Raw genomic sequence first — 47,432 nt, 5'->3', positions numbered from 1 at the left:
AGAGAACTAATCAAAAATAAAGTCTTATGCAGTATGACCCAAAACTCAGACCCGTATGAAAATGCCGTAGCAGAAAGAATTAATGGAATTTTAAAACAAGAATTTATGATCGATAAATATCATCAAAAAATAAAAATTACAAAACAAATTATAAAAGAATCGATCAATATTTACAATGAACAAAGACCACATTATTCTAATCATATGCTAACACCAAATCAAATGCATTGTCAAAATCAAATCCAAATAAGAACCTATAAAAACAAAAACAGTTGCAAGAACGTTCTTGCAACTGTTTAATTAATTATTTTTATCTAATAATCAGTGTCGTTTTTTTAGGACGAGACATATAATAACCAATTACAAAATAGAACTGATTAAAATTCAAAAAACAGGATCGCTACTTTCTACTTTCAATATTAGGCAAAAAACCAGTCAACACACCTATCAAAGGCAAAAAGGCGCAGATTTTAAAAACATAGGCTATACTAGTCAAATCAGCAAGCTTACCTAGAATTGCAGATCCCAATCCTCCCATTCCAAAAGCAAATCCAAAAAACAACCCTGCCACTAAACCAACTTTCCCAGGTAATAATTCTGTAGCATATACTAAAATAGCAGAAAATGCAGAAGAAATTATCACTCCAATTATCACCGATAAAATACCAACCCAAAAGAGTGAAACATAAGGTAATAAAAGAGTGAAAGGAGCCACACCCAAAATAGAAATCCATATCACGTATTTTCTTCCAAACCTATCTCCCAATGGTCCACCTATTAATGTTCCTGCAGCTACTGCCCCTAAAAAAGCAAATAAATAAATCTGAGATTGCTGAATAGAAACATTGAATTTATCGATCAGAAAAAAAGTATAGTAACTCGTAATACTTGCCAGATAAAAATATTTGGAAAAAATCAAGATCAACAATATAACCAATGAAGATATCACCCTTCTTTTTGACAATTTATGAATAACAACTTCTTTTAAAACCTCATTTTTTTGCTTTTTTTCTTCTAAATGCTCACTATACCAAAGTGCTATTTTATATAAGGTAAAAATACCAATCAAAGCAATAAGACAAAACCAAACTATATAGCTCTGTCCATTTGGGACAACAATTAAGGCCGCTAATAAAGGTCCAACCGCACTTCCTGCATTACCACCTAACTGAAAAATTGACTGTGCCAATCCCTTTTTCCCTCCAGAGGCCAAATATGCCACTCGGGATGATTCCGGATGAAAAATAGACGAACCAATTCCAATCAAGCTTACAGCAACTAATAGATAAGTAAAACTAGAAGCAATGGAAACAAAAAATAATCCCAATAAAGTAAAACTCATTCCGATAATTAACGAATAAGGTTTAGATTTCTTATCCGTATACATACCAACAAAAGGCTGTAAAATAGACGCCGTCAATTGATACGTAAAAGTTATCATTCCAATTTGAGCAAAACTTAAATTGAATTTTTCTTTAAATAAAGGATAAACAGAAGGTATTACAGCTTGCAGTAAATCATTTATAAAATGAGAAAAGCTAATTATAAAAAGAATAGAATAAATTGTCTTCTGGACAATTTCAGGGTGTGTTTTATTAGTTGTCATAAATTATTTTTAACATCTTAAGCATAAAGAAATCTTAAGTATTTATTTTTCACAAAGATGATACTAAATTACATTGTCAGAATTACTACATTTGGACAATGAATAAGGAATATCAGACAGACTTAATTGTTGATTATGGATATCAAATAAATCCAGATTTACCAGTTGTAGGCTATACTACAGTAATTACAAATGCAATTTGCTCATCACATTCACATCCACGAGCACAACTTATCTACGCCACGAGTGGTGTTATGAATGTTATTGTAAAAAATCAAATTTGGGTAGTTAATCCATTACAAGGATTGTGGATTCCTGAAGACCTTGAACATCAGGTTACATTTCAGGAGAATGTAAATTTGTATAGTGTCTTTATCGATCCTGCCTTTACCAGCAATCTGCCATCAAATAGTTTCTCTTTTGACATTTCAGCATTTTTAAAACAACTATTATTTAAGATTGTTTCTTTTGAAGATGGTAAAAACATCACACTTCAACAAAGAAAAATTATGGAGGTATTTCTGGATGAATTAACATTAATCAAGCCGAGTTCAACTTTTTTAACCACTAGTAATCACATACAATTAAAAAATGTTATTACTCTTTTGATAGATGACTTATCCAGTAAACACACAATAGACTATTATGCTGATATATCTTGCATGAGCAGCAGAACATTATCAAGATTGTTTATTAAAGAATTAGGAATGAATTTTAGTGATTGGCGAATTAGACTAAAATTACTGGAGGCCATAAAAAGATTAGGAGAAAAACAATCCATAAAAGAAATCGCCTTTGATTTAGGATACGAAACCACAAGTGCATTTATTTTTATGTTTAAAAAAAATCTAGGCAAAACTCCTTCAAATTATATTTTGGAGAATAAAATCAATGAAGACATCTAAAGCTAGATACTCAGAACAACACCAAGATTCATACTATTTTTCTTTGTTTGTAATTTCATTTAAAATCGCAAGCACTTCTTCTTTGGCTATTGCCAGATCTTGTTGAAAAACTGAATTATCCCGAAGTCTATCTACAGTAGCTCTTCCCATAATTCTGCCCATTTCGACATCACTATGCCAATGCGCATTACAAATAATACGGCTTTCGCCAAAATCATATCCGCGTTTTAAAATCATTCGCTCATTATAGGGGAAAATTTCACTAAAAACCAATGCCCATGCCCAACCAACTGCAGCATGTCCTGACGGAAAAGAACCAACCTTGCGTAAAACTTCTTCCTGTTCAGGAGTACATGTTTTTGTATTGGTTACCATAAAAGGCCGTTCTCTATTATAATAATTCTTGGCTGCATAAGTAGACAAACCAGCATCTGTCATTACTCTGCGCATCAACAAATAAAGCTTAGGAGTTTTTATATCACTAATTTCAATACCCAAAGTAGACTCAAAAGACTTTACTGCTGCCGGAAACGATAAATCTGCATCAGTTGCAGCTTGTATAAAGCGGATCTTATCTTTAGACTTTACAGCTTTTTTAGCATACTCCAGATCAAACTCAAAAGCCTTAGATGCATGTTCGGGAGGCGCTTCTAACAATTTTAGACTATCCGGCATTTCATCTTCCTTTAAATACCCATGTAACAAATTAGGCATTATTTCTCTAAGTTGTTCTACGTTTGTAAATGTCCGTACAGCACTTTTAGATTTAAAACCTTTATTTACAAGTTTATTAATAACACTAAATATTGTCGATCTCATAAAAAAATCCCTTCGTTAGTAAAACCCAATTTCCAAACCAAACAAAAGCAGTACAAAGAAACCAATAACCCCTTTATAAAACATAATTAATATCTTACATTTTAGTTTCAAGTTATAAATTGAAACAAATTGACCATTACAAATCAACAGATATTATTCTTTTGAAAAGAAAAAGAAAAAAAATAGCTTAAGCAGCACTTCACTTTTATGATATTCAAAAAGCATAAAACAAAAAAAATCCCGATTGCTCGGGATTTTATATTTGAAAAATATTTCAATTTTATTTCAATTTTTTCTTGATAGCAACTTCATGGTATGCTTCAATAACATCTCTTTCTTCGATGTCGTTGTAACCTTTAATCTGAATACCACAGTCATAACCTTTAGAAACTTCTTTAACATCGTCTTTGAAACGTTTCAAGGCAACAAGTTCTCCTGTATGCACTACTACTCCATCTCTAATAACTCTAATTTTAGAACTTCTCATGATTTTACCATCCATAACCATACATCCTGCAATAGAACCTACTTTAGAAATTTTGAAAATCTCACGGATTTCAGCAGTTCCTAAAATTTCTTCTTTCATCTCAGGAGCTAACATTCCTTCCATCGCATCTTTCAAGTCATCGATCGCTGCGTAGATAATAGAGTAGTAACGGATATCGATTTCTTCTTTATCTGCAAGTTGTCTTGCATTTCCAGCAGGACGAACGTTAAATCCGATAATGATCGCATCAGAAGCAGAAGCCAACATAACGTCAGTTTCAGTAATTGCCCCAACACCTTTATGGATAATATTAATTTGAATTTCTTCTGTAGAAAGTTTAGAGAACGAATCTGATAATGCTTCAACAGATCCATCAACGTCTCCTTTAAGGATTACGTTCAATTCTTTAAACTGACCTAGAGCAATACGACGACCAATTTCATCAAGTGTAATATGTCTTTGTGTACGTACAGATTGTTCACGCATTAATTGAGAACGTTTTGATGCAATTTGTTTTGCCTCTTTTTCATCTTCAAAAACGTTAAACTTGTCACCTGCAGTTGCAGCACCATCAAGACCTAAAACAGATACAGGAGTTGAAGGTCCAGCTTCTTTAACGATATGTCCACGTTCATCATGCATAGCTTTAATTTTACCATGATGTTTTCCTGCCAACATATAATCTCCAACTTTTAAAGTTCCGTGTTGAACTAAAATTGTAGAAACATATCCTTTTCCTTTATCTAAGAAAGCCTCAACTACAGTTCCCTGAGCTGCTTTATTTGGATTTGATTTTAAATCTAAAATCTCTGCCTCTAATAAAACTTTTTCTAATAACTCTTTTACACCTGTTCCAACTTTTGCAGAAATATCATGTGATTGAATTTTTCCACCCCAATCTTCAACAAGTAAATTCATACCAGCCAAACGCTCTTTGATTTTCTCAACATTCGCATTTGGTTTATCAATTTTATTGATTGCAAATATAATTGGCACTCCCGCAGCTTGTGCGTGAGAGATCGCCTCTTTTGTTTGTGGCATGATATCATCATCCGCCGCAACAACAATAATAGCAATATCGGTAACCTGAGCTCCACGTGCACGCATTGCGGTAAACGCCTCGTGACCCGGTGTATCTAAGAATGCGATTTTTTGACCATTATCTAAAGTTACTCCGTATGCTCCAATGTGCTGTGTAATACCTCCAGACTCACCAGCGATAACATTCTCTTTACGAATATAATCCAATAAAGATGTTTTACCGTGATCGACGTGACCCATTACAGTAACAATTGGCGCTCTAACTACTAAGTCTTCTTCTTTATCTTCAACAACCTCAATTGCTTCTTCGATATCAACAGTGATAAACTCAACTTCATAACCAAATTCGTCAGCTACGATAGTTAATGTTTCAGCATCTAAACGCTGGTTCATGGTAACCATGATACCAAGTGACATACAAGTTCCAATTACTTTAGTAATAGGCACATCCATCATGATTGCAATTTCACCTACAGTAACAAACTCAGTAACTTTAATAGTTTTACTTCCTTCGTCAATAGCTCTTTGCTCTTCATCAGATTTCTGACGGTGCGTATCTCTTTTATCTCTTCTGTATTTAGCAGCTTTAGATTTACCACCTTTACCTTGAAGTTTTTCAAGAGTCTCTCTAATTTGGTTTTTTACTTCCTCTTCAGTAGGCTCAACTTTTGCTACAATTGCAGGACGGTTTCCTTTTACAAAACCTGGTCTTGCACTTCTGTTAGCATTAAAACCTCCACCACCGGTATTTGGTGTAATTTTATTAGGGTTTGGTGTTCCCGGTGCATTACCTGTAGCAGGTTTTGGTGCACCCGGAGTCCCAGGCTTAGGAGCAATTCTCTTACGCTTATTTTTGTTCGCGTTGTTATTTGCCCCAGGAGCTCCCGGTTTGTTCGGAGTTATCTTTGGATCTTCTTTCTTTTTCTTAGGCTTGTTAAATTGAGATAAATCAATTGTTTGCCCAGTAAGAGTAGTTCCTGATAATTTTTGATATTGAGTAGTGATAGTCTCCTCAGCAGTTGTAGGATCTGTCGAAACAACAGGTTCCGGTGCTACTTTAGGAGCTTCAGCTTTTACTTCTTTTTTCTCTGTAATAATAGGTTTTTCTACCTTTTTCTCTTCAGAAACCACTGGAGCCACAGGAGCCACTGGCTCAGGCTTAACAATTTCTTTTTGAACAGGCTTTTCTGGTTGAGTCGGAGTAGCAACTACTTTTGGTTCTTCAGCTTTAGCCGGTTCCTCAACAATAGGAGCAGAAACAACTGCAGGTTTCTTCGGATTTAAATCAATTTTACCAACTTGAACAGGTCCGGTTACTACAGCTCTCGCTTTAATAACCTCTTGTTGTTTTTGGCGTTCCTCGTCTTGTCTGCGTTTATCCTCAATTTCTTTCTCACGTTCAACACGTAATGCTTCTTTTTCTTTTCTTTTCTCTTCTCCTACCTCTTTAGAAGCTTCCTTATTCCCCTTATCGCCCGCAAATTGGCTTTGTAGGATATTAAATTCGCTATCAGAAATTTTCGCATTTGGGTTTGCATCAATAGCAATTCCCTTATCTTTTAGATAATCAACAGCTCTTTCTAACGAAATATTTAATTCCCTTAAAACCTTGTTTATTCTTATTACTCTCTCTTCAGACATATAACCTTTTTATTATTACCTTTTTCGTTGTGTTGTTAGAGCAGATAACTAGCTATCAAACTCTTCTTTTAGTATTTTCATAACATCAAGAATTGTTTCCTCTTCTAAATCTGTTCTTCTTACTAAATCTTCTACTTCTTGCTTTAAGATACTTCTAGCTGTATCTAAACCAATTTTTGCAAATTCTTCGATAACCCAGCCTTCAATTTCATCTGAAAACTCAGTTAATTCAACGTCATCATCTTCACCACTAGCAACATCACCTTCTCTGATAACATCCAGCTCATAACCTGTTAGCTGACCCGCTAATTTTATATTATGACCACCTCTACCAATTGCTTTAGAAACTTCTTCTAATTTCAAGAATACTTCCGCTCTTTTGTTTTCTTCATCAATTTTGATTGAAGAAACTTTTGCAGGGCTTAATGCTCTTGTGATAAACAACTGAATATTACTTGTATAGTTGATTACGTCAATATTTTCGTTTCCTAACTCACGAACAATTCCGTGAATACGAGATCCTTTCATACCAACACATGCTCCAACAGGATCAATTCTGTCATCATAAGAATCCACTGCTACTTTTGCTTTTTCACCAGGTATACGAACTACATTTTTAACTGTAATTAGTCCGTCGAAAACTTCAGGAATTTCTTGTTCAAACAATTTCTCCAAAAACTTCTCAGAAGTTCTGGACATAATAATTTGAGGTTTGTTTCCTTTCAATTCAACGCTTTCAATGATTCCACGTACGTTATCTCCTTTACGGAAAAAGTCAGACGGAATTTGTTTTTCTTTCGGAAGTACAATTTCGTTCCCTTCGTCATCTACTAAAATAACAACTCTAGGACGAACGTGGTGCACTTCGGCAGTATAAATATCACCAATAATATCTTTAAATTGCTTGTAAAGATTTGTATTATCGTGTTCGTGAATTTTAGATATTAAGTTTTGTCGTAAAGCTAAAATAGCTCTTCGTCCCAAATCAATTAATTTAACTTCTTCAGAAACTTCTTCACCAATTTCAAAATCCGCTTCGATCATTCTTGCTTCAGTCAAGGTAATTTCTTCGTTTTCAAAATCCAGATCTTCGTCAGCAACGATTACTCTTCTTCTCCAGATCTCCATATCTCCTTTATCAGGATTTATGATGATGTCAAAGTTATCATCAGAACCGTATTTTTTCTTCAATGCATTTCTAAACACGTCCTCTAAAATTGCCATAAGCGTTACACGATCAATAAGTTTATTATCTTTAAACTCTGAGAATGAATCGATTAATGCTAAATTTTCCATGCGAATTCTTTAATTAAAATGTTACTGTAACAATTGCCTCTTTAATTTCTGTATAAGGTATTTGTTGCTCTTTTTGAACTGTTTCTTTTCCTTTTCCTACTTTTTTCGGTTCTCTTGCTTTCCAAGACAAAATTATAAAAACATCGTTAGCTTCCACTAATTCTGCCTCAATTTTTTCAGTATTTGTAGTAACAATCAACGTTCTACCAATATTTTTTATGTATTGTCTTGTCAATTTCAATGGCGATCCTACTCCAACCGATGCTACTTCAAGCGAAAAATCCTGTTCTTCACGATCCAGATTATTCTCGATTGCACGACTTACATCAATACAATCCTGCAGCGCCACTCCATTATCCCCGTCTAAGCCCACACTAATTTTAAAAGAGTCCGAGATAGCCAGATCAATCAAAAAGATTGATGGTTTTTCCAGAAGAGCTTCTGTAATTAATCCGTTTACTTTTTCTTTAAATGTCATAATTTTATAAAAAGAGGGGACACTTAGTCCCCTCATTATTTAGATTTTAATAAATAACGGTGCAAATATAGTGTTTTTTTTATAAATCAAAATAAATAGATTGCTCTAAAAATATTTCTTATCTTTATGAAAGCATTAAAATAACGGAATTTTCACATTATTTAACCCCTAAAATATCATGAAACGAATTCTAGTACCTACCGACTTCTCCGAACACGCAGAAGATGCTTTGAAAGTTGCCGCCAAAATCGCCAAAAAAAACGATTCCGAAATTATCATTTTACACATGCTTGAATTACCACATCAAATGAACGATGCAATTCTAGGCGGAGCAAGCATTCCGGAAACCATGCTCTTTATGAAAAAAGCCAACGAAATGCTGGATCAAATTTCATCAAAACCTTATCTTGACGGAATACAAGTGACCGAAATTGTAAAAATAGACAAACCAATTCACGGAATTACTGAAGTAAGCAAAGATCATGAAATTGATCTGATCGTAATGGGATCACACGGATCTTCTGGAATTGAAGAGCTTTTAATAGGCTCTAATACCGAAAAAGTAGTTCGAAATTCTGAAATCCCCGTTTTAGTAATCAAAAAAGACATCACAGATTTCAAAGTTGGAAACATTGTTTTTGCTTCTGATTTTTCTAAAGAAACCAAAAAACCTTTTGAAAAACTTTTAAATTTCACTAAATTCTTTGAGTCAAAAATTCATTTAGTTACAATCTGCACTCCAAATAGCTTCAAACCAACACACGTTATTCAAAAAGCGATGGACAATTTTATATCTGAATTTAACCTCACCAACTACACTACCCAAATTTATAACGACACCAATATCGAAAAAGGAATCATCAACTTCTCTAACAGTATAAATGCTGATATTATTGGAATGTGCACACACGGAAGAACTGGTTTTGCTCACTTTTTCAACGGAAGTATTAGCGAAGGATTAGTAAATCATACTGTAAAACCTGTTGTCACTTTTAAAATTTAAATAAAACACAAAACAACAATTAACATAGTTTAATTCCACAAAAAACCTCTCAATCGAGAGGCTTTTTTTTTACAGAAAACCTTATCTGCTTGTTTAATTTTAAAAAATCACATGAGCTTTACAACAAAGCATATTTGAGCTTTACAACAAAGTCGAAGCCCTCATTTATATAGAAATTTGTCAAATAAAATTCATAACACACTACAACATGAAAACAATAGACAAAATCTACATCAATGGAGAATTCGTTACTCCGCAAGGACAAGAATATTTTGACCTTATTAGCCCTACAACAAATGAAAAACTTGGAAGAGTTCGTCTAGGAAATACTGAAGACACTCAAAACGCTATAAATGCTGCTAAAAACGCTTTTAAAACTTTTTCCAAAACCACAACCGCAGAAAGAACTCAGTATTTACAGAACATAAAAACTGCAATCGAAAAAAGAAAAACTGAATTTATCGATGTAATGATTGAAGAATACGGAGGAACATTTCAGTTTGCAACCATAAGCTACGACTACATGTTAAAAGGATTTGACTCCGCAATCAACCTATTAAATACCTATGATTTCACCAAAAAAATGGGAGAATCAGAAGTTCAAATGACACCGCTTGGCGTAGTAGGTATTATTATTCCATGGAATTCAAGCAATGGTTTTATCTGCAGCAAATTATCAACTGCAATTGTTGCCGGATGCACAACGGTAATAAAACCAAGCGAAATGAGCGCACAGCAAACACAATTAATCACAGAATGCCTTCATGAAGCTAAATTACCAAACGGCGTTTTTAATATCGTAAACGGACTTGGAGAAGTAGTCGGATCCGAAATAAGCCGAAATCCGGATATCGCAAAAATCTCTTTTACCGGCTCAACCAATGTTGGAAAAATCATCGCAAAAGAAGCTATTAATTCCATGAAACGTGTTACACTTGAACTTGGAGGAAAATCTCCAAATATCATTTTGGATGATGCAAATCTTTCAGAAGCAATTCCGCTTGCCATAATCGCTGCTTACATGAATAATGGACAAGCTTGTATCGCTGGAACACGATTATTAGTTCCTGAAAGCAAACTCAAAGAAGCTAAACTTCTTGTTAAAGAAATAGTTTTCAAAACCATTGTTGGTGATCCCAAAAAAACAACGACAGCAGTCGGGCCAATGGTCAGTACAAAACAATATGACAGGGTTCAGGATTACATACAGACAGGCATAAATGAAGGCGCCGAAATCCTTATTGGCGGCTTAGGAAAACCTGAAGGATTAGAAAAAGGAAACTTTGTAAAACCAACCGTTTTCATCAATGTAAACAATCAAATGCGCATTGCAAGAGAAGAAATATTTGGTCCGGTTTTATCCATTATCACTTACAAAACAGAAGAAGAAGCAATCGAAATAGCCAATGACACTACTTACGGATTACAAGCTTATGTAAGTTCATCAAACAAAGAAAGAGCCTATAAAGTTGCCTCACAAATCAACGCAGGACGCGTTCAAATAAACGGAATCGGACATGATCCAATGGCTCCGTTTGGAGGATTTAAACAATCCGGAATTGGTAGAGAGTTTGGAGTATTAGGACTCGAAGCTTACCTTGAACCAAGAGCATTAATTCAATAAAAAGCAATTCTTACAGATCCGGAATCTTTACACAAAAGATCTTCCGGATCTTTTAGTAACTTTACAATATGGGCACAAAAACAAACACAAAACCTCAAATCCTATACTCCTGCTACTACGCAAGGAGTCGAGAAGGAGAGCATTTTATTCCAGAACACGTTTTCAGCTATCAGATTTCAGGCGAAATGACAGCTTCAGACAGCAAAAACACGTACCATACAACAGCAGGAGATTTTCGCTTTAGCAAAAGAAATCATTTAGCAAAATTTACCAAAATTCCACCCGAAGGAGGAGAATTCAAAACCATATCTCTTTTTCTCGATCAGGAAATTCTGCGTGAAATAAGCAAAGAATACAACTTCAAAATCAACAAAAGAACAGATTCTGAAGCTATGATTACACTAGCACCAAATCCACTTTATAAATCTTTCATGGAATCACTTATATCTTACCTGGAAGTTGAACAGGAAAACAATGAAGCTTTATTTAATTTAAAAATAAAAGAAGCCGCTCACCTCTTACTCAAAATAAATCCGGAATTAAAAGATATCTTATTTGATTTTACCGAACCCGGAAAATTGGACCTTGAAGCGTTTATGAATAAAAACTTCCACTTTAACGTACACCTTAATCGTTTCGCTTATTTAACCGGAAGAAGTCTGGCAACTTTTAAAAGAGATTTTCAAAAAGTTTTTCAGGAAACACCCGGAAAATGGTTATTAAACAAAAGACTTCAGGAATCATATTATCTCATTAGTCAAGGAAACCCACCATCAGAAGTTTACATTGGTGTTGGTTTTGAAGATTTGTCGCATTTTTCATTTTCCTTTAAAAAGAAATTTGGCGTAGTACCATCTTCTTTACTTTCTAAATAGCACCATCCTTTCGTACTAAATCAGAAATTTAATCGCAAAGAACGCAATAAACAAATTTATTCCATAAAAAAAGCCTCTCAATTGAGAGGCTTTTATGTTGGTCTACAAGGACTCGAACCTTGAAAGACTGCACCAAAAACAGTTGTGTTACCATTACACCATAGACCAGCAGTGCTGTTAAGCGAGTGCAAATTTAAAACTTTTTTTAGTTTACACAAATTTTTTATTTCATCCCATACAACAAAACCTTTTTACAAAAAAGTCCAAATCAAAAAAAGTTTTAAAATTGATCCCTTTTTTTAAAAATTCTGCAAAGACCATTTAAATTTATTCCATAAAAAAAGCCTCTCGATTGAGAGGCTTTATGTTGGTCTACTAGGACTCGAACCTAGAAAGACTGCACCAAAAACAGTTGTGTTACCATTACACCATAGACCAGCAATGCTGTTAAGCGAGTGCAAATTTAAAGCTTTTTTTAGTTTGCGCAAACTTTTTAATAAAAAAAATTCGTTTTTTTTCATTTTTTATTCTTCAAAATCCGCAATACCCACACAAGTATTTCACAAACAACACATTACTCCAATCAAATAGTTTTATAGAATTTTATGTTAATGCTCTCTTCTTTAAACAAAAAAACATTTTCTTTGTAGGATAGAAAACATACAAAATTTTAACACCTAAATATGGCACAATTCAATTTCAATAAATGGAATACAATTATTGGTTGGTTTGCATTTGCAATCGCTTTAACTACCTATACACTAACCGTTGAACCTACTATGAGCTTTTGGGATTGTGGCGAATACATTGCTACAGCCGCTAAATTAGAAGTTGGACACCCTCCGGGAGCTCCCCTATTTCAAATGATGGGTGCTTTTTTTGCTATGTTTGCTATAGACGCTCAACATGTTGCCGTGATGGTAAATATGATGTCGGTTTTTTCAAGCGCATTCACCATTTTATTTATGTTTTGGTCATCTTCAATGATTTTGAAAAAAATCGTTGCCCGTTTTGCCGAAATTGATCAAAACAACTCCATTGTTATATTAGGAAGTTCTTTTGTTGGAGCTCTTGCCTACACTTTCTCTGACAGTTTCTGGTTTAATGCCGTTGAAGCCGAAGTTTATGCAATGGCATCATTATTAATTGCATTGCTTTTTTGGCTTGGGTTACGCTGGGAACAAGACATGGACAAACCAAAAGGAAATAAATGGTTATTAATCATTTCTCTTGTTGTCGGTCTTTCATTTGGTGTGCACTTTATGGCTTTATTGACTATTCCGTCAATAGGTTTTCTATATTATTTTAAGCATTACGAAAAAGTTACCATTAAAAATTTCATCATAGCCAATCTTGTGGTAGTTGGAATTTTGTTGTTTATTTTCATACTTCTATTACCATTAACAATGGCATTGTTTGGAAAAACGGAAATTTTCATGGTAAATAGCATGGGATTGCCTTTTAATTCAGGAACCATTTTTGTAGCACTTTTATTTATCGCTTTCTTTTATTTTGGATTAAAATACACCAAACAAAAAGGATTAATTTTCTATAACACTATTATTCTTTGTATTTTATTCATTCTTATTGGTTTCTCAACCTGGTTAATGTTACCGGTTCGTGCCAATGCAAATACTGTAATCAACGAAAACAAACCATCTGATGCTACCGAGGTTTTAGCATATTATAATCGCGAGCAATACGGAGTAAATCCTTTATTCTATGGACCTCAATACACAGAAGTTTTTGCTGGTCTGGATGCCAAAAATCCTTATTCAGACAAAAAACCTAATTACGAAAGAGATTATAAAACAGGTAAATATATCATTACCAATAATTTTAAAAACGCCACTCAAAATACAGACGATAATCAAAAAGCGTTTTTACCAAGAATGTGGAGTACAGAAACCGGACATATTCAAAACTATATCAGCTTTACAAATCCACCTAATTTCAGAATAAACCCTAATTACGACTACGAACAGGATTTAGCAAAATACGGTATTGACGCTAGTCAGTTAAGCGAAGAAGAATACAACAAAGCTACCGCACAATTGCGTAATGAAGTTGAGAAAACAGTTTCTGAATTCAGAAGAGCATTTGCTCAAAAACAAATCGACAATGAAGGTTACGTTAAATTCTTAAAAAGCTATGGCGATTATTTAATTATCGAAAAACCAACGGCAACGGATAATTTCAGTTTTATGTTCGAATATCAATTTGGATATATGTATTGGAGATATTTGATGTGGAATTTTGTTGGAAGACAAAGCGATGTTCAGGGAAAATATGATAATCTTGACGGAAACTGGATCAGCGGAATAAAAGCCCTTGATTCTGTTCACCTAGGTTCTCAAGACAAACTACCATCTGATGTTCTAAACAACAAAGGACGTAACGTTTACTTTTTCCTGCCATTTATCTTAGGCTTAATCGGGATAATGTATCATGCTAATAAAGATCTTAAAAGCTTTTATGTTCTTCTGGCATTATTCTTATTTACAGGAATCGCCTTAAAAATATACCTAAACGAACGCCCTTTTGAGCCTCGCGAAAGAGATTATGCACTTGTAGGATCCTTCTATGTTTTTGCCATCTGGATAGGCTTTGGAGTTTATTCCTTATATGAAAGCATTCAAAAATATATTGCACCAAAAATTGCCGGTCCAATTATCATTGCAGCAACTTTCTTAGCAGCTCCCGTTTTAATGGCGTCTCAAAACTGGGATGACCACGACAGATCAAACAGATATACTGCAGTTGCAATGGCAAAAGCATATTTAAATTCCTGCGACAAAGACGCTATTTTATTTACCATTGGAGATAATGATACCTTCCCGCTCTGGTATGCACAAGAAATTGAGCATATTAGAACTGATGTGAAAATTGTGAATACGAGCTTATTTATGACAGATTGGTATATTGATCAAATGAAAGCGAAATCATACGAATCTGAACCGTTACCAATATCATTTACTCATGATGAATATGTGGGAGATAAACTGGATTATGTAGCCTATATTCAAAAAGTAGAAACTCGTTGGGACATCAAAGATTTAATGTCTTTCATCAAAAACCCTAAATCTACTGTTGGATTACAAAACGGACAAACAATCCATTTTTACCCAACAAATAAAATCAGAGTCAATATTGACAAAAATACAATCATTAAAAACAAAGTTGTAAATCCAAAATACTACGACTCTATTGTACCTTATATCGATATTGACATCAAAGGAAGCGCTTTATACAAAAACCGTTTAATGATGTTGGATATCCTGGCTAATAACAACTGGAAAAGACCAATTTACTTTAGTGGTGGAGCTTTTGATGACGAAGATTATCTTTGGTTAAAAAACTACTTACAATTAGACGGAATGGTTTACAAATTAGTTCCTATCAAAAATGTTCCTTCAAAAGATGGCGGACCAATGGATATGGGACAAATTGATGCCGATAAAATGTACGACATTGTAATGAAATGGGATTGGGGTAATAGCGAAAGTGAAAAAATTTATCACGATCCTGAAACCAGAAGAAACAGTATAACATACCGCACGAATTTATCCCGTTTAATGGATCAGCTTATCGCAGAAGGTAAAATTGATAAAGCTAAAAATGTTATCAACTTAGCGATTACAAAAATGCCTTTGGATAAATTTGGATATTACTCTCTTGTAGAACCTTTTACTAACGGATATTATAAAGTTGGTGAAACTGCAAAAGCACATGATTTACTTAATAAATTAGTTCAAAAATACAGAGAGAATCTAAACTATTACGCAACCCTGACTCCTGCTGATCAAACAGATCTAGCAATGGAAATTATTACTGATATTGAGCGCTACAGAAGCTTATTAGAAGTTATGAAAAGAAACAATGACAAAGCATTCTACGAAAAACAGAAAGTAACTTTTAATACTTATGTAAACGTTTTTGAACGTTTTGGCCGTGAAAAAGAATAATATACGAAAAATATAGCAATTAAAAAAATGCAGCACTGTTTGATAAATAGCGCTGCATTTTTTAAATTTACATATATCTAAATCCTTTCAAGATGAGCTTTTATTGGGTAAAAACGAATTCATTCATAAAAAGGGTATTTTCTAAATATTGTTGGGACATTCCGAACAAAGAAAAGAAAATATACCTCACCTTTGATGATGGCCCAACTCCAGAAGTCACAGACTGGGTTTTGTCTGAATTGAAAAAATTTGACGCTAAAGCAACTTTCTTCTGTATCGGAAAAAACATTAAAGCTAATTTATCTTTATTTGAAAAACTAATAACCGATGGGCATTCTATCGGCAACCACACCATGAATCATGTTAATGGCTGGAAAAGCAACAACAATGATTATATTCAGAATGTACAAAATTGCGCTGCTGTTCTGGAAGAAGAAAAAACATGCAACCTTATCTTTCGTCCTCCTTACGGAAAGATAAAAAAAGCACAATCTAAAATCCTTAGAAAGCTAGGCTATAAAATAATTATGTGGGATGTTTTGAGTGCTGATTTTGATCAAAGCATTACTCCTGAAAAATGTCTTGAAAACGTTACCAAAAACGTAAAATCAGGAAGTGTCATTGTATTTCATGACAGCATAAAAGCATCGCAAAATTTAAAATTTGCGCTACCTAAAACCTTACATTTTTTAAAAGAAAATGGATATAAGTTTGATATTATTCACTAAATAATAGCAACTAAGGGAAGTGTATTCTATAAATTAAATTGCTCCTGGACAATTCCAATGATTGTATTTGCATCAAGTTCTCCTGATTGTCTCCAAATCATTTGCCCTTCTTTGTAAATCATTAAAGTAGGAAGCCCTTTGATACGCAAGGCTTCTGCTAATTCCTGATTTTTATCCACATCAATTTTAATCACCTTGGCTTTATCGCCAAGTGCAGCCGCAACATCCTTAATAACAGGATGCATAGATACAGATGATTCGTTCCAATCTGTGTAAAAATCAATTAACACTGGAACTTGAGCATTTATAAGTTCTCCAAATTTTGACATAAAACCAAAAATTTAATTCTTTTTTATTCTGTTAAAAAGAGATAATTATATACAAATGTAGCATTTTTAACGAATTAAGCCACATTGTTCCCTTTTTTTAGTTCAATCACCGTAATTTCAGGCATAATACCTACTCGCCCCGGATAGGCATGAAAACCAAAACCTCGGTTTACATAAACATATCGTCCTACATTTTCATATAATCCCGCCCATTGTTTATAGATGTATTCTGCCAGACTCCATTTAAAATATCCCGGAATTTCAATTCCAAATTGCATGCCATGTGTATGACCTGACAACGTTAAATGAAAGTTTTTAGGATGATTTTTAATTTCATATTCCCAATGACTCGGATCATGACTCATTAACACTTTAAAATCATCCTGATGCACGTTTTGAGAAGCTTTATTTAAATCTCCTGCTTTCTTGAAGTTTTGCCCCCAATTCTCTACTCCAATTAATGCAATTTTATCTTCGCCTTTTTGAATATAAGTATGTTCGTTTAACAAAAGACTAAAACCAATTTGACCGTAAAGACTTTTGATTTCTTTGAAATTCTCGTCTTTCTCTTTTTCAGAAGGCCATGTAACGTATTCACCGTAATCATGATTTCCTAAAACTGAAAATTTCCCATATTTATAATCTTTTATTCTTTTAAAAGTCTCCAACCAAGGATGCATTTCTTTAGCATGAGTATTTACAATGTCTCCCGTAAACAAAATCATATCTGCTTCTTGCTCATTAATCAAATCAATGGCATAATTTATCTTCTCCGGGTTATCAAAACTTCCGCTATGAACGTCTGAAATCTGAGTAATCCTAAAACCATCAAAAGCATCTGGCAAATCAGGAAAGAAAACCGTTTGTTTGATCACTTTAAAATTATATTTCCCCTCAAATATTCCATAAATTAAGGACAAAAAAGGAACTGCCGCCAAACCTAAAGCAATCTGACTGACAAACTTTCGTCTGTCCGGCATCATTTCTGAACGAGGCGAGTTGTACATAAAATAGTTTAAGATACTTGCCCCAATTCTAAAAATATCTTCACCAAACATTACAAGTGTTAAAACTATTTTTGGAACATAAACCAATAACATCAACCCCATTGTAAACATGGTTTGTCTGGTTTGCCCAACAGAACGATCGAATTGCGTAAAAGAGTAAATGATAAAAATTAAAAGCAGTAAACTTATAATTTGATAACTAACCAAAACCCATCTTAATTTGATTAAAGTACGAAAGGCTTGATAAGAATAGAACTCAATAAACAAAAAAAGAGCACAGAGAATTACAAAACGAATTATCATTAGTTATAGTTTTAAGCAAAGTAACAAATAATGAAAATTTTATAGCTTTTTATTATCAAAAATTTAACTCTAATAAATGTAAAAAGCTGATAGATTTCTCCATCAGCTTTTTCTCTACCAAATTTTTCAAAACCTTTAATAATCCACAACAGGTTTACATCGTAAACCAATGTTGTTTTATTTTTGAGCTTTTGCAGCTTCTGGCTTAGCAGCCTCAGCTTTTTTAGCTTTTTTATCCGCTTTTTTGTCTTTTTTAGGAGCCTTAGCTTCTTTTGCCGGAGTTGTTTGAGCTGGAGTTGTTTGAGCACTTACCATAGCAGTTGTTCCTAGAACAGCTACTGCTAACATTACTAATTTTTTCATGATTTGAAGTTTTATGATTGTTATTATTTCATTTATTATACCTCAAAGATATTATCAGTAAATGAAGATTAAATGAAGATTGAACCAACCGTAAAATTTTAACTTTTAATTGTGTTTTGCCGTCTCCGGAAGCAGCAGCATAAAGGTAGTTCCTTCATTGATATGAGATGTAACTTTGATTTCGATATGATGAAAAGACGCTATACTCTCAGCAATAGCAAGACCTAAACCCTGACCATCCTGATCTGAACTAATTCTGGCAAATCTGTTGAATATGTTTTCTATCTGAGAAGACGTCATTCCGATTCCTGAATCTGTTATTGAAATAAAATAACGATGCTCCAGAAAACCATCTTCAACTACAATATTACCTTTTGGTTTATTGTACTTTATAGCGTTCGTTACCAAATTATAAATCAGGATATGAATTAAGGTTTTATTTCCTGTAAAAGTATAATCATATTGCATTTTATTCAGAAACTGAATTTCGCGATCATCAATTCGGTCTTGTAAATCCTCTTGCAGATCTGAAATAATTTCATAAAAATTAATTGCTTCATTTGCCTCGTACTGATTATTTTCAATTCGGGAAATCAACAATAAATTATTGATGATTTTCTTTAGCATATCCAATGTTTTGAGAGAACCGGCAATTTTATCGACTGCATTATCATCTAAAGAACTATTTTGGAGTAAATTCTCAAACTTATTTTTAAGCAACGCAATTGGCGTAAGAAGTTCATGAGAAACATTCGAAATAAATTGTTTTTCTTTTTTAAAAAGCTCCGCAATACGATCCATCATTTGGTTCAAAACAAAATCAAGTTCTCTAAAATCTCTTGATCTTGCTTTTATTGGCGTATGATCAAAAGATTCCGGTTCGTTTACACGCCTTATTTTTGTGTCAATAATTTTATAAAAAGGTTTCAGCAAAAATTCAATATAAAAAGTATCTGCCAAAAAAGTAATCAGCAGAATTACCACAAAAACAATTAAAATAAAAAACCGAATAATAAAGGTAAGGTCATTTACCTCGCTAAGACTACTTCCTATTTCGAGTTGATATCCTTGATTTTCATAAGTAAAATGATATTGTAGAATTCGGTATTCATTTTCTTCTCCTTCAATAATCCTGAAGTCATTACTAAAAACCGCTTTTTTCTGATCTGGTTTTATTGGAGATCTCGAAAGTACCAAAAACTCACTGTGAAGGGTAGAAAACTGCGAGTAAGTTTCTGTTGAATCATCTGGGTTTTCGATAAAATCATCAATTTCATTTTTATCCAAATGCTCGATAAACTTATGTTTCTTTTCGAGTAAACTATTATTAATGTGTCTATAAACCACATTTTCTACCAAAATTGGCAGCATTAGCCATAAAATTAAAATAACCAACAATCGTGTCAGAGCATTAAAAATAGCTAATTGGTGTTTTATTTTCACAGTCTTTTATTTATTCATTAATACGATATCCAACATTCCTTACGGTTTCAAACCAATCAATTGTGGTATGTTTATCCAATTTTTTTCTAAGATTTCGAACATGAACATCTATAAAATTAGAATCTGAATTTACCTCCAGAATATCTCCCCAAATATGCTCGGTTAATTGCAATCTTGTAATTACCCGATTTTTATTCAAAACCAAATATTGAAAAATATCAAACTCTTTTTTGGTAAGGTTTATTGGAGTTTCATTATAACTTACTTTATAATCCTGAAGTTGCAGTAAAAAACCGTGAATACTCAAATTATTTAAAGTAAACCCATGAATTCTACGAATCACTGCAAACAATCGTGCACTTAATTCAGTCAGAGCAAATGGTTTTGTCAAATAATCATCAGCACCAAGATGCAAACCATTTATTCTGTCGTCTAATTCTCCGCGAGCCGTCAGGACAATTACGGCGATTTTTGATTTGGTTTTTCGAACTGTTTTCAAAACCTCAAAACCATCTCCGTCAGGCAAACCAAGATCCAATAGCATTGCATCATAATCGTTACTGCTCACTTCTTCAAGCGCATCTTCACAATTGTGTGCTATTTTGCAAACATATCCCACGTTACACAAAAAATCGTAAACCTCTACAGCAAGTTCTCTATTGTCTTCAACAATCAAAATATTCATAAAAATAGCTTTTAAGCGCAACTAAATTTAAGTAATTATAAAAAGCCATGTTACGCATTATTAAAAAATTAACGAATCAAAAAAAGCTGATAAATTTCTTTACCAGCTTTCCTCAACCGCATTCTCCATAATCATTACTTCTGTTTTGCATCCTTTACAATTCTTTGAACGCAAAACAAAAACAATTCCTATTATTTCATTTTAGTTGCTTCTGCTTTTGGAGCCTCAGTTTTTGCTGATTTTGCTTTTTTATCAGTACTGTGTTTGTGATGTTTTGTTGCTTTAACTTCCTTTGCAGGGGCTGCCTGAGTTGGTGTTGTTTGTGCGCTAACCATTACACTTGTTCCTAAAACTGCTACGAGTAACATAACTAGATTTTTCATAACTTTTAAATTTAAATTAATTGACTTTTATTTTTTTAATGCTCTTTTGTTTTATTTTTTTGCTTTAGCGGCTTCTGTTTTTGGAGCTGCTTTTTTTTCTGATTTTGCTTTTTTATCAGATTTTTTTCTAGGTTCTTTTGTAGCTTTAACTTCTTTTGCAGGAGTTGCTTTTACTTCTTTAGCCGGAGCTGGTTTTGTACCTTTTGCAGGAAATGCACTTACCATTACACTTGTTCCTAAAACTGCTACTAGTAACATCAATAAATTTCTCATGATTTCTAATATTTTAAATTAATACCTTTTATTTTATAGATCAAATTTACCCCTGTAATATGAAGACAAAATGAAGAAAACCTTCATCCTAAATATTTTAACGAGACATTAACGCTTTGGGGATTTTTTACCAAATAGTTCTTAATTTTTCTATCATATAAGTTATATAAGTTCATTTAATTTCGTCGTTTACAATTAGACGCACTGCTGTGTACCTCTACTTAAATGAACTTATATAACTTATATGGATTAAAACAAACTAATTTTAAGTATTTGAAATTCGATACTATTAACAAATTACTCTAAAGCAAAATAGAAACGCACCCCTGTGCGCCCCTACTTAAATGAACTTATATAACTTATATGGTAAAAGAACCGTTCCTATTTTAAATTTGAGTTTATTTTTTAAGAACCGAATCATTTTTAAAACCCAATTGATTATTTTTACAGACTAATATTTTTTTTATGTCAACTCAAAAACGTCTTTTTCTTCTCGATGCTTACGCTTTAATTTTTCGTGGTTATTATGCCTTCATAAAAAATCCGCGAATTAACTCTAAAGGAATGGATACATCAGCGATCATGGGTTTCATGAATTCGCTTTTGGATGTTATTAAACGTGAAAAACCAGATCATTTGGCAGTAGCTTTTGATAAAGGCGGAAGTCAATTGCGTAACGACTTATTTCCTGAATACAAGGCAAATCGTGACGTTACACCAGAAGCGATCAAAATTGCCGTTCCTTATATATGTGAATTATTAAAAGCAATGCATATTCCGATTATTGAAGTTTCCGGTTTTGAGGCCGACGATTTAATTGGAACAATTGCAAAACAAGCTGAAAAAGAGAATTACAAAGTTTTCATGGTAACTCCTGATAAGGATTTTGCTCAATTAGTTTCTGAGAACATCTTTATGTACAAGCCGGCTCGTATGGGTAACGGAATTGAGATTTGGGGAGTTCCTGAAGTTCTTGCAAAGTTCGAAATTGACCGTCCTGAACAAGTAATCGATTTTCTTGGAATGATGGGTGACGCCGCCGATAATATTCCTGGGCTTCCTGGAGTTGGTGAAGTAACAGCTAAAAAACTTCTGAAAGAATTTGGTACTATGGAAAACCTTCTGGCGAATACAGATAAGCTAAAAGGAAAAATGAAAGAGAATATTGAAGCCAATAAAGAAAAAGGATTGTTATCTAAAAAACTGGCTACTATATTATTAGACTGTCCGGTAACTTTTGATGAAAACGATTATGAATTAACACGCCCTGATATCGAAAAAACAGATGCTATTTTTCAGGAATTAGAATTCAGAAGAATGGCGGAACAATTTGATAATTTGTTTAAAGTTGGTGGCGGAAATGAATTAGCAGCTTCAGCTCCGGCTGCAGATCCTAAATTGTATAAAAAACCACAACCTAAAAATGAAGATCAGTTTGACCTTTTTGGAGGCGGTTCTACCGAAGAAGATACAGAAACAACACGAACTTCATTCTACAATACTTTAGAAAACACACCTCACTCCTATCAGGCTGTTCAGGGTGATTTAGGAATAAAATTGCTTTTGCAGAATTTACAAAACCAGCCTTCTGTTTGTTTTGACACCGAAACTACTGGCCTAGATGCCTTGCACGCTGAATTGGTCGGAATGTCTTTCTCTTACGAAAAAGGAAAAGCGTTTTATGTTCCGTTTCCGGAAAGCCAGGAAGAAGCTCAGGTTTTAGTGGATAAATTTAAACCGTTTTTTGAGAATGAAAACATCGAAAAAATTGGTCAAAATTTAAAATATGATTTAAAAATCCTTTCTAATTATGATGTTACCGTAAAAGGAAAACTTTTCGACACGATGATTGCGCATTATTTGATTAATCCGGATATGCGTCACAATATGGATATTTTATCAGAAACGTATTTGAAATATTCCCCAAAATCAATTGAAACATTAATTGGCAAAAAAGGAAAAAATCAAATTACAATGCGTGATGTTCCACTTGAAGACATCAAGGAATACGCTGCCGAAGATGCTGATGTAACTTTACAATTAAAAGAAATTTTTACTACAGAGTTAGATAAAACTGAAACTAAAAAGCTATTTGATGAAATCGAAATTCCGTTAGTAAGCGTTTTAGCTGCAATGGAAACTGAAGGAATTCGTCTGGATGTTGAATTCTTAAGTGCAATGTCTAAAGAAATGGACGTTGAGATTAAATCTTTGGAACAAAAAATATACGAAACTGCCGGCGAGAAATTCAACCTTGCTTCTCCGAAACAATTAGGAGATATTTTGTTTGATAAAATGAAAATTGGCGGAGCAAAACAAAAGAAAACCAAAACAGGTCAATATGCAACTGGCGAAGAAGTTCTAACTTATTTAGCCAATGACAACCCAATTGTAAAAGAAATTTTGGATTGGCGTCAAATGGTCAAATTACAAAGCACTTATATCCTGGCTTTACCGGAACAAGTTGACAAGAAAACGTTACGCGTTCATACTGATTATATGCAAACCGTTGCGGCAACGGGACGTTTGAGTTCTAATAATCCGAACTTGCAAAACATTCCGATTCGTACCGAAAGAGGTCGTCAGATTCGTAAAGCTTTTGTTGCTCGCGATGAAAACCATACTTTAATCTCTGCCGATTACTCGCAAATAGAATTAAGAATTATTGCCGCTTTAAGCGGAGAAGAAAATATGATTGCCGCTTTCAAAAACGGAGAAGATATTCACAAAGCTACCGCAGCAAAAGTATTTGATGTGCCGTTAGATGAAGTTTCCCGCGAACAAAGAAGCAACGCTAAAACAGTAAACTTCGGAATTATCTATGGAGTTTCTGCTTTTGGATTAAGTAATCAAACTTCATTATCTCGTAGCGAAAGCGCTGCTTTGATTGAAGCTTACTATAAAACATACCCAAGATTAAGATCTTATATTAACGAACAAATACAGTCTGCTCGTGAAAAAGGATATGTACAAACAATTCTGGGGCGTCGTCGTTATTTAAAAGACATTAACTCGGCAAATGCTGTGGTTAGAAGTGCTGCCGAACGAAATGCTGTAAACGCACCAATTCAGGGAAGTGCTGCCGATGTGATTAAAATCGCGATGATCAATATTCATAAAAAACTAAAAGAAGAAAACTGGAAATCCAGAATGTTGCTTCAGGTTCATGATGAGCTTGTGTTTGATGTGCATAACGACGAGTTAGAAAAAATCCAGCCAATGATTAAACACGAAATGGAAAATGCTTTTATAATGAGTGTACCGTTAGAAGTTGAACTTGGTATGGGTAAAGATTGGTTAGCGGCTCACTAGGAATTTTAGATCTGTAAAACAAAAAAATTACAATCTTGTCCTTCCAACAAAAAATGTAAATCAAAAAAAAAGACTGCCCATATGGACAGTCTTTTTTTGATCTTAGTATTTTATGAGTCTTACATTTTTCTTGTCGACTCTCGTTCTTTCAATTTTGTCTTGATAACAATTGTTTCATAATCTGAAGTTTCTTCTTCAGATTCTTCCAATCGTTTGATTAATTGTCTGGCAGCAACTTCTCCAATTTCTATTCCGTGCTGACTTACTGTAGTTAAACTTGGTGATAAACGTCTTGAAGCTAAAATTCCGTCAGCAAAACCAATAATAGAGATGTCTTCCGGAACTCTGAATCCTTTTTTTAAACTCTCTCTTAAAGCGGCAACTGAATCATTTTCATCCAAAGCAAAAATTGCATCAATTTTTTGATCAAAAATCCTATCGATTTTAGCCTTCATATCATCCTCAGAATCAGTACGAAGAATAATTTTCTCATTTACGGGAATTTTATTGTCTTTTAAAGCTTGCAAATATCCTTTTGCTCTTAATTTTCCAACACTTAAATTATCAACTGAAGAAATCAAGGCAATATTTTTACATCCTAAATCAATTAAATGCTGTGTTGAATTTAAAGCCGAATCAAAATCATCTACGACAACTTTGTCACATTCTACTTCATCAGCAATACGATCAAACATTACAATTGGCGTTCCGTCATTAATAATCGCAGAGAAATGGCTGTAATCCTGTAATTTTTGAGCTTCTTCAGAAACAGAAAGAATAAATCCGTCAATTGTTCCGTTGCTCAACATTTCAAGTGTATGAATTTCTTTTTCTAAAGATTCATTAGAAATACATGTAATTACGTTATATCCTTTTTTATCGGCTACTTTTTCGATACCACTAAAAACCTTTGCAAAAAAGGAATTTAATATATTAGGTATAATTACACCAATCGTTTTGGTTTTACGATTCTTTAAATTCAGACCAATAACATTAGGCTTATAATTTTTGAGTTTGGCATACTCCTTAATCTTCACCTTCGTTTGCTCACTAATTTCCGGACTATCGTTTAACGCCTTAGAAACAGTCGAAACAGAAACACCTAGTTCTTTCGCAATTTGTTTTAGAGTTGCTTTAGCTTTCATTTAAAAATATTTTATGTAATTAATACAAATATAGTAGAATTACCTAAAATAAAACAAAAATCACCTACCAGTATTTGAATTTATAAGATCTTTTTAAAATAAAATCAAATAAATTCCATTTCCCAAAACCGCTTGTCTTAAAAACTCGTTAATACCTTAATATATGTTATTAACCTTTTAAAAGACCTTGATTATGAAAAACGAAGTTAAAATTCATGAAGTAGATCCTTCATTGAATAACAGAAGGAGCTTCCTTAAGCTCAGTGGCTTAACACTAGTTAGTGCAGGTTTGGTTATCGCGGGCTGCAGCAATAATGATGATAATGATGCTCCAATGGAAGACACCACATTGCCAGGAATCAGAAATGGTGTGTTTGATTTGGGAGCCGGAGATTTTGGAGTTCTAACTTACGCTTATGCCTTAGAACAATTAGAAGCTGATTTTTATACCAAAGTTGTAAATGCATCAAACTTTAATGCAACTTTTAATGATATAGAACGCCAAGTACTAACTGATTTGTATTATCACGAAGTAATTCACAGAGATTTTTTCAAAGCTGCATTGTCCGGAGCGCTTCCTAACCCAAGTACTCAATTGTTGCCTACTCTAGCATTTAATTATGGTTCTATGAATTTTAATAGTCGTAATGAGGTTCTTGCAACAGCAAAAGCATTAGAAGATACCGGAGTTGCCGCATATAACGGAGCCGGAAAATTGATTAAAAGTCCCGACTACCTATTATTAGCAGGGAAAATTGTTTCGGTTGAAGCAAGACACGCTTCAGCGATAAGAAGTTTAATCAATCCAAATTCAAGCGATTTTGCAGGTGATGACATTATAAGTACTTCTACAGGTTTAGATGTTGCCAAAGATCCTTCTAAGATTTTACCAATTGCCGGAGGTTTCATTACTACAAAATTCACTGCCAAATATTTACCTTAATCCTAACTAGCTAAAACTTAGAAATTATGAATATTTTAAAATTTATAGAAACATTTACTGATGATAGCTTAATGAGAAGCACTGGTTCGAGAAGAGACAGTTTTAATCAGTTTGGAAATATCGGAAAAACACTGGCAATGGCATCAATTCCTTTTGGATTATCCGCATTCGCCAATAAAGCCTTAGCAAAAGATATTACTGCAACGCCGGCAACTCCAATTGGAGCTTTGCAATTTGCATTAACTTTAGAATACCTTGAAAATGAATTTTACGCCATGGCATTAGATTCCGGAGTAATTCCGGCATCAGAAAATGGAGGACGAGATTTAAAGGTTTTTCAACAAATAGCGGCACATGAATCTGATCACGTTAAATTTTTAATAGCAGGATTAGGCGGAACAATGAGCGCAAATTTTGTAGCAAAACCTACATTTGACTTTACTGTTGGAGGCGCATTTGATCCTTTTGGAGATTATCCAACCTTTCTGGCATTGGCACAAGCCTTTGAAGATACAGGCGTAAGAGCCTACAAAGGTCAGGCTGCAAATTTAATTTCGGCACCGGATTTATTAACAGCTGCACTACAAATTCACTCTGTAGAAGCACGTCACGCATCAGAAGTAAGAAGATTACGCGGATTAAAAGGATGGATTTCTAACGACGAAAGAGGGACAGGAATGCCATCAGCAACGCAAGGAGTTTATAATGGTGAAGGATTAACAATGCAGGCAGGATTCAATACAGCGACCGCATTTGGAACTGCTGCAGGATCAGAAGCTTATGATGAACCACTCACAACTCAACAAGTTGTAGATATTGCAAATTTATTCATTGTTTAACATAAATAATTCTAAAAATTGAACCACCTTCGCGTTATTGTGAAGGTGGTTTTTTTTTATTCTTTTAAATATAAAACTGATAGCTTGATTTTCAGCATATAAAATATTCTTTTCAGGTATTTGGTTTTAAAATAATTAATTGTACTTTTGCATCCCCTTTATTGGGGATGGAATGTTTAATTAAAATAATATTATGGACGCATTAAGCTACAAGACAATTTCAGCAAGCAAAGCCACTGTAACGAAAGAGTGGATCGTTGTAGATGCTGAGGGTCATAACTTAGGTCGTCTTGCTTCAAAGGTTGCAATGATCTTAAGAGGTAAGTACAAACCAAGTTACACACCGCACGTTGACTGTGGAGATAACGTAATTGTTATCAACTCAGAAAAAATTAACCTTACAGGTAGAAAAATGGATGACAAAGTTTACGTACGTCATACAGGTTACCCAGGAGGACAAAGAACTTTAACTGCTAAAGTATTGCAATCTAAAAACCCTGCATTACTAGTAGAAAAAGCTGTAAAAGGAATGTTACCTAAAAACAAATTAGGAGCTGAACTTTTTAGAAATCTAAATGTTGTTGTAGGATCTGAGCACAAACAAGGAGCTCAAAAACCTAGAACTGTTAACCTAAACGATCTTAAGTAATGGGAGTTATTCACAAAATCGGTAGAAGAAAAACCGCTGTTGCACGTGTATATGTTTCTGAAGGAACAGGAAAAATCACTGTAAACAAAAAAGAATTCGCAACTTACTTTCCAACTGCAACTTTACAATACAAAGTTTTACAACCAATGTCTATGACAGAAAATGTAAATAACTTTGATGTAAAAGTAAACGTTTACGGAGGTGGTTCAACTGGTCAGGCAGAAGCTGTAAGAATGGCATTAGCACGCGTTATGTGTGAAGTAAATGCTGAAAACAGAGCTATCCTTAAACCAGAAGGTTTATTAACAAGAGATCCAAGAATGGTTGAACGTAAGAAATTCGGTCAGAAGAAAGCTCGTAAGAGATTCCAATTCTCTAAACGTTAATATTACCTGTCTTGTGCATATGGTACAAGACATTATCAATTTATTGAAATTAAAAAACACAGTTGTTGTTGCTCTCCTATCGAGGTAGGAAATAGTTTAGCATCTAAATGTATAAAGCCTGGGAAACCGCCATTTATGCATTGCTAATCAACAGAACGTAAACTAGTACAAAAATGGCAAACAAAATAGAAGTAAAAGACTTACTAGAAGCAGGTGTTCACTTTGGACACATGACTAGAAAATGGGACCCAAATATGGCCCCTTACATTTATATGGAGCGTAATGGTATTCACATTATCAATCTATATAAAACTGCAGCTAAAATTGAAGAAGCTAATGAAGCTTTGAAAAAAATCGCTGCATCAGGTAGAAAAATCTTATTCGTAGCTACCAAAAAACAAGCAAAAGACATCGTTGCTGAAAAAGCAAAAGCTGCAAACATGCCTTACATCACTGAAAGATGGCCTGGTGGAATGCTTACTAACTTTGTAACTATCAGAAAGGCAGTTAAAAAAATGTCTTCTATTGATAAAATGAAGAAAGATGGTACTTTCATGACGTTATCTAAAAAAGAGCGTTTGCAAGTTGATCGTCTACGTGCTAAATTAGAGAAAAACTTAGGTTCAATTGCTGATATGTCTAGACTACCTGCAGCATTGTTCGTAGTAGATATCAAAGCTGAACATATCGCAATAAAAGAAGCACAAAAATTAAACATTCCAGTTTTCGCAATGGTTGATACGAATTCTGACCCAAGAGAGGTTGATTACGTTATTCCTGCAAATGATGATGCTTCTAAATCAATTGACAAAATTTTATCTTTAGTTACTGCTGCTGTAATCGACGGTCTTTCTGACAGAGGTTCTGACAAAGAAACTGAAGTATTTACAGAAGAAGCTGCTGCTGAAGCTGCTCCTGCTGTAGAGGCTGCACCAGCTGTTGAAGCTGCTGCTCCTGCAACTGAAGAATAAATCAAATTTAAATTCCAAATTTTAAATTCTAAAATCCAAGTACAAATTAAAAACGTTATGTTGATAATTTAATAAAATTGGAGTTTAGAATTTAAAAGATGGAATTTTTACTTTTAACATTAAAATTCAAAATATTATGGCAACAATTACTGCTGCAGACGTAAATAAATTAAGACAAACTACAGGTGCCGGAATGATGGACTGTAAAAAAGCTTTAGTTGAAGCTGATGGAGATTTCGATAAAGCTATACAAAACCTTAGAGAAAAAGGACAAAAAGTTGCTGCTAACCGTTCTGACCGTGAGTCTTCTGAAGGAGCTGCTGTATCTTTTGTTAATGCTGACAAAACTAAAGGAGCTATCATCACTTTAAACTGCGAAACAGATTTCGTAGGTAAAAATGAAGCTTTCGTAACTTTAGCTAAAGAATTAGTTGAAAGAGCTATCAACTTCTCTTCTAAAGAAGAATTCTTAGCTTCAGATTTCAACGGAATTACTGTTGCTGAAAAATTAATCGAGCAAACTGGTGTTATCGGTGAGAAAATCGAAATCGGTGGTTTTGAAATCTTAGAAGGCGCTTTCGTTGGATCTTATGTTCACGTTAACAAAATTGCTGCATTAACTGCAATTTCTGCTGCAATTCCTAATGCTGACGTTTTAACTAAAGATGTTTCTATGCAAGTTGCTTCTATGGGAGCTGATACATTATCTTACAAAGATTTTGATCCTGCTTTCGTTGAATCTGAACTTGCTGCTCGTATTGCTGTAATCGAAAAGGATAATGAAGAAGCAAAACGTTTAGGAAAAACTTTAAAAAATGTTCCTAAATATATTTCTTTCTCTCAATTAACTGAAGAAGTTTTAAAACAAGCTGAAGAAGATGCTAAAGCTGAATTAAAAGCTGAAGGTAAACCAGAACAAATTTGGGACAAAATTATTCCAGGAAAAGTTCAACGTTTCATCTCTGATAATACAACTTTAGATCAGGAAAAAGCTTTGTTAGATCAAAACTTTATCAAAGATGATAGTAAAAAAGTTGGTGATTATGTTAAAGGATTCAACGTTGAAATTACAGGATTCAAAAGAGTTACTCTAGGTTAATATATTATTATTTCAATATAAAAAGCCCGAATATTTATTTATTCGGGCTTTTTTTGTTTTAACAATTCTTGCCTTACAACTAGGACTTTCTCAAAGTTCTGAACTTTGACAAAACTTAAAACAAGTGTATTAGATCAGGAACTTAAAGAATGTAAAATCTTTTAATCCTCAAAATCTGTGGCTAAACTCAACTCCAAAAAAAATCCCCGAATAATACATTATCCAGGGACTTTAATTTAGAATTTAATCTTATTATTTTTTATCCTTAATTGGAAAATTTCTCGCACGCATTAAAGCATCAGATTTAGGAGCCCTTCCTCTAAAGTTTTCATAAGCTTTTTCCTGATCAATAGTATTTCCTACACTAAAAATATCATCATAAAGACGTTTTGCAACTTCTTTATCATACGGCCCTTTCCCTTCAGTAAAAGCCTCCCAAGCATCTGCATTGATAACATCTGCCCATAAATAACTGTAATATCCGGCAGCATATCCATCACCAGAGAAAATATGTCCGAATTGAGGAATTCTATGACGCATCACAATTTCTGACGGCATATGAAGCGCATCTAAAGTTTCTTTTTCGAATTTATGAGGATCAATAGTTGTCGTTGCTAAGTGAAGTTTCATATCAATTAAAGAACTTGAGATCGTTTCTACAGTAGAAAATCCTTCACCAAAATTAGATGCTTTTTCAATTCTGTCTACCAATGATTGTGGTAACGGTTGATTTGTCTTATAATGCAAAGCAAATTTATTCAATACTTCGGGAGTAGACAACCAGTGCTCTAATAATTGCGAAGGAAACTCTACATAATCTCTCGCAACATTTGTACCTGACAAACTAGGATATGTTACATTGGAGCATAATCCATGAAGTGCGTGTCCAAACTCATGAAACAAAGTTGTAGCATCTTCCCACGAAATTAAGATAGGTTCATTTGCAGCTCCTTTTATAAAATTACAATTATTAGACACAATTGTAAGAACATCTCCATCCATTCTTTGTTGCTCACGATAGGCATTCATCCACGCACCTGAACGCTTTCCGGTACGTGCATAAGGATCAAAATACCACAACCCAACTACTTTACCAGTAACCTTATTACTCACTTCCCAAACACGCACATCCGGATGATACACTGGTACATTAGTAATTTGTTTAAAGCTTAAATTAAACAATTCACCTGCAACCCAAAACATTCCTTCACGTAGGTTTTCTAATTGCAAATAAGGCTTAACTTCATTTTGATCTAAATCATATTTTGCTTTTCTTACCTTCTCTGCATAATAACGGTAGTCCCAAGGCTGAATCTTAAATTTTCCACCTTCCGCATCAACAATTTTCTGCATTTCGGCAACATCCTGATGTACTTTTTCTACAGCGGGTTCCCAAACTGATAACATTAAATCTAAAGTTTTCTTAGGATCTTTTGCCATTTTATTTGACAAACTCCAATCTGCAAAAGTAGAAAATCCTAATAGATTTGCTTTTTTAGTACGCAATTGCAAAATAGAAACAAGCGTAGCATTATTATCATTTGCATTTCCATTATCACCACGCTTAACAAAAATATCAAATGCTTTTTCTCTCAAATCCCTGCGAGTCGAGAAAGTCAAAAATGGCTCAATAGACGAACGTGTATTTGCAACACAGCCCAGAGCATCTAACTTTCTGCTTTTTGCCTCAGCAATTGCAGCATTTTTTACCTCAGTTGGCAAACCATCAAAATCACTTTCTGTTTTTAATGCTACATATTGGTTATGCTCTTCTGCCAATAAATTTTGACTGAACTTAGTAAAAAGACTTGCTAATTCCTGATTAATTTTAGCTACTTTTTCTTTATCTTTTTCGTTTAATTTAGCTCCTTCACGAACAAAGTCAGTGTAATACAACCAAATTAATCGTTGTTGCTCGCTTGTAAGTTTTTTGCTTTCCGTTGAGTTATATATAGTTTCTATTCTGGTGAACAATTTTTTGTTTTGCAAAATTTTGTCATTGAACGCAGCTAATTTAGGAGACATTTCTGTTTCAACAGCATCAAATTCAGGAGTACTTAAAGTCGAACCGTAAATTCCATAAACAGCGTAAATTCGGGATATAGTTTGACCTGAACGCTCCATAGCAGCAATAGTATTATCAAAAGTTGGTGCTTTTGGATTGTTTGCAATAGCATCAACCTCATTTAATTTTTCCTGAATTGCAAATTGAAGCGCAGGTTTAAAATCTGAAACCTTATACTCATTAAAAGCAGGAACTCCTCCATAAGGTCCTGTCCATTTTTTTAGCAATGGATTATCAGAATTAGTTTGCGCGTTTACCACAGATAAAGTTGTTCCCATGAGAAAAATCGTTATTAATTTTTTCATTATTAGTAATTTGATTTAATATAAAATTAAACATGTTATTATTCCAAATGTAACTAAAATCAACATTAGAATGAAAATTTTAACTCTCCCATTAGCATCAAGCCGTACTTAATTAATAATTATACATTTCCAATTATAAAGAAATAGTTTAAATTTGAAATGTCATTTATTACATCAATATGTTTAAAACCAGAAAAGAAATCGTTTTTGTAATTTTAGCCGGTATTTTTATAACCAATGCTGTTGTAGCAGAACTTATTGGAGGAAAATTAATTCAAGTTGGACCATTCGTAATGAGTATCGGAATTTTACCCTGGCCCATTGTATTCCTTACAACTGATTTAATAAATGAATATTTTGGAGAAAAAGGAGTAAAAAAACTCTCTTTTATAACCGCATGTTTGATTGCTTATGCCTTTTTAATATTATTTATGGCAATCGTAATTCCGGCTGCAAAAGGAATAAGCCCTGTAAATGACGAGCAATTTCATGCCGTTTTTGGACAAAGTATGTGGATTATTGTTGGTAGTTTAATTGCTTTTATGGCATCACAATTAATAGACGTTTGGATATTTTGGTTTTTCAAAAGACGAACCGGCGAACGAAAAATATGGCTCAGAACAACAGGATCAACCGTAATTTCGCAGTTATTTGATTCGTTTATTGTACTCGGAATTGCCTTTTGGTTACCTGGAAAAATAGACTTCGATACCTTTATTTCGTCAGGATTAACAGGATATATATTCAAACTAACCGTTGCTGTTTTATTGACCCCGCTTATTTATGCCGGACATCATTTAATTAAGAAATATTTAGACAACGATCCAGATCACTCTCAAAAAAAGTAAAAACAAATGGCACAATGAAAAAAACTAGTATAATTATACTTCTTTCTATAACATATTGCTTTTTTAGCTGCGGTAACAACGAAAAAAAACAACCAAAAAGAGTACAGTCTGTTAATACTTTAAATCCAGTTTCTGAAACCGCTTCAACTAACAAAGAAATTCTTACAAAAGTAATTGCTGCAAATCCAAAGATCAATAATCAAAATAACACTGGTATAAAAGATACAATTCTTTTGAAAACTGATACTTTAAAAAAAGATGCAAAAAATAATACCGCAGAAATAAAAAAAGACGATAATACCGAATTAATAAACTTTGTCAACATTCGCAAAATACTTTCCAGAAGCAAAGTTGGACAAACCTTAACACAAAAAGAATTAACTCAAAATTTCGAAATTCCCGAAGAAGCAGTAAAACTTGTAAAAAGTGTTACCAAAACTGCCGAAGATGAAATTGACATAAAATGGCACTCAACCTGGTTTGTAGAAAAAGTTTCCGACGCAAAATTTACCGATGCCCGAATGAAAGTTAAGTTTGTCGCCAATAAAATGTACACTTCAGGACAAGCAATCGGAATCAAATACAATAAAAAAATCTACAATGACCTGATTATAATTGGTCATTCTGCTTACATTCCAACCATAAAAGGATATCATTGGCAAATAGGAAAATAATGGAAAACGAAAATCTAATAAGATGTGGCTGGTGCACTGCCAGCGATTTATACAAAAAATATCATGACGAAGAATGGGGCGTTCCCGTTTATGACGACCCAACTTTATTCGAATTTTTAATTCTGGAAACTTTTCAGGCAGGATTAAGCTGGATTACAATTTTAAATAAAAGAGAAAATTTCAGAGCAGCTTTTGATTATTTTGATTATAAAAAAATTGCCAATTATTCCGAAGATAAAATAGAAGAACTATTGCAGAATACCGGAATCATTCGCAACAAACTAAAAATAAAGTCTGCGGTATCAAATGCTCAGGCTTTTATTAAAATTCAAAATGAATTTGGAAGTTTTTCTGATTATATCTGGAAGTTTACCAACGGAAAACCGATCATTAATAATCCAAAAACCTCAAAAGACGTACCTGCCACTACTCCACTTTCTGATGAAATAAGTAAAGATTTAAAAAAAAGAGGATTCAAATTTGTTGGTTCCACCGTAATTTACGCACACATGCAAGCCACTGGAATGGTCAATGATCACGCCGAAAATTGCTGGACAAGAGCTCAGTAATCAGTCTCAGTTTTCAGTTTTCAAAAACAACGTGAAACCTGAAACTTGAAACTTTTTTAAACAACCAAACAAAAATTTATTACATTTGCTTCACACTTTAGGGGTGTCTACAAACTTGTAGGCTGAGATTTTACCCTCTGAACCTGATCTAGTTCATACTAGCGTAGGGAAAAGTAAGATGACTTCTGCGCGCATTTTTATGCGCAATTGTAGCCATTCCTAAAGTATAACTACATACTAAACTAAGAAGGAATGGAACTAAAAATCAACCAACAAAGCAAGAAATTCAATGCTGTAACACTTAGCGTTCAGGCATTGCTCGATCTCGAAATTCCCAACAAACAAAACGGAATTGCCGTTGCCGTAAACAATACCGTAATTCCAAAACCCAACTGGAATCAGCATTTTGTACAAGAAACCGACGAAATTCTAATAATCTCAGCAACACAAGGAGGATAATTTGGCTGCTCGGGCGGGCTATCCGTTTCAAGTCCGCAGTCGTAAACCACAAAAATATAGTCTTAGTAAAGCTTCCGTTGGTCGCTTTTCTAATCCTTATTTTTTACGGTTTTCTCCTTTACGGGCTTTTCACTTCTATCGCTGGCAGAAAGAATAAATTTCAAAAATTAAAATCCAAATTCCAATTAACATGCACCCCTTAAACAAGTTGCTGTACGTCTCTACAGAAAACAGCATATAAAAACACAATCTACATCAACCTGAAACTTGAAACAAGAAAAACTTTAAACTTCCTTTTATGACTACAGAAGAACAAATTTCCAGAACCCCTTTTCCTAACTCCAAAAAAGTATATGTAAACGGAGAAATTCACCCGATAAAAGTCGCTATGCGCGAAGTTATTCTAAGCGATACCAAACTTTCAAATGGTGGAATCGAGAAAAACCCACCAATAACTATTTACGATACATCTGGTGCTTACACTGATCCAAACATTGAAATCGACATTAGAAAAGGATTACCCCGCTTGCGCGAAAATTGGATTCTAGACCGAAATGATGTCGAAATCCTAAACGAAATCTCTTCTGATTACGGACAAACCCGTCTAAAAGACGAAAGTCTAAACCATCTTAGATTCGAATATTTGCATCAGCCAAAAAGAGCAAAAAAAGGTGCCAACGTAACACAATTATATTACGCAAAACAAGGCATTATAACTCCCGAAATGGAATATATCGCTATCCGCGAAAACCAACGCATCGAGCTTTTGAACGAACAAACCAAAGCAATGCAATGCCAACATGCCGGACATAGTTTTGGGGCAAACACTCCAAAAAGCAAAATAACACCTGAATTTGTCCGAAGCGAAGTAGCTTGCGGAAGAGCCATAATTCCGAACAACATCAACCATCCCGAAAGTGAACCTATGATTGTAGGACGTAATTTTTTGGTAAAAATAAATGCTAATATCGGAAACAGCGCTGTAACTTCAAGTATTGAAGAAGAAGTTGAAAAAGCTGTTTGGGCTTGCCGCTGGGGCGCTGACACAATAATGGATTTGTCTACTGGAAAAAATATTCACGAAACCAGAGAATGGATCATTCGTAATTCACCGGTTCCAATTGGTACAGTTCCTATTTATCAAGCCTTAGAAAAAGTAAAAGGAATCGCCGAAGATTTAACCTGGGAAGTTTTCCGTGACACACTTATCGAACAAGCAGAACAAGGAGTTTCTTATTTCACGATTCACGCGGGAGTTTTACTGCGATACATTCATTTAACGGCTGATCGTGTTACGGGAATCGTTTCTCGCGGCGGATCAATTATGGCAAAATGGTGTTTATTCCATCACAAAGAAAACTTTTTATACACTCATTTCGAAGAAATCTGCGAAATCATGAAACAATATGATGTTGCGTTTTCATTAGGCGACGGTTTACGTCCGGGTTCTATTGCCGACGCAAACGATGCTGCTCAATTTGCAGAACTTGAAACTTTAGGCGAACTGACTAAAATTGCATGGAAACACGATGTGCAAGTTTTCATAGAAGGTCCAGGTCACGTGCCAATGCACATGATTAAAGAGAATATGGACAAACAATTAGAACATTGCAGTGAAGCTCCTTTTTACACACTTGGACCATTAACAACAGATATTGCACCGGGTTATGACCATATCACATCGGCAATTGGAGCCGCAATGATTGGCTGGTATGGCTGCGCAATGTTATGTTATGTAACACCAAAAGAACACCTTGGTTTACCTAATAAGAAAGACGTTAAAGATGGTGTGATCACTTATAAAATATCGGCTCATGCTGCTGATTTAGCCAAAGGTCATCCAGGTGCGCAATATCGTGATAATGCCTTGAGTAAAGCACGTTTTGAATTCCGTTGGGAAGATCAGTTCAATTTATCATTGGATCCGGACACTGCAAGAGAATTTCACGATGAAACCCTTCCTGCCGATGGTGCAAAAGTTGCTCATTTCTGTTCGATGTGCGGACCGAAATTCTGTTCAATGAAAATATCTCAGGAAATTCGCGATGTCGCAGCAGCCGAAAAAGGTATGCAGGAAAAATCAGAAGAGTTTATCGAGCAAGGAAAAGAGATTTATATTTAAGAGAAGAAATAGAAGAAAGAATAAAGAGAAAAAATTATGATCGTAATTACAAATCCTTCTTCAATTGCTAATGAAATCAGCATTATTGCTTCTTTATTTGAGGAAGGATTGTCTTTGCTTCATATTCGGAAACCTGATTTTTCTGAGGTTGAAATGGCTCGATTTCTTCATCAAATAAAAATGGAATTTAGAACTAATTTGGTTTTACATAGTCATCATCAATTGGCAGAAGATTTTGGTATTAACAGGATTCATTTCTCTGAAAAGGCAAGAAAAAATTCTCATGAGTCTCCTGCAAGATTTTCAAAACCTTGTAGGTATTCAACATCAACACATTCAATTGAAGATTTCAATTCATTATCGACTGAATTTGATTATGCCTTTCTGAGTCCTGTTTTTACAAGTATTTCCAAGGAAGGTTATCATCCGACAGAAAACCTTTTTGAAGCCTTAAAATCAAGAACAAATAACAACACAAAAGTGGTCGCTTTAGGCGGAATTAATTCCGAGAACATTCAAAAAACTCTTGAGAACGACTTTGATGACATAGCTCTTTTAGGAAGTATCTGGAACAATGAAAACCCAATAAAACAATTCAAATTATGTCAGAAAATCGCCCTTTCGTTCTCAGTATAGCCGGTTTTGATCCAACTGGCGGAGCTGGTGTTTTGGCAGACATCAAAACATTTGAACAGCATCAGGTTGTGGGCTTTGCAGTTTCAACAGCCAACACTATTCAAACTGAAAATAAGTTCTATGATATTGAATGGACGAGTTTGAGTTTTGTAATTCGCTCTATTGAAACGTTATTTGAAAACTATAAAATCAAAAGCGTTAAAATCGGGATTGTTCCTTCTTTACATTACTTAAACCGAATTCTTTCGACGATTAAATTACTATCTCCAACTACCCAAATTGTTTGGGATCCGGTCTTAAAATCAACCACCGAATTTGAATTCACAACTATCGAAGATCGTTTAGACTTAAATAAAATTCTATCAAAAATAGATTTAATTACACCCAATTATAATGAAATTGAGGTTTTATTTCCAGGCTTTATTTCTGATAAACTTTGGTTACTAAATGAAATCCCAACTAATATTTTATTAAAAGGAGGTCATAATTTAGATGAAATTGGTACTGATAGATTATTCCTTGCAAATGAAATTATAGATTTATTACCCACAGAAAAAAAATGCTATGAAAAACATGGTTCAGGCTGTGTTTTATCAACAGCAATCGCCGCAAATCTGGCATTGAATCAAACTCCAAAAGAGGCTTGTAAAAATGCTAAAACCTACATAGAAAAATACCTGAGTTCAACACCAAATTTAATCGGATATCATCATGTACAATAAATTACAATACATCTCACAAGGAAAAACCATCGAAGAACAATTGTATAATATTCATCAGGCTCTGGACGCCGGATGTGATTGGATACAAATGCGTTTCAAAAATCAAACTGCCAAAGATACTTTTGCATTAGCTGAAGCTGTAAAGTTTTTATGCGAAGAATATCTCGCCAATTTCATTGTGAACGATAATCTTTATCTGGCACAACAAATTGCTGCTGATGGCGTGCATTTGGGTTTAACCGACATGAATATTGCGGAAGCAAGAGCAATTCTGGGAAACACAAAAATCATTGGCGGAACAGCCAATACCTTTGAAGACATTGAAAATCACTTTAAAAATGGCTGTGATTATATTGGTCTTGGTCCGTTTCAATTTACAAAAACCAAAGAAAAACTAAGTCCTATTTTAGGATTATCAGGATACTTTGAAATCTTCGAAAAAATGAGACAAAACAATCTCAAAATTCCTGTTTATGCCATTGGCGGAATCACTTTAGAAGATATAAATCAATTAATGGAAACTGGAATTCACGGAATCGCAGTTTCCGGAATGATTACTAAAAGTGATCAGAAAGAAAAATTAATTCAACAACTCAACGAAAAATTATATGCAAACGTCATTGTTTAACATTGGTGATAAAACCTTTAAATCTCGTTTGTTTTTAGGAACGGGAAAATTTGGTTCAAACCTTGAAATGGAAGAAGCTATTCTGGCTTCAGAAAGTGAATTAGTTACTGTCGCCTTAAAACGTATCGATCTCGAAACAGAAACTGATGCTATTTTATCGCATTTAAAACATCCAAACATCAATTTATTACCAAATACTTCGGGCGCTAGAAATGCAAAAGAAGCTGTTTTTGCCGCTCAATTAGCACGTGAAGCATTAGAAACAAATTGGATAAAACTAGAAATTCATCCAGATCCAAAATACCTAATGCCAGATCCAATCGAAACTTTAAAAGCAACCGAAGAATTGGCTAAGCTTGGCTTTTTTGTATTGCCTTACATTCATGCAGATCCCGTTTTGTGTAAACATTTAGAAAATGCAGGAACAACAGCCGTTATGCCTTTAGGTTCTCCAATTGGCAGCAATAAAGGTTTAAAAACTATCGATTTCTTAGAGATTATTATCGAACAAAGTACTGTTCCTGTTATTGTAGATGCTGGAATTGGCGCTCCTTCCGACGCTGCAAAAGCAATGGAAATTGGTGCTGATGCTGTTTTGGTGAATACTGCAATTGCCGTTGCCGGAAACCCAAAATTAATGGCCGAAGCTTTTAGAGAAGCTGTAATCGCAGGTCGAAAAGCTTTTGAGGCTAAAGTCGCAAATCAACACAATTATGCTATTGCTTCTAGTCCCTTGACCTCATTTTTATATGACTAAAATTATTTCACGCAGATTTTTGCAGATTTAAGCAGATTAAAAATGATTTAATTATTTACCTGTCTTAAAAAAGAAAGAAAATTCTTTAATTTTGATTCGAACTTAAATTAAAGAATTATGACTGAAAATGAAATATCATATGTAGCAAGAGGAGCTATTTTTAAAGTATATAATAATTTGGGACCTGGGTTATTTGAATCCGTTTATGAAAGTGCTTTGTTCTATGAATTAACAAAAGCCAATTTAGAAGTTCAAAAACAAATCGAAATTATAATTCCTTATGAAGAAATCATACTGGATCCTGCTTTTAGAATTGATCTTTTAGTAGAAGACAAAGTAATAATTGAATTAAAATCTGTTGAAGATTTAGCTCCAATACATTACAAGCAACTTTCTACTTATTTAAGGCTCACAAATAAAAAGTTAGGCCTACTTGTAAATTTCAACACTCTAAATATACTAGATGATATAAAACGAATTGTCAATAAAATAAAGTAAACAGATAAGCATATTTATAAAAAAAATTAAGATCATTTTTAATCTGCTTAAATCTCCAAAAATCTGCGTGAAATAAAAACACACAACACAATGAAAACATTCAAATCTGTATTTGAAAACTACGATTGGGATACCATACAATCGAAAATATACCAGACTACTTCTAAAGAAGTCGAGCATGCTTTGGCAAAAACCAAACGCAATCTCGATGATTTTTTAGTTTTGATTTCTCCTGCTGCCCAAAACTACTTAGAGCAAATGGCGCAGCAATGTCATGAAATCACCAAAAAACGTTTCGGGAAAACAATACAAATGTATGCCCCACTCTATTTAAGCAATGAATGCCAGAACATTTGTACCTATTGCGGTTTTAGTTTAGATAATAAAATCAAACGAAAAACACTTTCTGATGCTGAAATTAAACTTGAAGTCGAAGCTCTGAAAAATACCGGTTTCGATCATGTTTTATTGGTAACCGGCGAAGCAAATTATACGGTAAATATTAATTATTTCCTGAATGCAATTGCTTTAATCCGAGAACAATTTTCTATTATTTCTGTTGAAGTTCAACCACTTTCTACCGAAGATTATGAGCGTTTGCACGATGCCGGAGTTTATTCGGTTTTAGTATATCAGGAAACGTATCATCAGGAAGTCTATAAAAAATACCATACAAAAGGCAAGAAATCAAACTTCGATTACAGACTGGAAACTCCTGACCGAATTGGAACTGCAGGAATTCATAAAATTGGTTTAGGTGTTTTATTAGGTTTGGAAGATTGGCGAACGGATAGCTTTTTTAATGCTTTGCATCTGGATTATCTTCAAAAGAAATATTGGCAGACTAAATATTCCGTTTCGTTCCCGAGATTACGCCCTGCAGAAGGAATTATTGAGCCGAATTTTATTATGGATGATAAGGATTTAACACAGCTTATTTGTGCATATCGTTTGTGGAATGAAGATTTAGAAATTTCAATTTCGACACGTGAAAATGAAAAATTCAGAAATAATATTATTCCGATTGGAGTTACAAGTATGAGCGCAGGTTCAAAAACAAATCCAGGTGGCTATGTTGTTGATCCGCAATCATTGGAACAATTTGAAATTAGCGACGAACGTTCTGCAGAAGAAATAGCACAAATAATAACCAATTCCGGTTACGAACCCGTTTGGAAAGATTGGGACAAAATATACAGTCATAAAGTCGAAAGTCTTAAAGTTGAAAGGTAAGATGCTTTTATTTCAATTCTGACTTTCAATATAGACTTTAAGACCTTCGACTTTCAAACTTTAAGACTTAAATTAAATGAGTATTATACAAGAATTTTTACGTTACAACAGACAAACTATATTACCGGAAATTGGTGATGAAGGTCAGGAAAAACTCAAAAAAGCAAGAGTTTTAATTATTGGCGCCGGAGGTTTAGGATGTCCAATTTTACAATATATTTCGACTGCTGGTGTTGGTTTTATTGGCATAATGGATTTTGATACTATTGAGATTCACAACCTGCACAGACAAATTTTATATACCGAAAATGAAATTGGAAAAAGTAAAGCACTTGTTGCTAAAGAAGTAGTTTTAAAACTAAATCCATTAATTGAAGTTGAAACCATAAATGAAAAATTGACAGCCGAAAACGCAAGCCAAATTATTGATAAATATGACATTATTGTTGATGGCTCAGACAATTTTACTACACGTTATTTGGTTAATGATACCTGTGTTGCATTACAAAAGCCTTTGGTTTACGGAAGTATTCTAAAATTTGAAGGACAAATCGCTGTTTTTAACCACAATGGAAGTAAAACTTTACGTGATTTATTTCCAGAAATGCCAGATCCTAAAGATGTCCCGAATTGTAATTTGAATGGCGTTTTAGGAACTTTACCCGGAATTATTGGTACTATGATGGCACATGAAACTCTAAAGTTAGTTTTAGAACTACCAACTTTAAAAAACGAATTGGTTCTCTTTAATACTTTAAACTGGAACTTTACAAAATTGAATTTCTAGAATACCAGTTCATCTCCAACCTTAATAATTCCGCTGTTTAAACTTACTATATTGGTTCCGAATAAAACAGAATTATTAAAATTTCTGTATTTGCTCAACGTTTTTAAAGGTTCTTTTTTTACGATACCTTTCTGCGGATCATTATTTACCATAATACATCTTCCGCAAGGTTTTACGTTTTTAAAATCAACTTCTCCAATCTTAAAAGTATCAAAATCATCTTCTTCATGAGGAATTTCACTGCTTATCACAATATTAGGACGAAATCTCAAAACAGTGATTTTATCATCTAGTTTTTCATTTAAAAAATCCAAACTTTTTGTTCCAATCATTAAATATGGATATCCGTCAGCAAGACTAACATTGAAGGTTTCTTTTAATCTTGAACTCTCGTGTTTACGATCTCCACTTTTAATGATTTTCATCAATTTACATTGAAAGCCTAAACGGTCACTAAACCATTTTGAAGTGGCAGAATTTACCTCAACAACTTCGCTTTTATCGTCCCAAACATTCACCTCTATTGGATTTTCTAAATGTTCGGCTGTAGAAAATTCATGCTTTTGATCCTGAAAAGTAATGCTAATTTTTCCATCTGAAATTTGCGGATAAAACTGACTTAGAATAGGATATTCTCTTTGTGTTATAAATTGATTTTCAGCATCAACCAGCATCCATCTGCGATCGTGCTCGAATCCCATTTCTTCAGCGAAAGCATTCTGACAACTAATTCCGGCTAAACTTTTTATCGGATATATATAAATCTCTTTTACAGTATAAATTGTGCTCATTACTACTTATTTTCTAAAATAAACATAAATTCTTCACGATCAATTTCGCGACAACCCAGACTCTCTAAATGCGGGTTGTAAACCTGACAATCCAAAAGCTTGTAATTTTCTTTCTCTAAATAATTGACCAAAGCAATAAAAGCAACTTTTGAGGCATTTGACACTTTCGAAAACATACTTTCTCCACAAAAAACATGTCCTAAATCAATACCATACAACCCTCCTACTAAAACATCATCTTGCCAAACCTCAATAGATTTTGCAATTCCTTCTTCATTTAATTTGCAATACGCATCGATCATTTCATTTGAAATCCATGTTCCATTTTGACCATCGCGTTTTATTTTTTGGCAATTCGAAATCACTTCTTTAAAGCTTTTATTTAAAGTCACCTTAAACTGATTCCGGTTTAATATGTTTCTCATACTTTTAGACACAATCAACTCATCCAAAAACAAAACCATTCTTGGATCTGGTGCCCACCAAAGGATCGGTTCCCCTTCATTAAACCAAGGAAATACTCCGCTTTTGTAAGCCAATTTCAATCGCTCCGGATTTAAATCACCGCCAACTGCCAGAATTCCTTCTTCATCAGCTTCTGAAACGGGAGGAAAAAATAGTTCTTCACGTACGTAATACATCTTTATAAAATAATCAATTTTTTAAATTCCAATTATAAATGAAATTCCAATACTCAAATTCCAAATTCCAAATGCTTGATCAAAGAATCTTTGATCAAGTGTCTTCAAAAACAAAATTCCAAATTCCAACTGCATGAAAATGAATTGGAATTTGGAATTTATTTTTTGGAATTTAAACTCTTAGAAAGGTAAATCGTCCGGTTCGTCTTCGTTTAAATTAGTTGCCGGAGCAAAAGTTTCTGCTGTTGGCATTGGTGGCGTTTGTGCAGGACCTTCTGGTGCTAATCTTTCGATTCTCCAACCTTGAATACTATTGAAATATCTGGTTTCTCCTTGTGGATTAACCCATTCTCTTCCTCTTAAATTGATAGAAACTTTTACTGCCTCTCCTTGTTTGTAGCTACTTAATAAATCGCATTTATCTTGTGTAAATTCGATCAAAATATGCTGTGGATACTGCTCATCTGTGGTAACAACCAACTCTCTTTTTTTGAATGCAGCACTAACTTGTTGCTCTGGGTTAACCACTTTTACTTTTCCTGTAACTTCCATCTTCTTCTATATTAATTATTGTTTCTTTTCTTATTTCTTAGCTAAAAGCACTTTCCAAGCCGATGAAATATCATCTTTATTCAGGTATTTTTTGGCTTCTAAGTGTATTTTTTCCTGATCGTCTGAGCTTAGAACTCCTTTTACAGAAAAATTTTCTTTCACAAATATACTAACTTCTTCCGTTGTAGGCAAGGCTTCAATGTTACCTAATTTTCCAAGATCATTTCCGTCAAATACGGAACTTTCCCTGATATAATTCGGAATCGCATCTACACCAACTCCCAGAGTAGTCAATGGTTTTGGAACTTCAAAAAGTCCTTGATTTGACCTTGAATACCAATTGCTTCCCAATCTTGAAACCAAGTCAATTTTATGCTGATCGATTGCTCCGTTTTCATCTAAAATAGCTTCGTGAATATGCATTTTTACAACTTCACATAATACCAAATTTCCTGCTCCACCTTCAGTTCCTAATGGAATAATCTGCGTAACCTTACATTCAAACTGCACCGGAGATTCTTTTACACGATACGGCTTTACTAAATCTGACGGAATTTGCGTTAATCCGGCTTTTATAAATTCATTTATTCCTTCAGCATATTCTGTACTTGCTAATGAAGTTTGCTGTACCAAATCATAATTTACAACATTTATTACTACTTCACGCGTTGCTTCAACATTAATTAAAGTGTGTTTTACAGTATTGTCTCGCACTCTTCGTGCCGGCGAAAAAACCAAAATTGGCGGATTGGCACTAAATACATTAAAGAAGCTAAAAGGTGATAAATTCGGAATCCCTTTTGCACTAATTGTACTTGCAAATGCAATTGGTCTTGGTCCGACAGCACTTTGCAAATAACCATGCAATTTAGCTGTTGGTATCTCTTTTGGATCGATACTAATCATACTTTTTTGGTTTAACCGAATCTCGTTTCGGAAAGTACAAAAGTAGAGAAATGGTTTCTGCCAAAGAAATACTTTCGGGCTTAAAAACAAAAAAAATCTTTAGGCACTCATAAAATATTAAATGTGTTTATTTCGTTATATTTATACCTCAAAAAATAATTTATGTCTTTTTCCGAAAGAAGAAATACAACCCGCTGGATTATTGTTTCTATTTCCTTTCTAATCATTTCTTTGATTCTCTGGAATACCTATACCTTTTTTCAAATTTTCAAAAATGAGGAACGTCTTAAAATGAATCTTTGGGCTAATGCTCAAAAGACATTGGTTAATGCAGATGAAAATACAGATTTAGATCTTCCGCTGGACATTCTCAACAATAATACATCTGTACCTGTAATGCTAACGATGTATGATAAAGTGATCAGTTCTGTAAATGTTCCCGAAGAAATACTGGCTGACGAGAACAAATCAATGAAGTATCTAAAAAATTTAAAAAGCGAAAACGAACCTATTATTATTGAATTTGCCCCCGGTAGAGTTCAACAAGTCTATTATGGAAATTCGGCATTATTGAATAAACTCAAATATTACCCGATTGCTTTACTGCTTATTATCTTTTTGTTTGGCGCTTTGATTTACAACTTCTACAGAAGTACTAAGATGGCGACTCAAAACAAACTGTGGGCAGGAATGGCAAAAGAAACTGCACACCAAATTGGTACACCATTATCTTCCTTAATTGGCTGGGTCGAGATTTTAAAAACCGAAGAAATTGATCCTTCAATAACATCTGAAATAGAAAAAGATATTGAGCGATTACAAACAATTACCGATCGTTTTTCTAAAATTGGATCTGTTCCTGTTTTAGAAGAACATGATATTATTATCGAAACCCTGAATACTTATAAGTATTTACAATCTCGTTTCTCTAAGCAGGTTGCTTTCTCTTATCATGCACCCGAAGAACCAATTTTCGCCATGATAAACCCAATTTTACACAGTTGGACAATTGAAAATTTAGTAAAAAATGCCATTGATGCCATGAAAGGAAAAGGAACTCTGGATCTTCAGATTGAGCAGGATGTACATCATGTAAAAATTAATGTAAAAGATTCCGGAACCGGAATTTCTAAAAACCAGTTCAAAACAATTTTTGAGCCCGGCTTCACAACCAAAAAACGTGGCTGGGGATTAGGACTTTCTTTAACCAAAAGAATAGTGGAAGAATATCACCGTGGAAAAATAAAAGTTTTACATTCTGAAATTGGCAGAGGAACTACATTTCAGATTTCTCTAAATAAAAAAGTGCAGTAAATCTCTTTACTGCACTTTACTTATTTTATTAGTGAACATTTTTTGTCAGGTTGAGCGAAGTCGAAACCCTTTTATGTTCAATCGGAGTCGGACTTCGACTTCGCTCAGTCTGACAATAGGCTTTACAAATTCGCCTGAATACTTTTCGCCAAAGCCTCAAATTCTTCTTTAGAAAGCGATACTTTATTATGAAAACGCATTTCATCCATTTCGTTTAACGGAATCAAATGAACGTGTGCATGAGGAACTTCTAATCCAACAACTGCCATTCCTACTCTTTTGCAAGAAACTGTTTTCTCTAAAGCAATTGCAATTTTCTTAGAAAAC

At 33.9% G+C, this 47,432-nt stretch carries 46 protein-coding genes, 2 tRNA genes and 1 riboswitch (1 of these 49 only partly in view); of the genes, 27 read left to right on the top strand and 21 right to left on the bottom strand.

Annotated elements, in window-relative coordinates; genetic code table 11:
* The coding region (locus CHB81_RS17470; protein ID WP_141130416.1) for an integrase core domain-containing protein at positions 1-300 on the top strand (300 nt) is incomplete at its 5' end.
* A 100-nt stretch (positions 301-400) separates the two neighbouring features.
* Here CHB81_RS17470 and CHB81_RS17465 read toward each other — a convergent pair.
* Positions 401-1,606 (bottom strand): MFS transporter, encoded by a 1,206-nt coding sequence (locus CHB81_RS17465; protein WP_089353125.1) that lies wholly within the window; start codon positions 1,604-1,606, stop codon positions 401-403.
* Between the two features lie 98 nt (positions 1,607-1,704).
* Between CHB81_RS17465 and CHB81_RS17460 the strand changes: the two genes are divergently transcribed.
* Positions 1,705-2,511 (top strand): helix-turn-helix domain-containing protein, encoded by an 807-nt coding sequence (locus CHB81_RS17460; RefSeq protein ID WP_089353124.1) that lies wholly within the window; start codon positions 1,705-1,707, stop codon positions 2,509-2,511.
* 33 nt (positions 2,512-2,544) lie between these two features.
* On the opposite strand, the gene CHB81_RS17455 is transcribed toward CHB81_RS17460, so the two are convergent.
* The 4 genes from CHB81_RS17455 to rimP all read right to left on the bottom strand — a co-directional run bounded on the left by CHB81_RS17455 (position 2,545) and on the right by rimP (position 8,273).
* Positions 2,545-3,330, bottom strand: coding sequence for a phosphatase PAP2 family protein (locus CHB81_RS17455; protein WP_089353123.1), 786 nt, complete (start codon positions 3,328-3,330; stop codon positions 2,545-2,547).
* A 280-nt stretch (positions 3,331-3,610) separates the two neighbouring features.
* Positions 3,611-6,499, bottom strand: coding sequence for a translation initiation factor IF-2 (gene infB, locus CHB81_RS17450; RefSeq protein ID WP_089353122.1), 2,889 nt, complete (start codon positions 6,497-6,499; stop codon positions 3,611-3,613).
* 48 nt (positions 6,500-6,547) lie between these two features.
* Positions 6,548-7,795: a transcription termination factor NusA gene (gene nusA / locus CHB81_RS17445; RefSeq protein ID WP_041516381.1), complete on the bottom strand. Its 1,248-nt coding sequence runs from the start codon at positions 7,793-7,795 to the stop codon at positions 6,548-6,550.
* Between the two features lie 13 nt (positions 7,796-7,808).
* Complete coding sequence (rimP, locus tag CHB81_RS17440) at positions 7,809-8,273, bottom strand: ribosome assembly cofactor RimP (protein WP_165902277.1); 465 nt, start codon at positions 8,271-8,273, stop codon at positions 7,809-7,811.
* A gap of 178 nt (positions 8,274-8,451) precedes the next feature.
* Between rimP and CHB81_RS17435 the strand changes: the two genes are divergently transcribed.
* The 3 genes from CHB81_RS17435 to CHB81_RS17425 all read left to right on the top strand — a co-directional run bounded on the left by CHB81_RS17435 (position 8,452) and on the right by CHB81_RS17425 (position 11,775).
* Positions 8,452-9,276 (top strand): universal stress protein, encoded by an 825-nt coding sequence (locus CHB81_RS17435; RefSeq protein ID WP_089353120.1) that lies wholly within the window; start codon positions 8,452-8,454, stop codon positions 9,274-9,276.
* A gap of 208 nt (positions 9,277-9,484) precedes the next feature.
* Positions 9,485-10,900 carry an aldehyde dehydrogenase family protein gene (locus CHB81_RS17430; RefSeq protein WP_089353119.1) on the top strand — a complete coding sequence of 472 codons (1,416 nt, stop codon included), beginning with the start codon at positions 9,485-9,487 and terminating at the stop codon, positions 10,898-10,900.
* A 68-nt stretch (positions 10,901-10,968) separates the two neighbouring features.
* Positions 10,969-11,775, top strand: a complete 807-nt coding sequence (locus CHB81_RS17425; protein ID WP_089353118.1) for an AraC family transcriptional regulator — start codon at positions 10,969-10,971, stop codon at positions 11,773-11,775.
* 97 nt (positions 11,776-11,872) lie between these two features.
* Here the strand turns inward: CHB81_RS17425 and CHB81_RS17420 are convergent.
* Positions 11,873-11,943, bottom strand: a tRNA-Gln gene (locus CHB81_RS17420).
* Positions 11,944-12,142: 199 nt separating this feature from the next.
* Positions 12,143-12,213 (bottom strand) — tRNA-Gln (locus CHB81_RS17415).
* Between the two features lie 245 nt (positions 12,214-12,458).
* On the opposite strand from CHB81_RS17415, the gene CHB81_RS17410 reads away from it, so the two are divergent.
* Positions 12,459-15,740, top strand: coding sequence for a DUF2723 domain-containing protein (locus tag CHB81_RS17410; protein WP_089353117.1), 3,282 nt, complete (start codon positions 12,459-12,461; stop codon positions 15,738-15,740).
* A 92-nt stretch (positions 15,741-15,832) separates the two neighbouring features.
* A complete protein-coding gene (locus CHB81_RS17405; protein WP_089353116.1) occupies positions 15,833-16,468 on the top strand; it encodes a polysaccharide deacetylase family protein in 636 nt (211 codons plus the stop codon).
* A 26-nt stretch (positions 16,469-16,494) separates the two neighbouring features.
* Here CHB81_RS17405 and CHB81_RS17400 read toward each other — a convergent pair whose 3' ends face one another.
* The 7 genes from CHB81_RS17400 to CHB81_RS17370 all read right to left on the bottom strand — a co-directional run bounded on the left by CHB81_RS17400 (position 16,495) and on the right by CHB81_RS17370 (position 21,254).
* Positions 16,495-16,797 carry a co-chaperone YbbN gene (locus tag CHB81_RS17400; RefSeq protein ID WP_068844990.1) on the bottom strand — a complete coding sequence of 101 codons (303 nt, stop codon included), beginning with the start codon at positions 16,795-16,797 and terminating at the stop codon, positions 16,495-16,497.
* Between the two features lie 74 nt (positions 16,798-16,871).
* Positions 16,872-18,107 carry a metallophosphoesterase gene (locus CHB81_RS17395; RefSeq protein ID WP_089353115.1) on the bottom strand — a complete coding sequence of 412 codons (1,236 nt, stop codon included), beginning with the start codon at positions 18,105-18,107 and terminating at the stop codon, positions 16,872-16,874.
* A gap of 177 nt (positions 18,108-18,284) precedes the next feature.
* Positions 18,285-18,470: a hypothetical protein gene (locus CHB81_RS17390; RefSeq protein ID WP_089353114.1), complete on the bottom strand. Its 186-nt coding sequence runs from the start codon at positions 18,468-18,470 to the stop codon at positions 18,285-18,287.
* A gap of 105 nt (positions 18,471-18,575) precedes the next feature.
* Complete coding sequence (locus CHB81_RS17385) at positions 18,576-19,913, bottom strand: cell wall metabolism sensor histidine kinase WalK (RefSeq protein WP_254921154.1); 1,338 nt, start codon at positions 19,911-19,913, stop codon at positions 18,576-18,578.
* Positions 19,914-19,923: 10 nt separating this feature from the next.
* Entirely contained in the window at positions 19,924-20,598 is a 675-nt protein-coding gene (locus tag CHB81_RS17380; protein WP_089353112.1) for a response regulator transcription factor, read from the bottom strand.
* A gap of 191 nt (positions 20,599-20,789) precedes the next feature.
* Positions 20,790-20,981 carry a hypothetical protein gene (locus CHB81_RS17375; protein ID WP_089353111.1) on the bottom strand — a complete coding sequence of 64 codons (192 nt, stop codon included), beginning with the start codon at positions 20,979-20,981 and terminating at the stop codon, positions 20,790-20,792.
* 51 nt (positions 20,982-21,032) lie between these two features.
* Positions 21,033-21,254, bottom strand: a complete 222-nt coding sequence (locus tag CHB81_RS17370; protein ID WP_089353110.1) for a hypothetical protein — start codon at positions 21,252-21,254, stop codon at positions 21,033-21,035.
* Between the two features lie 465 nt (positions 21,255-21,719).
* Here CHB81_RS17370 and polA point away from each other — a divergent pair, with 465 nt between their 5' ends.
* On the top strand, positions 21,720-24,566 hold the full coding sequence (polA, locus tag CHB81_RS17365) for a DNA polymerase I (RefSeq protein ID WP_089353109.1): 2,847 nt from the start codon (positions 21,720-21,722) through the stop codon (positions 24,564-24,566).
* Positions 24,567-24,685: 119 nt separating this feature from the next.
* Here polA and CHB81_RS17360 read toward each other — a convergent pair whose 3' ends face one another.
* Positions 24,686-25,711, bottom strand: coding sequence for a LacI family DNA-binding transcriptional regulator (locus CHB81_RS17360; RefSeq protein ID WP_089353108.1), 1,026 nt, complete (start codon positions 25,709-25,711; stop codon positions 24,686-24,688).
* Positions 25,712-25,904: 193 nt separating this feature from the next.
* Between CHB81_RS17360 and CHB81_RS17355 the strand changes: the two genes are divergently transcribed.
* The 6 genes from CHB81_RS17355 to tsf all read left to right on the top strand — a co-directional run bounded on the left by CHB81_RS17355 (position 25,905) and on the right by tsf (position 30,598).
* Entirely contained in the window at positions 25,905-26,654 is a 750-nt protein-coding gene (locus CHB81_RS17355) for a ferritin-like domain-containing protein (protein ID WP_089353107.1), read from the top strand.
* 26 nt (positions 26,655-26,680) lie between these two features.
* Positions 26,681-27,493, top strand: a complete 813-nt coding sequence (locus tag CHB81_RS17350) for a ferritin-like domain-containing protein (protein WP_089353106.1) — start codon at positions 26,681-26,683, stop codon at positions 27,491-27,493.
* A gap of 193 nt (positions 27,494-27,686) precedes the next feature.
* A complete protein-coding gene (rplM, locus tag CHB81_RS17345) occupies positions 27,687-28,142 on the top strand; it encodes a 50S ribosomal protein L13 (protein ID WP_089353105.1) in 456 nt (151 codons plus the stop codon).
* Positions 28,142-28,528, top strand: coding sequence for a 30S ribosomal protein S9 (gene rpsI / locus CHB81_RS17340; protein ID WP_007808909.1), 387 nt, complete (start codon positions 28,142-28,144; stop codon positions 28,526-28,528). Before rplM ends, rpsI begins: the two co-directional genes overlap by 1 nt.
* 173 nt (positions 28,529-28,701) lie before the next feature.
* Entirely contained in the window at positions 28,702-29,499 is a 798-nt protein-coding gene (gene rpsB, locus CHB81_RS17335; RefSeq protein WP_089353104.1) for a 30S ribosomal protein S2, read from the top strand.
* Between the two features lie 136 nt (positions 29,500-29,635).
* Positions 29,636-30,598, top strand: a complete 963-nt coding sequence (tsf, locus tag CHB81_RS17330) for a translation elongation factor Ts (RefSeq protein WP_089353103.1) — start codon at positions 29,636-29,638, stop codon at positions 30,596-30,598.
* A 252-nt stretch (positions 30,599-30,850) separates the two neighbouring features.
* Here the strand turns inward: tsf and CHB81_RS17325 are convergent, their stop codons facing one another.
* On the bottom strand, positions 30,851-32,968 hold the full coding sequence (locus CHB81_RS17325) for a M3 family metallopeptidase (protein WP_089353102.1): 2,118 nt from the start codon (positions 32,966-32,968) through the stop codon (positions 30,851-30,853).
* 179 nt (positions 32,969-33,147) lie between these two features.
* Here CHB81_RS17325 and CHB81_RS17320 point away from each other — a divergent pair, with 179 nt between their 5' ends.
* From CHB81_RS17320 to CHB81_RS17265, 12 genes are all read left to right on the top strand, one after another.
* The gene (locus CHB81_RS17320; RefSeq protein WP_089353101.1) at positions 33,148-33,816 is read left to right on the top strand and encodes a queuosine precursor transporter; all 669 of its coding nucleotides are present in this window, start codon (positions 33,148-33,150) and stop codon (positions 33,814-33,816) included.
* Between the two features lie 14 nt (positions 33,817-33,830).
* Entirely contained in the window at positions 33,831-34,490 is a 660-nt protein-coding gene (locus CHB81_RS17315; protein ID WP_089353100.1) for a hypothetical protein, read from the top strand.
* Positions 34,490-35,059: a DNA-3-methyladenine glycosylase I gene (locus CHB81_RS17310; protein ID WP_089353099.1), complete on the top strand. Its 570-nt coding sequence runs from the start codon at positions 34,490-34,492 to the stop codon at positions 35,057-35,059. The genes CHB81_RS17315 and CHB81_RS17310 overlap by 1 nt, the downstream gene beginning before the upstream one ends.
* Before the next feature lie 89 nt (positions 35,060-35,148).
* Positions 35,149-35,246: riboswitch (TPP riboswitch) on the top strand.
* Positions 35,247-35,311: 65 nt separating this feature from the next.
* Positions 35,312-35,518 carry a sulfur carrier protein ThiS gene (thiS, locus tag CHB81_RS17305; RefSeq protein ID WP_089353098.1) on the top strand — a complete coding sequence of 69 codons (207 nt, stop codon included), beginning with the start codon at positions 35,312-35,314 and terminating at the stop codon, positions 35,516-35,518.
* Positions 35,519-35,816: 298 nt separating this feature from the next.
* The gene (thiC, locus tag CHB81_RS17300; protein WP_089353097.1) at positions 35,817-37,640 is read left to right on the top strand and encodes a phosphomethylpyrimidine synthase ThiC; all 1,824 of its coding nucleotides are present in this window, start codon (positions 35,817-35,819) and stop codon (positions 37,638-37,640) included.
* A gap of 36 nt (positions 37,641-37,676) precedes the next feature.
* Positions 37,677-38,276, top strand: a complete 600-nt coding sequence (locus CHB81_RS17295; protein ID WP_089353096.1) for a thiamine phosphate synthase — start codon at positions 37,677-37,679, stop codon at positions 38,274-38,276.
* A complete protein-coding gene (locus tag CHB81_RS17290) occupies positions 38,243-38,998 on the top strand; it encodes a hydroxymethylpyrimidine/phosphomethylpyrimidine kinase (RefSeq protein WP_089353095.1) in 756 nt (251 codons plus the stop codon). Before CHB81_RS17295 ends, CHB81_RS17290 begins: the two co-directional genes overlap by 34 nt.
* Positions 38,988-39,626 carry a thiamine phosphate synthase gene (locus tag CHB81_RS17285; RefSeq protein ID WP_089353094.1) on the top strand — a complete coding sequence of 213 codons (639 nt, stop codon included), beginning with the start codon at positions 38,988-38,990 and terminating at the stop codon, positions 39,624-39,626. The genes CHB81_RS17290 and CHB81_RS17285 overlap by 11 nt, the downstream gene beginning before the upstream one ends.
* Entirely contained in the window at positions 39,607-40,383 is a 777-nt protein-coding gene (locus tag CHB81_RS17280; RefSeq protein ID WP_089353093.1) for a thiazole synthase, read from the top strand. The genes CHB81_RS17285 and CHB81_RS17280 overlap by 20 nt, the downstream gene beginning before the upstream one ends.
* 117 nt (positions 40,384-40,500) lie before the next feature.
* A complete protein-coding gene (locus tag CHB81_RS17275; protein ID WP_089353092.1) occupies positions 40,501-40,881 on the top strand; it encodes a GxxExxY protein in 381 nt (126 codons plus the stop codon).
* 90 nt (positions 40,882-40,971) lie between these two features.
* Positions 40,972-42,114, top strand: a complete 1,143-nt coding sequence (thiH, locus tag CHB81_RS17270; RefSeq protein WP_089353091.1) for a 2-iminoacetate synthase ThiH — start codon at positions 40,972-40,974, stop codon at positions 42,112-42,114.
* Between the two features lie 76 nt (positions 42,115-42,190).
* Positions 42,191-42,901 carry a HesA/MoeB/ThiF family protein gene (locus CHB81_RS17265; protein WP_089353090.1) on the top strand — a complete coding sequence of 237 codons (711 nt, stop codon included), beginning with the start codon at positions 42,191-42,193 and terminating at the stop codon, positions 42,899-42,901.
* Here CHB81_RS17265 and CHB81_RS17260 read toward each other — a convergent pair.
* The 4 genes from CHB81_RS17260 to CHB81_RS17245 all read right to left on the bottom strand — a co-directional run bounded on the left by CHB81_RS17260 (position 42,898) and on the right by CHB81_RS17245 (position 45,791).
* Complete coding sequence (locus CHB81_RS17260) at positions 42,898-43,692, bottom strand: MOSC domain-containing protein (RefSeq protein WP_089353089.1); 795 nt, start codon at positions 43,690-43,692, stop codon at positions 42,898-42,900. The two genes, CHB81_RS17265 and CHB81_RS17260, sit on opposite strands and share 4 nt — an antisense overlap.
* 2 nt (positions 43,693-43,694) lie before the next feature.
* The gene (gene aat, locus CHB81_RS17255) at positions 43,695-44,333 is read right to left on the bottom strand and encodes a leucyl/phenylalanyl-tRNA--protein transferase (RefSeq protein WP_089353088.1); all 639 of its coding nucleotides are present in this window, start codon (positions 44,331-44,333) and stop codon (positions 43,695-43,697) included.
* A gap of 180 nt (positions 44,334-44,513) precedes the next feature.
* Entirely contained in the window at positions 44,514-44,885 is a 372-nt protein-coding gene (locus CHB81_RS17250; RefSeq protein ID WP_089353087.1) for a DUF3127 domain-containing protein, read from the bottom strand.
* A 30-nt stretch (positions 44,886-44,915) separates the two neighbouring features.
* Positions 44,916-45,791: a flavin reductase family protein gene (locus CHB81_RS17245; protein ID WP_089353086.1), complete on the bottom strand. Its 876-nt coding sequence runs from the start codon at positions 45,789-45,791 to the stop codon at positions 44,916-44,918.
* Between the two features lie 162 nt (positions 45,792-45,953).
* On the opposite strand from CHB81_RS17245, the gene CHB81_RS17240 reads away from it, so the two are divergent.
* Positions 45,954-47,105: a PAS domain-containing sensor histidine kinase gene (locus CHB81_RS17240; RefSeq protein ID WP_089353085.1), complete on the top strand. Its 1,152-nt coding sequence runs from the start codon at positions 45,954-45,956 to the stop codon at positions 47,103-47,105.
* 122 nt (positions 47,106-47,227) lie between these two features.
* Here CHB81_RS17240 and CHB81_RS17235 read toward each other — a convergent pair whose 3' ends face one another.
* Positions 47,228-47,432 carry the 3' portion of an HIT family protein gene (locus CHB81_RS17235; protein WP_089353084.1) on the bottom strand. The gene runs 182 nt beyond the window's last position, so 205 of the gene's 387 nt are visible here — the last part of the coding sequence; its start codon lies off the right edge, out of view; it ends in the stop codon at positions 47,228-47,230.

Origin of the sequence: Flavobacterium sp. ov086, from assembly GCF_900187965.1 — a bacterium.
Lineage (GTDB): Bacteria > Bacteroidota > Bacteroidia > Flavobacteriales > Flavobacteriaceae > Flavobacterium.
The sequence above is the reverse complement of the archived record's forward strand: the minus strand, read 5'-3'. Positions and strand labels throughout refer to the sequence as shown.

What these genes read in the sequence shown, in the direction of transcription:
- CHB81_RS17465 (WP_089353125.1), bottom strand. Translation starts at nt 1,606, where the DNA reads ATGACAACTAATAAAACACACCCTGAAATTGTCCAGAAGACAATTTAT.
- CHB81_RS17460 (WP_089353124.1), top strand. Translation starts at nt 1,705, where the DNA reads ATGAATAAGGAATATCAGACAGACTTAATTGTTGATTATGGATATCAA.
- CHB81_RS17455 (WP_089353123.1), bottom strand. Translation starts at nt 3,330, where the DNA reads ATGAGATCGACAATATTTAGTGTTATTAATAAACTTGTAAATAAAGGT.
- infB (WP_089353122.1), bottom strand. Translation starts at nt 6,499, where the DNA reads ATGTCTGAAGAGAGAGTAATAAGAATAAACAAGGTTTTAAGGGAATTA.
- nusA (WP_041516381.1), bottom strand. Translation starts at nt 7,795, where the DNA reads ATGGAAAATTTAGCATTAATCGATTCATTCTCAGAGTTTAAAGATAAT.
- rimP (WP_165902277.1), bottom strand. Translation starts at nt 8,273, where the DNA reads ATGACATTTAAAGAAAAAGTAAACGGATTAATTACAGAAGCTCTTCTG.
- CHB81_RS17435 (WP_089353120.1), top strand. Translation starts at nt 8,452, where the DNA reads ATGAAACGAATTCTAGTACCTACCGACTTCTCCGAACACGCAGAAGAT.
- CHB81_RS17430 (WP_089353119.1), top strand. Translation starts at nt 9,485, where the DNA reads ATGAAAACAATAGACAAAATCTACATCAATGGAGAATTCGTTACTCCG.
- CHB81_RS17425 (WP_089353118.1), top strand. Translation starts at nt 10,969, where the DNA reads ATGGGCACAAAAACAAACACAAAACCTCAAATCCTATACTCCTGCTAC.
- CHB81_RS17410 (WP_089353117.1), top strand. Translation starts at nt 12,459, where the DNA reads ATGGCACAATTCAATTTCAATAAATGGAATACAATTATTGGTTGGTTT.
- CHB81_RS17405 (WP_089353116.1), top strand. Translation starts at nt 15,833, where the DNA reads ATGAGCTTTTATTGGGTAAAAACGAATTCATTCATAAAAAGGGTATTT.
- CHB81_RS17400 (WP_068844990.1), bottom strand. Translation starts at nt 16,797, where the DNA reads ATGTCAAAATTTGGAGAACTTATAAATGCTCAAGTTCCAGTGTTAATT.
- CHB81_RS17395 (WP_089353115.1), bottom strand. Translation starts at nt 18,107, where the DNA reads ATGATAATTCGTTTTGTAATTCTCTGTGCTCTTTTTTTGTTTATTGAG.
- CHB81_RS17390 (WP_089353114.1), bottom strand. Translation starts at nt 18,470, where the DNA reads ATGAAAAAATTAGTAATGTTAGCAGTAGCTGTTCTAGGAACAACTGCT.
- CHB81_RS17380 (WP_089353112.1), bottom strand. Translation starts at nt 20,598, where the DNA reads ATGAATATTTTGATTGTTGAAGACAATAGAGAACTTGCTGTAGAGGTT.
- CHB81_RS17375 (WP_089353111.1), bottom strand. Translation starts at nt 20,981, where the DNA reads ATGAAAAATCTAGTTATGTTACTCGTAGCAGTTTTAGGAACAAGTGTA.
- CHB81_RS17370 (WP_089353110.1), bottom strand. Translation starts at nt 21,254, where the DNA reads ATGAGAAATTTATTGATGTTACTAGTAGCAGTTTTAGGAACAAGTGTA.
- polA (WP_089353109.1), top strand. Translation starts at nt 21,720, where the DNA reads ATGTCAACTCAAAAACGTCTTTTTCTTCTCGATGCTTACGCTTTAATT.
- CHB81_RS17360 (WP_089353108.1), bottom strand. Translation starts at nt 25,711, where the DNA reads ATGAAAGCTAAAGCAACTCTAAAACAAATTGCGAAAGAACTAGGTGTT.
- CHB81_RS17355 (WP_089353107.1), top strand. Translation starts at nt 25,905, where the DNA reads ATGAAAAACGAAGTTAAAATTCATGAAGTAGATCCTTCATTGAATAAC.
- CHB81_RS17350 (WP_089353106.1), top strand. Translation starts at nt 26,681, where the DNA reads ATGAATATTTTAAAATTTATAGAAACATTTACTGATGATAGCTTAATG.
- rplM (WP_089353105.1), top strand. Translation starts at nt 27,687, where the DNA reads ATGGACGCATTAAGCTACAAGACAATTTCAGCAAGCAAAGCCACTGTA.
- rpsI (WP_007808909.1), top strand. Translation starts at nt 28,142, where the DNA reads ATGGGAGTTATTCACAAAATCGGTAGAAGAAAAACCGCTGTTGCACGT.
- rpsB (WP_089353104.1), top strand. Translation starts at nt 28,702, where the DNA reads ATGGCAAACAAAATAGAAGTAAAAGACTTACTAGAAGCAGGTGTTCAC.
- tsf (WP_089353103.1), top strand. Translation starts at nt 29,636, where the DNA reads ATGGCAACAATTACTGCTGCAGACGTAAATAAATTAAGACAAACTACA.
- CHB81_RS17325 (WP_089353102.1), bottom strand. Translation starts at nt 32,968, where the DNA reads ATGAAAAAATTAATAACGATTTTTCTCATGGGAACAACTTTATCTGTG.
- CHB81_RS17320 (WP_089353101.1), top strand. Translation starts at nt 33,148, where the DNA reads ATGTTTAAAACCAGAAAAGAAATCGTTTTTGTAATTTTAGCCGGTATT.
- CHB81_RS17315 (WP_089353100.1), top strand. Translation starts at nt 33,831, where the DNA reads ATGAAAAAAACTAGTATAATTATACTTCTTTCTATAACATATTGCTTT.
- CHB81_RS17310 (WP_089353099.1), top strand. Translation starts at nt 34,490, where the DNA reads ATGGAAAACGAAAATCTAATAAGATGTGGCTGGTGCACTGCCAGCGAT.
- thiS (WP_089353098.1), top strand. Translation starts at nt 35,312, where the DNA reads ATGGAACTAAAAATCAACCAACAAAGCAAGAAATTCAATGCTGTAACA.
- thiC (WP_089353097.1), top strand. Translation starts at nt 35,817, where the DNA reads ATGACTACAGAAGAACAAATTTCCAGAACCCCTTTTCCTAACTCCAAA.
- CHB81_RS17295 (WP_089353096.1), top strand. Translation starts at nt 37,677, where the DNA reads ATGATCGTAATTACAAATCCTTCTTCAATTGCTAATGAAATCAGCATT.
- CHB81_RS17290 (WP_089353095.1), top strand. Translation starts at nt 38,243, where the DNA reads ATGTCAGAAAATCGCCCTTTCGTTCTCAGTATAGCCGGTTTTGATCCA.
- CHB81_RS17285 (WP_089353094.1), top strand. Translation starts at nt 38,988, where the DNA reads ATGTACAATAAATTACAATACATCTCACAAGGAAAAACCATCGAAGAA.
- CHB81_RS17280 (WP_089353093.1), top strand. Translation starts at nt 39,607, where the DNA reads ATGCAAACGTCATTGTTTAACATTGGTGATAAAACCTTTAAATCTCGT.
- CHB81_RS17275 (WP_089353092.1), top strand. Translation starts at nt 40,501, where the DNA reads ATGACTGAAAATGAAATATCATATGTAGCAAGAGGAGCTATTTTTAAA.
- thiH (WP_089353091.1), top strand. Translation starts at nt 40,972, where the DNA reads ATGAAAACATTCAAATCTGTATTTGAAAACTACGATTGGGATACCATA.
- CHB81_RS17265 (WP_089353090.1), top strand. Translation starts at nt 42,191, where the DNA reads ATGAGTATTATACAAGAATTTTTACGTTACAACAGACAAACTATATTA.
- CHB81_RS17260 (WP_089353089.1), bottom strand. Translation starts at nt 43,692, where the DNA reads ATGAGCACAATTTATACTGTAAAAGAGATTTATATATATCCGATAAAA.
- aat (WP_089353088.1), bottom strand. Translation starts at nt 44,333, where the DNA reads ATGTATTACGTACGTGAAGAACTATTTTTTCCTCCCGTTTCAGAAGCT.
- CHB81_RS17250 (WP_089353087.1), bottom strand. Translation starts at nt 44,885, where the DNA reads ATGGAAGTTACAGGAAAAGTAAAAGTGGTTAACCCAGAGCAACAAGTT.
- CHB81_RS17245 (WP_089353086.1), bottom strand. Translation starts at nt 45,791, where the DNA reads ATGATTAGTATCGATCCAAAAGAGATACCAACAGCTAAATTGCATGGT.
- CHB81_RS17240 (WP_089353085.1), top strand. Translation starts at nt 45,954, where the DNA reads ATGTCTTTTTCCGAAAGAAGAAATACAACCCGCTGGATTATTGTTTCT.